Below are 54,507 nucleotides of genomic sequence, written 5' to 3'. Positions count from 1 at the left end.
AATATCGATTACCCGCTGACTGTGATCCCATCGACTACGTGCAGAGCGGATGCGATGCGCAGCGATGTGACAGCGGCGCGCCAGGTCACCGTTCAGGGAAATGAACTTCTCGGCATAGGCGACTGCCTTGTCGGACACTTGGGCGGTTGGTGGATGACCTGCCTGCTCACCTCCCCACATCCTGCCGAAAACGGCGGCTTCGAAGTCTGGATCAACGAACTCTTGCCAGCGCGAACCTGTATTTGGGAAGACTTCGCCAGAAGCACAAAGGCCAAGGAGTGCCTGCTCGATCAACTTCTGCGATCGAATCTCGGGCGCCGGCTCGCGCGAGGCTCCAAATATCGCATCCTCGTGTACCGCTACGGTCGGGGCGTGCGACGGAACCGACATGGTCTCAAAGTTTGACTCGTAGCTTCTTCCGAGCGCTTTTACGTTGGGTGATTGAGGCAACTCGTCCAACAATGAAAGCCGAACACCGGTCGAAAACTGGATCGTTTCTTTGCATTCCAGCCCAACGACCTCGATAACGGTGCGGACACTTGGGTTCTTCGCGTTATGAAGTTTCTCAAGCCAAGCGACCGTTGCCGAAGGCCCCGTTCGGCCAGCACCTGCATGCACATCCTGGCCAACATTGGGGAGCCGCCCCGGTGAATCTGTTTTTGTCCAAAAAAGGTCAGCTCCCCCTTTCCATAAACCTCAGTGATAGCACCAGCTAACTCCTTAATCCCCGGCTCGTCGAAGTTCCATCTCTTTGAGCCGTCAGATCGAGCTGCGGGCTCGACTTCTTTGAGAACCTCCAACAAGGTCATGGTTGCTCCACTTAGACTATTCCACCCCTTTTCTGCACGACCCACGTAATAACGAAAAGACCCGGCGACCGCAGCCGCCAGGCCATCCTTGGACAAGTCCGCGACACTATCAGTTATCGCGGTCGTCGTCGTCGCCGCCGTTCGGCTCGCGCTCGTCTTCATTTTCTCGATCATCAAAGTTTTGACAGCCGACGAGTCCGAAGCCGATCTTCTCTGCCAGCCGAGGTAGGGCTCGCCGTCCTCGACTTGCCAGGGCACGGCTTAGCGAAGCGTGACATTGCCTCATGCTGTTCATATAGACCCGTCGGCTCAGGCCGGCGGTTTTTTGAGCCGAAGCGCTTGTTGGCTGTTGGCCACACGGATTGCTGAGAACTCCTCCATGGCTCATTGTCTCGCGACCAGGGGGCGCGGATGAGACCTGACTACAGCGGACGACTTGCTTTCATCGGTGTGGCCCTGCCAATCGTGACTATCGTTGTGGTTATGATGTTCGGTGGGCAAAGCGACCCGATCACCATTTGGCTGAAGGGTTGGTCTACCCTGATTGCGGGGTTGGCTGCTGTCGTGGCCGCGGTGATGACCGTCTACCAAATGCGGCAAACTGACGAAGGGCAGCAGATGCGTTTTCGAGAGGCAGAGGAACGTCAAGAGGATCGCCACCGCCAGCTCGTTCGTCTGACTCTGCGCAGTGACCAACTTCGAGCGGAAAGAGCTACGTTTCCCACAGCGCTGGACGTCCGAATATGGCTTGACGATCTCGCTCGTTTCAAGCTTCGGCACGCGGCGATCGGCGAAGACATAGGCGAGCTCCAAATGGGCGATAGCTCCGAAGTGGCAAGGCTCGCTTTTGCTCTGCAAGGGATCCTCAAGAGGCGGTCGCTCGTGGAAGCGACCGATCTTTATAGCCACCGGCTCTCCCTGATCTACGATGACCTTGTAGCGAGAACAGACTCCACCACGCTGAAAGTTGACCAGTCGGATGGCGGTCGTCAGAACTTCGGCGTTACGACTGCCGACCGTCAACTTGCCCGTGAGGTGCTGATGGATCTGACACGAGCCGTGCCTTACTTGGAGGAAATGGCCACACGGTTGATCGAGCTTGACCAGGCCTATCGCTCACTCGATAGAGAGCCCAGTGCTGGACGGTTTCTTCTTCTCAAATGCTCAGTGCGGCAACACGCTGCAGACGGCGACCACGAGAACCGCGGCGACCAGCGCTACAACGATTGCGGCGAGCCGCATGCGTTTGACCCAGACTTGTCGAGTCGATCGAGCGGCCGTCGCATCGTAGGCGCTATAGAGCCGCCGGCCGTCCTCTCCGAAGCGATCGGCATTCGGATAGGCCTTCGGCGGCTTTCGTCTTGGCTTGAGCATCAGCAATCCCTCTCTCGGGTCACGCTATATTAGCGCGAACTTGTACTCAACATTGATCGCCGGCATATTGTCCTTGGGGAGAGAGGCTCGTGGGCAAGCGCTACCGCTATGTCGCGGACAATGAGTACAATCGCCGGCGTTATCGTCACCACAGCCGACGGCCACGGGCTCGCGCGTCCTGGTGGGCAACTATCCTGGTAGCCGGCGGACTCATCGGCGGAGCGCTGGCAGTCCAGATCGGGCCCGAATTCACCAGTTGCAATATCAAAGGCAATATCAGCTATTACGGCGGCGAGCGCATCTACCATGTTCCGGGCCAGGAGTATTACAGCGCGACCCGTATCAACCTTCTGAAGGGGGAGCGCTGGTTCTGCAGCGAGACTGAAGCTCAAGGGGCTGGCTGGAGACGTGCACGGCGATGACTGGCAGAAAAGGCCGATGCTGATATTTTCAAGGCGAACTTTGCAGAAGTTGATCAATACGGCTGCGCCGCATGTGCCTCCCGGTCAACTGAGAAAACTGGCGACGAATGTCGACAGGCCTAACAAGAACGGAATTCCCGAGGTTTGGGAAATTTATCTATTTGTCGGTCATCTCCTGGCACATGGGGCAAAGCACGAAACCATTCTTGAAGATGGAAAACGACCAGACATCCATCTTTCGGATTATTCGATATATATCGACGTGAAGGCTATCTCCGATGACCACGCGCATGACTTATATCCGGTCGAGTTCTTCATGCAATTATTGAGCGAACAAATCGTTCGCCGGTTGCCGGTCTTGGGGGACTTCGAAGTCAAATTTGGATCCCGGAGTGAAAAGATCGACGGCCAGTTGGTCCACGTCCCCGTCCTGCCGCCTAAGAACGACATTTCCAAAGTTACTAAGACGTTGGTCAACGACCTGCTTCGGCGAGGCGGTGACTTCACCTCGCCCTTTTCCCATATCCTTGTTTTCGAGGGAGTGGAGACCGCTGTAAATTTCGCTCCAGCGCGGTTCAAAGACATGCCACTGATCGGAGCCAATTTCTCAACCTTCACAACTCATCGAAAGCATGACCATGACGTCGACTCCGTTGCGAAAGGCGCGCTCGACACAGCCGGGAAGCAGCTAGCATCCGCGCCTACTGGGGCCATCCGTGGTGTCTATCTTTGCGACGGAGGTTCGGACTTATGGACGAAAGGATCGCCTTACCGAAAATTCCCCATCCATGACATCGCAAACCGATATCTCGCGAAGAGCAAAAAGCTGGACTTCATTGCCCTTTTTAGCGTCGAAAAGTACGATCCGCCGGCTCGCTCGTCTTCCCTCGGCCCTGTTCTACTGCCTCGCTCTCTTCGCGGCGATAGGGAGACAAGGTACGTGGTTAGCTATAGCGTTATCGCGAGAGACAATTCCCTACGACACTTGGTTGAAATTCTCATTCGGGATGCGTTGCAGCAACTTGACCCCCCGCTCCAGAATATTGAATCGGCATACGGCAATCGAATGAAGGCGGGACGGAACTCTGGCTTTCGAGGCGGGATGACAATTTTCGGTGACAGCAAATTGCGGATTCCTGCTCGGTCTCTGGCACAGATTCTTGCAGGGGGATCGGCACAGGAGATCCTTGACGGTGAGAACAGTCGCTCGCCGCGCGCCTCTGAGTTGTTTGCTCAGTTCGTGAAAGATGGAAGGACAATCACAAAAATCGAGTTCATACCCGGTTATCCGCACGATGACGACTGGGTCGACATTACATTCGGTGCGCAGGACGCAGCCACCTCCCCGCTTTACGTTCCGTAAGAGTCAGATGCAGGTTCACCGCCGTTAAGAAGGTGATATTCCACGTGCCAGGATGGTATCTGTTCAAGAAGGCCGGATGAAGCCATGAGCAAGGCTGGTCTAAGGTTTAATGCGAACTACCCGCAAGGCACGATGACTATTACGCCTTTGCGGGACGACGCCCCGGGCGAGTCTTTCGATCTCCCAATCGGCGATATCAGCAAACTGTTCGGGACGGCTTTGGGCCTCGCCACGAAGGCCTATGACATGAACAGAAGCGTCAACCCGAGCGCTTCGCGACCGATTGACGATCGCGCCCCGTTCACTGCTGTCAGCTGCTCGGGGTGGAATGTCGCCCCTGGGGCCACTGAAGACACGCTGACACTGAAATTCTATTTTGGTGAGGTCGTTCTAGGAATACAGGTTCCTCTCGACCATGCACGTATATTTGGGCAACGTATTCTGACAGCGGCAGCTCCTGCAGGCTCCGCTCAATAGGATCGTCCATCGTCATGTCTCCCTTTTCGATAGGACACCGTCAGTGCAGCGGCAGCGCTCCGCGGCGGCGATCGAGGCGATGAACGTGAGCAGCGGCATCATGCGGCGTCGTCCGGGCAGCAACGTAAGCCGCGGCGAGAACTTGTCTTTGAAAACCGCCACCGCCTTGCCGCTTCAAGCCGTTCAGCCAAGGTTCTATAATCGCCAGCACGTCGGGCATTATCTGCTGCGCGCCGTCGCGGCGCCGAGAACCTTCTGGTTGATGGCTTGGCCGAGTTCTAGGCATTGCGGCAGGCCGCGTCATATTGGCGGGCTTAGCTGCTCCGGGATTGCCGGCTTGCTCTGCGCCTAGCCATTTCGTATTAAGTCTAGATTCCTATGCCACGCCCCCTGCCAATACCGTGGTTGAACGCGAGTTCCGCACCCAACCGCCGGCCGGATTCGACCTGGATGCCAAGCGCCTTTTTGTGATTGGCAAGTTGGGATTCAAGCTGTGGATCCCGTTCGAGACTCTTGGCCATGTCGGACATGGCCGAGCGCGTTGACTTGTAGCCTGACATGTCACCGGCCTGGTATTGCTCCTGGCTTGTCCGGTGGAGCTTCTGCCAGCGTTCCACGAAACGATCGGCGCGGCGGATCGGATCGTTGCTCACTCCAGTGCGGATTTCGGTTTCAAGCTGGAGAGCGAGCACGATGCGATTGACGCGGCCGGTCCCCGCTTCACGAACCAAGTCGGGATTCTTGACATAGGCGGCTTCGGCATCGCGCCAGCCATGAGGCCGAACCTTCTCGAAAGCGTCGCGCGCCTCTCTCAATTCCCGCATCTGCTCGGGAGTCCCCTGCCCGTCCGCATTTCCGCTGCGCGTAACAGCATCGAGAGCACGCGCGTGGTGCACGAGCGCCTTCGTGCGAGCGCTGCGCAACGCCGCCTCCGCGTCCGCCGGCAAATCCGTTTCGCGCTGCGCCCCCTGGCTGAAGCTTCTCCTCCAGGCGCGGCATCGCCGTTTTGCGCTCGACCGTCTTCCCTTCCCGGCTGATGCCGACGATCCTGACCGGGCTCCACGTCTCCGGGAGAGCGCAACCCGTCGAGCAGCCGACCCATCCTGTCGCGCAGCTTCTCCGGAACCATCCGGCGCACGATCTCGACCACGCGCTCGCGGAAGGTGATCCCGCGCCGCTCGGCATAGCTCTGCGCCGGGTCGATCTGGTCGTAATCCGACGCCATGTCCTTGGCGCGGTCGCGTGACAGCGTCCGGACCAGCTGGTCGCGGGTCGCGAAGTCGTCGCTGCCATAATGCAGGTCCATCCCGTCTCGGTGCCGCGACAGGGAGACGTAGCTGCCATGCACATCCATGCCCGGCGTCGCCAGGACATGCGTGCGGTCGATCGTCATGCCCTGGGCCTTGTGGACGGTCGCGGCATAGCCGTGATCGATGTGGGCATAGTCTTTCAGGTCAAACCGCACCGACCTGCCGTCGTCGGTTTGCACCGTCATCCTTTGGATGCTGACCTCTTCGACCACACCGAGCGTGCCGTTCTTGACGCCAAGCGACCGCTCGTTGCGCAGGAACATGACGCGATCGCCGCTGGCGAAGTCCCTTGCGCCGCGTTCGGCAGCCACTTGCACGTCGGCGCCGAGATCTCCAGCAGCGCGCATACGCTCGCGCGCTGCCTTGTTCAGCGCGCGCACTTCATCGTTGGTGTGGGTGAGAATGATCCGGCTCGCCTCTGGATGGACCTGCCTGTCGCGATCCCAGCGCTCGACAAGATCGCTGCGCGCCTCATCGCGCGACGCAGCCTGGTGCACCATATCTTGCGCGTCATAGGCGCTGATCGCAGCGCCGATCCTGCCGGTTGCCAGATCGCGGGTGGCGTCACGCTGCCAGTCCTGGCGCTGCCTGCGCACCTGACCGATTTCGACGCCGCCATGGCGTTCGTGGATCGAACGAAATGCAGCACCCGCTTCGATCGCCTGCAGCTGCTGCGGATCGCCGACCAGCACGACCTTCGCGCCAGCGTCGGCCGCATGGGAGAGCACGCGCTCCAACTGGCGCGTGCCGACCATGCCCGCCTCGTCGATCACTAGGACATCGCGGGCGGTGAGCAGATCGCGACCCTGTGCCCAGTTGTGTTCCATGCTGGCGATGGTGCGAGCCGAGATACCTGATCCGTTTTCGAGATTCTCGGCCGCAATGCCGGAGAGTGCCGCGCCTCGAACTTCATAACCCGCTGCTGCCCAGGCCTGGCGCGCCACACCCAGCATCGCGCTCTTGCCGGTGCCGGCAAAACCGACAACGACGCCAAGACCGCGGCCATCCGTGATGTGATCCAGTGCATCGGACTGCTCGCCTGACAGAACAAGGCCGCGCTGTCTGGCGTGCGCCAGTGCCGTCGCACGATCCCTGTCACTCACCGCATATTGTCCCTCCCCGGCCATGCGTTCTGCCGCGTGGTGCAGGCGCTGTTCGGTCTCGATCATTTGCCGTGTGGTGAAGCGGTCTTCGCCGCGTCCATCCTTGCCGAGTTCGACAAGGTCGGGCGCACTGCTGATGGCGCCCATCACCGCGTCGAACTGGTCTAATCCATCGCTGTGGCGATGCGCGAACTTCGCAATGTCCTTTCTGGTGAAGGTCGATTGCTGATGCGTGATTGCATCCAGCGCCATGGATGGATCGGCAATGATGCGCGCGCCATTGTTGCGCGCGATTTCGCGGTGCAACTCGGCGCGATCTGCTTCAATGCCTGCAGCGTCAAGGCCGCTGCCTTCAATGCGCTGGGCCGGAGCACCGATCTGGGTTTGCGGCTCCAAGGGAATGCCCTGGGCTTCCAGACTGCGATGATCGATGCGGGCGTCTATGTCGAGTTCGGCCAGGCGTTCATTGGCAAGCTCGGCCCATCGCTCGCGCCAGCGCTCGACCAGCTCCGTCTGGTTCCAATCTCGTACCTTCGCCCCAAAATCCTTTTCATCCACTGACCGCATGGTGAGCATAACATGGGCATGCGGTTTAAGACTTCCGTCCTCTGCCCTGTCCCAATGCACATTAAGATCGGCGACCATGCCCCGGCTTACAAACTCGGCCTGCACGAAGTCGCGCGCCAGTTCGATGCCTTGCGCCTGGCTGAGTTCGCGGGGCAGGGCAAACTCCACCTCGCGCGCAAGCTGTGCATCCTTCCTCACCTCGAAAGCTTCGACATCATTCCACAGCCGTTCGCGGTCGCTCCACGCATCCGGCGCATTGTCCGGCAGCATGACCTCGGAATGGACGACGCCGCGCTTGGCCGAGAAGTCATGGGTGCGTTCGATCCGCTCGTCGCGCAGCCGCGAGGCCGAGCGGTAGGCGGCCGACGCCACAGCGCTCGAGCCTGTCTTGCGGCCAATGACCTTGACGTGAAGATGATAGATCGCCATCGCGATCCATTCATTTGCACGTCAAAGCGAACGTCGGCACGACGTATAAGCGCGCCCTCCCTCGAAAAAATCTCGGGATGGACCAGCCCGTCCCGGGCTGTCTCGGCAACCCTGAAGCCTTCCGGCAGACGCTCGCCTATCATCGCCACATCGACAATCAATGGAGACAGCCATGCGCAAACCACGCGACTTCGACGCCGAACTGAAGGCGCTGGAAGACAAAGCGCGAGAGCTCAAAACGCGAAAGGTCCAGCAGCTTGGCGAGCTGGTGATCGCCACCGGCGCCGATCAGCTCAGCACCGACGAACTGGCCGGCGCACTGGTCGCACTCGCTGAGACGAAAGACACGGCAAAGCGTGAGGCATGGGCCAAGCGTGGGGTGATGTTTTTCGAAAACAGGTCCCGGCGAACTGCTCCGGAGTCTCAGCGCAACCCTCGCAGCGCTGCAGCGCAACCGGGCAGCCAGCAACCGCCGGCAGGCGGCACAGGCTCGCAATGACATGCGCACCTGGCAGGTCGAGCGTCGCAAGCGCACCCGACATCTGATCGAACTCGGTGGCCTCGTCGTCAAGGCAGGCATCGTCGATCTCACCAATGACGATCGCGCTACCATCTATGGAGCGCTTCTCTGGATAGCCGCCAAGCTGCAAAGCCATGAACGCGAGAATGCGCGCAACCTATGGTCTGCGAAGGGTAGGCAGGCGTTCGATGGTGAACGGCGTGAAGAGCGGACGGGACGTCGGACTTAGGCACAGTTGGCGCGAGCAGCGGCCGGCACGAAGCCGGGACAGCAGACTTCCGCCGATGCGCCAGCGCCGCAGTTAAGCGCTTGCGCAGGAAGCTTTCGCGATCTTCGTCGCTACCGGCGACAATCTTCTCTCGCGAGACTTGATCTAGATGATGAAGGGCGCAAGGCTTGAGTGGGCGAAGCTCGTCAAAGCAGGCGCTCCCTTATGAGCAACTTCAAATGCCAGATCGTGTTCCCCTCGAAACCTCCCACGCTACAAAGATGCGATCGTGCACACTGCGCGTTGATAGAAACTCTGTAGCCAGGGCGCGAGCCAGCGGCATTGCTCTGCACAGCTGGAACGGACGGAAAAGTGAAGGAAGCTCCTCGCTTTAGATGAGATAGGCAAAAGCATCCCAGCCGATGGGACGACAGAAGCGAAACTTACTCTTGTCATGTTGCGCAAGAGAGGTGGATTTTACGAAGAAATGTACTATTTGCGTCGTGGGCAGAGCAGAAAAATCAAACGTCGCTCAATTCATCCGATACAAAAAAGGGAAATCATATGACCACTGCTCTCGAGCAAGGCAACAAACTGGATACCGTGTCGATAACGGCTGACATTGTCGCCGCCTATGTATCGAACAATCCAGTACCGGTTGGCGAGTTGCCGAAACTAATCGGCGACATCCATGCCGCCCTGAATGGCATCGGCACGCCGGCGGTAGAACTTGTGGTAAAACAGGAGCCGGCAGTTTCGATCAAGAAATCGGTGACACCTGACTTCATCATCTGCCTGGAAGACGGAAAGAAATTCAAATCGCTCAAGCGGCACCTTCAGCACTTCAACCTGACCCCCGACCAATATCGGCAGAAGTGGAACCTGCCGTCCGACTATCCGATGGTCGCGCCGAACTATGCGGCGACCCGGTCGGCCCTGGCGAAATCAATTGGACTCGGGCGCAAAGCGCCAGCGCCCATATCTGCCGCGGCAGAAAAACGGAAACCCGCCGTACGAGCGGCGGCGGCGAGAACAACTGCGGCTGCAATCAAGTCGCCGGTGAAGAAGCCGCGCAAGGCGCCGGCCAAAGCGTAGCCTGCAGCGTCTGACACAGGCCTAGGCTGCGCCTGACGTGAACATGGCGAAGCCCCGCCTTGCGACGGGGCTTCGCGTTTGTCGGATCACTCGGCGGCGCGGCGAGACCAGATGAGCGAGAAGTCTCCCTCGGTGTCGGTCTCGACCAGGCTCGCGTAGATCGGAAGCTGGGGTCGTCGAGCTTGACGGAGTGGTAGTCGCGTCCCTCGGGCGACGTCTTCTTCCATGCCGCCCCGAACTCAGTGGCACCAGCGAAGATGCGCGTGGCTGTTCGCATTCTGGGCAATACGCGTGGTCTGCTGGTCAGTTCGCTCACCGGTGCAATCGTCTCTTCCACAGCAGTGACCTTGGCGCTCGCCCGCAATTCCGCGTCGGCTAGCAGTCCGCTGCCGCTCGCCGGGGCGGCATCCCTGGCTGCAATGGTTTCGTTGCTCCGCGTCTGCGCCGTGGTTATGATCGTCGAGCCAAGCGTGCTCGCATCGGTCGCCATTCCGGCGATTGCCGCAGCGCTCGCCTTCGCTGTCTGCGGCGCGTTGCTGCTGACCCGCGACAAAGGCAGCGGCGAAGGCAGTGCGACCGCGCGCAATCCATCGAACTGGGCCCGTTGCTGCTCTTCGCCTTGCTCTTTGCGATCGTCGCGACCGCAAGCGCCGGGCTCGCCGCTCAATTCGGTGGGCGCGGTCTGCTGGCGAGTTCGGCGCTGGCCGGCGCATTCGATGTCGATGTCTCGGTGCTTGGCGCGCTGCGCCTGGTCAAGCATTCCGTGTCCGTCGAGACAGTGGGCCAGGCCGTGCTCGCGGCGCTGGCAGCAAACGCGATTGGCCGCCTGTCGCTCGCAGTATTTGCCGGCCCGGTCAGATTCTGGTTGCCACTGGCCGTCACAACCCTGATCCCCGCGACCATGGGCATCTGCGCCCTGCTCTTGCTCGGGCAAGGATAGAAGTGCCGTTCTCGAGCCTTCCTTGATGCGGATCAAGGGCCATGGCGCGCCACCGCTCTATGGAACTCCGTGAAAGGAGTTCGCCATGACCAATCTGAAAGATCTCACCCCGAAATTCCGCCATGTCCGGCTGCTGCTGGCACGTGAAAAGGGCCGCCCGGAAGGCGACCGTGAAGAAGGCTATGACGTTCTGGCTCCATTGACTGGCGAAGGCCGGATCGATGCCGAGGAATGGAAGTCGCACCGGGCCTCTTGCCGTGTACGCCGCTTCCGCACCGGCCAGCAGGATATGATCGGCCGGCTGAGGCGCAAGCCCGGCGGACAGTGGTATTTCGACTACGCTGAAGGCGACCGCGACGACGAGATCGGCTTTCATCTCGGCGACGAACGGTTCGTGACCGGTGAGTATGTGTCGATCGAGCGCAACGGCGCCATGCACACCTATCAGGTAGCAAGGGTCGAGCAGCCTTGACGCTGCAATGCCAAGCTCGCTCGGAGTAGACCATGTCGCGACGCATCCTGATCGTGGTCGGTCACCCCGACCCGTCCCCGGACCGGCTCTGCCGCAGCCTTGCCAACGCCTATGGCGAGGGCGCGGAAAAAACGGGGCACGCCGTCCGCCGGGTCGATCTGGCAGCGCTTGATTTTCCGATGCTGCGGACGATGCAGGAGTTCGAACATGGTACGGTTCCCGACGAGCTGAAGGACGCCGTCGAGGCGGTCGTGTGGGCCGACCACATCCTCTTCGTCTTTCCGCTGTGGCTCGGGACCATGCCGGCAATGCTCAAGGCATTCCTGGAACAGGTCATGCGGCCAGGGACGGCCTTCGCCTACCCCGACAAGGGCGGCTTCACTAAGACGCTGCTTCGCGGCCGCTCAGCACGCGTCGTGGTGACGATGGGCATGCCTTCCCTTGTCTACCGGCTATGGTTCCTCGGACACGGCATCGCCGGCATGAAGCGAAGCATTCTGCATTTTGTTGGCATCAGTCCGGTGCGCGAGACCTTGTTTGGCATGGTCGCAGGCGCCAGCGATGCGACCCGCGCGAAGTGGATCCAGCAAATGCGTGGATTGGGTGAACGGGCCAGATAACCCCCGTCGACTGTCAATCATGGCACCAGGACGGCGGCGCCACTCAATCTGCCTTGCCTCATATCGTCCAATGCCTGAGTGGCCTGTTCCAGCGGATAGACCTTGGTCTGCGTGCGCACCTGCGCGCGCTTCGCAATGGGAAAGAACTCCTCCTCGTCGAGGCGCGTCAGGTTGGCGACCGACAACAGTTCGCGCTCTTCCCAAAGCAATTCGTAGGCCATCGCTGGAATGTCGCTCATGTGGATGCCACCGCAAACCACCCGGCCACCCTTGCGGACGGCACCAAGCGCGATCGGGACCAGGTCACCCACAGGAGCGAAAATTATGGCGGCATCGAGTTGCCTGGGCGGGCGTTCATCCGAACCGCCTGCCCAAGTCGCACCGAGCGAGCGCGCGAATTCCCGAGCTTGCTCGTCACCGGGCCGGGTGAAAGCGAAGATCTCACGACCTTGCCAGATCGCGATCTGGGCGACGATATGCGCGGCGGCGCCGAAGCCATAGATTCCTAGCCGCTTGCCGTCACCGGCTTTCTTCAGACATCGCCAGCCGATCAGGCCAGCGCAAAGCAACGGCGCCAGCGATACGGGGTCGGCATCCGGATCCAGATCGAAGGCGAAGCGTGCATCGGCAACGACGTGGCTGGCGAAGCCGCCATCGCGAGTATAGCCGGTAAAATCTGGCTGATCGCAGAGATTTTCCCTTCCTTCGAGGCAGTAGGGACAATGCCCGCAGGTGTGTCCAAGCCAAGGCACGCCAACTCTGCGCCCGATCCTGGAACGCGCGACGCCCTTGCCGACAGAATCTATGATGCCTACGATTTCGTGACCCGGAATAAGCGGTAGTTTTGGATGACGCAGATCACCATCAATGACATGCAAATCGGTCCGGCAGACAGCGCATGCCTCGACCTTCAACCTGATCTCACCCGGCCCGGCTATAGGATCGGGCCTGTCGACCAGCTTCAATGGCATGCCGATTCTTTCGAGCACCATTGCTCTCATGACAACTCTGCGTTCTCCGCAAGGAACAAGGGAAGCGGATCGCTCGCTTCCCTTTGATTTTCCGACACGTCAAGCGATTGTAAGATGGTCTTCGACCATGCGCACGCCGGGCACAGCCCAGGCGGCGCGCTCTGTTGTGCGACGTTCGGCCCAGCTGTTGACCTTGCCTTTCAGGGTTACCTTGCCGTCGGACACGCTGACTTCGATCGCTTTCGACTCGACTTCCGCGCTGCGCTTCAAGGCATCCTCAATGCGCTTTTTCACATCGGGCGCCGTTGCGTGTGGCAGCACCTCGATGCTGTTGTGCACGCCGAGCACGCCAGCCAGATATCGAATGGCGGCGTAGGCTGCGGATCTCTGGTACTGCCAGTTTACTTTGCCAGTAAGCGTCACCCAGCCATTCTGGACCCTGACCTGAACTGCGCCGTCGGGAACCGCAGTGTTCCAGCTGATCGAGTGCAGGGCGCGCTTGGCGATCTCGTCGTCAGCCGTAACATTGCTGCCGACTGGCCGTACTTCGATTTCCTGCGCGATGCCCTTTACGCCCTTGACGCGGCGCACCGCCTCTTCCGTGGTCGCCTTCTGCGCATAGGTCGACACGTGGCCCGTCAGAGTGACCACGCCGTTGTCGACGGCGATACCGATGCTGGCTGCGTCGACGCTCGGTTGGAACTCGAGTTCATCGATAATGTCCTGCCTCAAAGTGTTGTTGTTCATCATTGCACCTTTTCTCGAGAGCGGGCCGCGCTCGCTCGGTTCACGATCTGATTATGCAGTCGTCACCCAGTAAGGGCGTTGATAGAGATCAAAGAACCTCTGGTCGAGCAAGACGCTGTGTCTCTTCATTCCGCACCTTCTAGAATTGCAGTCGCTTTTTGACCCGCATCAAAGCTGCCGGCCTTGGCTTGCCGTTCACTGCCTCTCATCAGAGCCTTCAAATTGGGGAGAGCATCATGACTACGGCTGATTTCAACATCCCTGTTCCGAAAGTGGCGACTGCGGCGCCCACGAAACTTCGACTGGGGTCCCTGACCGCATTGGTCATCGGCTCGATGGTCGGCTCCGGCGTGTTCAGCCTGCCGCAGAACATGGCCGCAGGTGCCGGTCCCCTCGCAATCCTGATTGGCTGGGCGATCACCGCGGTCGGCATGCTGGCGCTGGTCTTCGTCTATCAATCGCTTGCGACCCGCAAGCCCGAGCTCGATGCGGGGCCCTATGCTTACGCCAAGGCCGGCTTCGGCCCCTTCATCGGCTTCAACAGCGCCTGGGGCTACTGGATCAGTGCCTGGGTCGGCAACGTCTCCTATGCGGTGATCGTGTTCAGCGCCCTCTCCTATTTCTTTCCGGCCTTCGGCGATGGAAACACCTGGCAGGCGGTGCTTGGCGCATCGATCCTGCTGTGGCTGATCCATGTCCTTGTCCTTGCCGGCATCCGGCAGGCCGCCGTCGTGAACCTGATCGTTACCGTGGCAAAGATCGCGCCGATTGTTTTGTTCGTGGGGGTTGTTGCCGTCGCCTTCAAACTGCAGGTCTGGTCGCTCGACTTCACGGGTCTCGGCAACGCCAGTCTCGGCTCCATCACCGCGCAGGTGAAAAGCACCATGCTGGTAACTCTGTGGGTGTTCATCGGCATCGAAGGCGCCAGCGTCTTCTCCGGCCGCGCCGAGCGCCGCAAGGACATCGCCACGGCGACAGTTCTCGGCTTCTTCACTTGTCTCGCGCTCTACGCCCTGGTGTCGCTGCTGTCGCTCGGCATCCTGAACCAACCCGAACTCGCCGCGCTGAAGAATCCGTCCATGGCCGGTGTGCTGGAGGCGGTTGTCGGGCCCTGGGGTGCCATCCTGATCAACATCGCCCTTGTCGTGTCCGTGATCGGCGCGTTCCTGAGCTGGACGCTGCTTGCGGCCGAAATTCCGCATGTTGCCGCAAAGGACGGGACGATGCCGAAATTCTTTGGCCGCGAAAGCGATCGTGGCGTACCCTCGATCTCGCTCCTGATCACCAACCTGCTTGTCCAGGCTTTCCTGGTGATCACGCTTTTCGCGCAGAGCACCTATCAGGCATTGTTCTACATTGCGTCGGCCGCGATCCTGGTTCCTTACATCTTTTCGGGAGCTTACGCGGCAAAGCTCGCGCTGACCGGCGAGAGCTACGAGAGTGGGGAGCAGCGCGCAGGTCCGCTTTTTGCCGGATTGCTGGCAACGGTCTACGGGCTGTGGCTCGTCTACGCGGCTGGGCCTGCCTACCTGTTCATGTGCGCGATCCTCTACGCGCCCGGCATCATCTTCTACATCTGGGCACGCCGCGAAACCAATCAGCGCGTGTTCCACCCTGTCGAAGCAGCGCTGGCCGCAGCCCTCGTCGCCGTCGCCATGCTCGCCGTCTACGAGATGTGGACCGGCGCCGTCAGCCCGCTGTGAAGGGATTGGTTCGATGACGAACCTGGGTGTTCATTCCGAAGTCGGACGTCTGCGCGAGGTTATGGTCCACCGTCCCGACCTCAGCCTGCGCAGGCTGACACCGGAAAACTGCAAGGCGCTGCTCTTCGACGACGTGCTGTGGGTCAAGCGGGCTCGCCAGGAACACGACGTCTTCGTCGATGCGCTGCGCGAACGCGGCGTGCTGGTGCATTCCTTCGGGGAGCTCCTGGCTGAGACAATGAGTCTGACCAAGGCCCGCGACTGGCTTCTCGACCGCCGGGTTCATCCCGGCGTCGTCGGACTGGACATGGTCGACGAGCTGCGCGGATGGCTCAACGAAATGTCGTCAGAGCTGCTTTCGTCTTACCTTGTCGGGGGCATTGCGCGGGCGGAGCTTCCTTTCGAGCCCAAAGGCCTGACCGGGAGGACGCTCGCGCCCCAGGATTTCGTGCTGCCGCCACTGCCAAACCAGCTGTTCACCCGCGACAGTTCCTGCTGGATCTACGGTTCGGTTTCCGTCAATTCCATGTACTGGCCCGCCAGACGCCCGGAAGCGGCCAATGTTGAAGCCGTCTACCGTTTCGGTCCCCGTTTTCGCGACAGTGGTATTCCTTTCGTATCGCCGGAACTGGGAACAGGCACCAGCCTGGAAGGCGGCGATGTCATGCCAATCGGAGGCGGAACAGTTCTCGTCGGCATGGGGAGCGCACCACACCGCAAGCCGTGGGCGGCCTTGCGCGCAGCCTGTTCGCGGCCGGTGAAGCGACGCGCGTGATCGCGGCTCTGATGCCCCGCGACCGCAGCTTCATGCATCTCGACACCGTCTTCACCTTCTGCGACCGCGACCTCGTCACCCTGTACCCGCCGGTGGTTGACCGGCTGCGCACCTTCTCGCTGCGGCCAGGCGATGGCGCGGCGGCGGTCGAGGTCACCGATGAGACAAAGCCGTTCACGGCTGTTGTTGCTGAAGCCCTTGGACTGAAATCGCTACGGATCATCGCCACCGGTGGCGACCGCTACGAGGCCGAACGCGAGCAATGGGATGACGGCAACAACGTTGTTGCGGTCGAGCCCGGCGTGGTCATCGGCTACGACCGTAACGTCTACACCAATACGCTGCTGCGCCGCGCCGGGATTGAAGTGATCACGGTCGAAGGCGCCGAACTCAGCCGCGGGCGCGGCGGCGGCCACTGCATGACCTGTCCGATTGTCCGCGACCCGATTTGACCCGAAAGGAAATCCCGATGTCGATCAATCTTCATGGCCGCTCCGTCCTGACCCTGGACGATCTCACCGCCGACGAGATCCGCTTTCTTCTGAAGCTGGCCGCCGACCTCAAGGCGGCCAAGCTCGCCGGTCACGAGTTCCCGCGTCTTGGCAGAAAGAACATCGCCCTGATCTTCGAGAAGGATTCGACGCGCACACGCACCGGGTTCGAGGTAGCTGCCTATGACCAGGGCGCTCACGTCACTTATTTCGGCCCCACCGGCAGCCATATCGGTCACAAGGAATCCATGAAGGACACAGCGCGTGTGCTCGGCCGCATGTATGATGCGATCGAGTATCGCGGCTTTGGCCAGCACCAGGCCGAACTGCTTGCCACGCATGCCGGCGTGCCGGTCTACAATGGTCTTACCGACGAGGCGCATCCGACGCAGATTCTCGCCGACCTCATGACCATGCGTGAATTCACGCACAAGCATCTCTCCGACATGACCGTCACCTTCGTCGGTGAGGGTCGGGACAATGTCGCGCTTTCGCTGGCGCTTGGAGCCGCCAAGGTCGGTATCGACATGCGCATCGCTTCGCCGAAGGAGCTTTGGCCGGACGAGAAATTCTGCGCCCATGTCAGGGACCTGGCGCAACGCAGCGGTGGCCGTTTCCGGCTCGACGAGGATGTGACGGGCTGCGTCCAGGATGCTGATTTCATCTACACAGATGTCTGGATGTCGATGGGCGAGGACAAATCTGGCTGGACCGAACGTATCCGCCTTTTGACGCCCTACCGGGTCACGAGCGAAGTGATGGCTGCCGCCGGCAACCCCCACGTCAAATTCATGCATTGCCTGCCGGCATTCCACGACACCGATACCGAGATCGGCGCCTTCGTTGCAAAGGAATATGGCATCGACTGCATGGAGGTCACCGATGAGGTGTTCGAGTCGGCTGCGTCGATCGTCTTCGACCAGGCCGAAAACCGGATGCACACGATCAAGGCCCTGCTTGTGGCAACGATCGGCAACTGAGATGCTCATCGTTGTTGCGCTCGGCGGAAACGCATTGCTGCGCCGTGGAGAACCGATGACGGCCGGGAACCAGCGCGCCAACATTTTACGCGCCGCGGCTGTATTGGCGAATCTGGTCGATGCAGGGCACTCGATTGTAGTCACTCACGGCAACGGTCCGCAGGTGGGACTTCTGGCCCTTCAGGCAGCGGCGACTTCGGATGGCCGCACATTTCCACTCGACGTGCTTGGCGCCGAAAGCGCAGGGATGATCGGCTATGTCATTGAACAGGAACTCGGCAATCTCCTCAAAGAGGCTTTTTGCGACCCTGCTGACGCAGGTGAAGGTCGATCCGCACGATCCGGCTTTCGCTCACCCGACGAAGCCGATCGGCCCGGTCTACGATGAGGCAACCGCACGCAGGCTTGCCGGCGAGCGCGACTGGCAGATAGCGCCCGATGGCGACAAATGGCGCCGCGTCGTGCCTTCGCCCAAGCCGCTGGTGATCCTGGAAGCGTCAGTGATCTCGTTCCTGGTCGAGCGCGGCGTGATCGTCATCTGCACCGGTGGCGGCGGTGTTCCAGTGATAGCCCGGGACGACGGCAGTCTTTGCGGCGTGGAGGCCGTCATCGACAAGGACCTGGCAAGCTCGCTGCTTGCCCGCCAGTTGAAAGCCGACATGCTGCTCCTGTTGACTGATGTCGACGCCGTCTATGTCGACTACGGAACGGCGACTGCTCGGGCGCTCCGGCGCGTGAACCCCAAGGAGCTATCAGGGGAGAAATTTCCGGCCGGCTCCATGGGACCGAAGGTCACCGCTGCAATCGAGTTCACTGAAGCAACAGGCAAGCCTGCTGCAATCGGCAAGCTTGATGACGCCGTCGAAATTGTCAGAGGCGAACGCGGCACCTGGTTCGAAGCCGACGCTCTGCCCTCACCCATCGAGCCTCGGAGGTCTTAGGCAGCCACAATACCGACGACATAATTCTTGCCGTAAGCTTTGGCGCATTTCGGACATGTCGTGTAGAAGAAGTACACGTCACTTGGCTCCGTGTTTCGAGCGCGCGCGATCCGCTGCATTTCCTCGTGCCAGTCCCTTGCCTGGCTGTATGGGCCTTCGAACACCTTCGTCAGGAAGTCGCCAGACAGCGTGGTCATCTCCTCGCCTGCAACAGGCCTGGTCACAGCGAAAAGATGCTCGCTGCTCCAGGGCGAAACATCCTTGCTGAGAACGATGAACTGATCGGGGTCGGAGGCGCCGGCGTCTTCCATGTGCTTGTTAACGCGCGCGAAGACGCTGCCCATGTTCATCGGGATATGCATGACGCAGTGGGTTGTGGCTTTGACGAAGCGCTTGCCCTTGAAATGCAGTTCCTGGCTGTCCCAACCCTCGGGATTGAATTTGGGGCAGCAACCGGTTGTGTTGACACTCGCATCGTATCGAGGAGTCTCATTCGTCTGCATGGCTGTTCCCCAGATTGCATCAAGGGCCATCCAACAGGCAATGAGGCCGGCCTTCATTGATCCTGGTCAACCTGCCTCTGAAGCATGGATTGATGCGCATCAAAGCCCGCCTTGCGCACGTCTGGTTAGCTAGGACTCACAGTAGCTCGGAGACGGTCATGGCTCACAAACAGGTATTGTTTCGTTCCGCTGCACGCGAAAAAATTCTTCGTGGCGCAACCCAGCTCGCCGACGCCGTGCGTGTGACGCTCGGGCCGCGCTCCAAGTCGGTCCTGATCGAAAAGAAATGGGGCGCTCCCATCGTCTGCAATGATGGCGTGACCATAGCCAAGGAATTCGACCTGAAAGACCCCGAGGAAAACCTCGGCGCTCGGATGCTCAGGCAGGCTGCTGAGAAAACCGGGGACATGGTTGGTGACGGCACCAGCACGTCTACGATTCTGGCGCATGCGATGTTCGCCGACGGCGTGCGCAATGTCGTCGCCGGCGCCAGCGCGATCGACATCAAGCGAGGTCTTGATCGCGCCACCAAACGCGCGATCGAGACGCTCAAGCAGATATCTCGACCTGTCTCGACTCGGCGCGAGAAGGAGCAAGTGGCGACGATCTCCGCGCACAACGACCCGCTCATCGGACAGTTGGTCGGCGAGGCCATGGAAAAGGTCGGCGGTGAGGGCGTCATCACGGTCGAAGAGTCGAAGACCACCGAGACCGTTCTCGATGTCGTCGAAGGCATGCAGTTCGATCGCGGATTCCTGTCACCGTATTTCGTGACCGATCCGGAGAAGATGGAAGCGGTCCTCGAAGACGCGCTGGTGCTGATCGTGGAGAAGAAAATCGCTTCGCTGAACGACCTCATCAAGCTGCTGGAAGCCGTGGCTAAGTCCGGCTCGCCATTGCTGGTGATTGCCGAGGAAGTCGAAGGTGAGGCGCTTGCGACCCTTATCGTCAACCAGATCCGGGGCACCTTCAAGAACTGCGGCGTCAAGGCGCCGGGCTTCGGCGATCGTCGCAAGGCCATGCTGCAGGACATCGCCATCCTCACCGGCGGACAGGTCATCTCCGAAGACCTCGGGCTCAAACTGGAAAACGTCACGATGGAACAGCTGGGTCGTGCGGAGCGGATAGTCGTCGACAAGGACAACACGACCATCATCGGCGGCGCCGGTGACGCCAAGGCAATCAAAGGCCGTGTCGAGCAGATCCGGCGCGAGATCGACAATACGACGAGCGATTATGATCGCGAAAAACTGCAGGAGCGGCTGGCCAAACTCGCCGGCGGCGTCGCCGTCATCAAGGTCGGCGCGCCGACCGAGGCCGAAATGAAGTCGAAAAAGGAAGCGCTGGACGACGCCATCAGCGCCACCAAGGCTGCGGTCGCTGAAGGCATCGTGCCAGGCGGTGGTCTTGCCCTATTGCGCTGCATCACGACCGTGGCTGACGAGGAACAACATTGCGAAGGCGACGAGCGGACCGGCGTGCAGATTCTCAAGCGGGCACTCGAAGCACCGGTTCGGCAGATCGCCGAGAATTCCGCAGTCGACGGCGGAGTTGTCATTGCCAAGATGATAGAAGGCACCGGCAATTTCGGCTTCGATGCCGGCAAGAAGGAATATGTCGACCTGGTCGAAGCAGGCATCATCGACCCGACCAAGGTCGTTCGCATCGCTTTGGAAAACGCAGTCTCGGTCGCCAGCGTGTTGCTACTCACTGAGGCAACCATGACAGAGATTCCGGAACCACAGAAGGAACGGTCGCTCGAGCCCGAGATGACGATGTAGGCGTGTGACGCCCGCAGGTATCGACGTATAACAAGGTGCGGAAATGAAGGACCTGCCGCTAGCCGAGGTCTATCGGCTGATCGAGCCTGGGCCTGTCGTTCTGCTGACAACCCGGGCTAGAGGCCGAGCCAACGTCATGACCATGTCATGGCACATGATGGTGGAGTTCACGCCCCCGAAAATTGCCTGTATCGTATCGAGCGGCGACTTCTCTTTTGCCGTGTTGCGCGATACCAAGGAGTGTGTGATCGCGATCCCGGCCGTAGGGCTGGCGGAAAAAGTCGTGGAGATAGGCAACTGCTCGGGCCGGGACCGGGACAAGTTCGCGACGATCTGGCTGACGCCGCTGCCCGCCGAGCGTGTTGCTGCACCCCTGGTCGCAGAATGCTTCGCCAATCTCGAATGCCGCGTCGTCGATACCCGGCTTGTCAACAACTACAATCTTTTCGTTCTGGAAGTCGTGAAGGCGTGGGTTGATCCAGGGCAGCCAAAGCCGAAAACCATCCACCATGTCGGAAACGGAGCCTTCGTGGTGGACGGAGAGATCGTCCATTTCGAGTCGCATATGCCCTGAGGCCGGCCGCTTGATCGGCGTCAAGGATCGCAATGCGTTGCATGGTCTAGTTTCAGCTCATCCGATCGATACAGAAGAAGAGCGCCACTGATGAGCTACAAATCCATACTGCTGAATGTGGACATAGACGGCCCAATTGGCCCAACCGCGAACATTGCTGTCGATCTTGCCAGACGCTCAAAGGCCCGACTGATCGGGTTCTGCGCAGCTGATGCACCCCTGCCGGCCACCATGGCACCTGAAGGTGCCGCAATAGCCGCGGAGGTCTGGCAGCAATTGAGGGAAGACATCCAGAAAAGGTTCAAGGACCTCCACGCCGAGTTCGACAGCCTGGTTGCTGGTTCGGTGGCGACGGAATGGCGCACTTCGCTCGACAATCCCACCCACGCCCTGGTCAAGACGTCGCGGATTGCGGATCTCATTATCATCGCTGCTTCACAAGGGGCTTCCACCGGAGATTCCTATCGGGCTGTCGATCCCGGCAGTCTGGCGCTGCGCGCCGGCAGGCCGTTGCTGATCGCGTCAAGCAGCGCGGAGCGTACGCCGGCAGGCAGGATTGTGGTCGGCTGGAAGGACACGCGCGAAGCGAGACGCGCGGTGGCCGATGCAGTGCCGCTGATGGCGATAGCAAAAGAGGTGATCGTGGTCACGGTCGCTTTCGAGCCTGACGACGGGACCAGTGCCGGCATCAAGGATGTCGCGACCTTCCTGGCCGAGCATGGCATCACGGCGCGCACCGAAGTGCTGAAGGCCGAGGACGAGAGCTACAAGCTGGTCGACTTCCTGAGCTCTGCCAACGCCGACCTCATCGTGTCGGGGGCCTATGGACACAGTCGGATCAGGGAATGGGTGTTCGGCGGCGCTACCCGTTCGCTGCTCAACGAGATCGGGCTTTGTCGCTTCATGTCAAACTGATCGCCAGCCCCTCGATGTGCGTTGGCGTGTTGGTCAGTCTGTACCAGACATGGCGTCGGTTGGCTTGGAAGTGGGTACAGCAATGCCTTATGCGACCGAGAGGGGATCTTTCACCGTCCGTCAGGGCGCACCTGCCCTGCATGCCCAGGAGATCTTTCGCGCTGCCTTCACCAACGCCTGGGACGAGTATGCCGACCGAGGCGAAGGGCGTGAGGAAGTAGCCCACCGCCTAGCTTGGGCTGCCGTGAAGCGCCTTTATCGCAAGCAAGGCAGAAACTGGGTCCCCATCTGACTGGCCGGGGAAATTTGATCGAGATCAATACCGCCCCCGGCGCATTCATTCATATGATTTCGAGTTAGCCACTTTAACAGGTAGTGCTTGGCCAATGACGGACGTAATTTCGAGGCTTCTCACAGCGTGCAACGCGCAGAAGAACAAAGGAGCGGATTTTCCGACTATCTGGAACGACATCCTGAAGGGCACCCTTACGTCGCCGGCTCGCCGATACAAGACAGCGGTAAGGACGGTCCGATACTGAGAATTCCCCTGATCACCGGTGGGTTCCTCGTCTTCCTCGGCTCAGGCTTCTCTCTCCGCTAGCCGAAACGCTCCCAGTTTTGGCGACCTCACCGATATTCTGACGGCTCCTCGACGCGGTAGGGTAGTCGTCCAGCTTCCATCTTTGAGGCGAAACCCCGGACTTCTGAAGCGCGCCTAATGAGTCGCTGGCTTGGGAGCCGAAGGCGGGGAAAGCTTCCCTGCCTTTTCCTCGGCAAGCAGCTTCAGCAGCATCGCACGTCTTTCCGGGTCAGTTTCCGTTCCCAGCATTTTTTCAAAATGCTTGATGTTGTCGAGGTGAACGAACTCGTTGTATCGGTCGGCCATCGCGCGCTCCTTTCGGGGAGGGCTTTAGGGGCTCGATGGGGACCCTACGCCCTTCGCGGCAACAGGTCCAAATGAATCATAATAATTCCAACTGCGGCGTAGGGCGCTACACAGCCGCAGGCGGATGGCGGGCGGCAACCCCGAAAATCGCCGCCCGAGCGTGCCATTCGTGCGTATCATGCTGTTTCTTCTTTGACATGGATCAGGGTCCAACACGTTGCCTGGCCATCGCTGGCCACGATGTTTGCCGCCGAATGCATTCTCGGCGATTACATACGTCGCGCAGCGTCAACGCGGCGGCCAATCGGACCGCCGCCCTGCCACTGAACCGTCAGATGATCGAGATTCGATCTTCCACCATCCGCACCCCCGGAGATGACCACGCGGCGCGCTCCGCAGCCTGACGGTCGGACCAGGCCTTGACCTTACCTTCGAGCGTTACCCTCCCGTCCGAGACCTGGACGCGGATGGCCTGTGCTTCGGTTTCCGCATCACGCTTCAGCGCATCCTCGATGCGCTTCTTGATGTCGGTTCCCGAGGCATGCGGGGTGATTTCGAGCTGGTTGGCCACGCCGACGACGCCGGCCAGCCCGCGTACGGCCTCGGCCGCGGCGTTCTTTTGATACTGCCATTCAACCTTGCCGGTCAGGGTGATCCAGCCATCCTGCACCTTGACCTGCACCCTGTCTTTCGGAATGGAGACATTCCAGGTGACCGCATCGACAGCGCGCTTGGCGATCTCGTCGTCGGCGGTTCCCTTCTGTCCAATCAGCCGGACTTCAATTTCCTCGGCGATGCCCTTCACGCCCTTGACGCGCTTGACGACATTTTCGGCGGTTGTCTTTTCCCAATAGGAAGAAACATGCCCTGTAAGGGTGACGATGCCATCTTCCGCGGCGACGCCGATATGGGCGGCATCAATGCTCGGCTCGAACTCCAACTCGTCGAGAATGTTCTGACGCAGCGTTAAATCCATCATGATCCGTCTCCTTTTGTTTGGGGTTTAGCGTCCCACCCAAGCGAAGCATCCCCTGGGCAGCCGCTCATTGATCTGGCTCAACAATCGCCGATTTTTCGAGTCGGGAACCTCAACCGGCAAACCGGCAACCCAAACAGCCCGACTTGGGGCGGCTAGCGGCCCCAGATGATCAGCGGCTCGTTTCTCGGTGTCGCAGTTGGCAGTCTTTGCGCCCGGCCGACGACGATGGGGGCAACCGGTTTCAGTGCGGGGGGAATACCAAGCTCCTTCTTCACCGACGTCTCGGTGAGCCATGGCCGAGACAACCCGATCCAGCATGTGCCTAGACCCCGGGCATGAGCCGCCAGCATGAGATTCTGCCCGGCAAGGCAGCAATCCTCGTCGGACTGCCGCTCTTCATTCTTCGCGCAGATGATGATCAGGGCCGGGGCATCGTGGAAAATCTTGAACTCCTTGTCGGCAAGATGACCAGCAAGCGGTGACCCTTTGGGCAGATTGTCGATGGTGTAGCGCTTTGCCTCATCCGACAATCCCTGCAGACGCGCGGAACCGTTGACCACAACAAAGGCCCATGGCTGAAGGTTCATGGCGCTCGGCGCCAAAGTGGCGGCTTCGACCAACTCGCGGATCAGATAGTTGTCGATGGGCTCGTCAGTGTAGGAACGGACCGCTCGCCGCGTCCGCAACGCTTCCATCATTCCCATAGAGCACCTTCAGGGACACCCCGTTATAGGGAAAGCTTCAAATTACGTTGTATTCTGGCATGTGTTTTCGCGGATCGCTTTGCCTTGAATCAATCCGGCGATCCCGACACCGTCTGTGCTGATGCTCAATCTTGGATACACCCTATGGCGACCATGTTCTGCAGGTCCGCCAGCGCGGCTAGTTCTGCTGAACATGGAGGATCCGACCGCTGCATTGGCCTTGATGCGGAAGCATAATCACTCAGGTCGGCGACCGGACAGCTGTCATGAGGTGGCGGAAGCGCCCACAAGCCAATGGTGTCGCATGCTGTCCAGTGTCTCGGCGATGTCGCCGGCCTCGACTTTGACAAGATCGGTGTGGCCAAAGCCCAAGGTGTAGTCGAGTACAGAGATGATCGTGGGCCGGACTTTAAACAGCTTCACTGGGGTAGCCTCACCGGGCTGGATAGCCGAGATCTGCGGAAAGCGTTGCACCATCAGGTGAGCAACCTCGGTAAGTTCCGAAGGCGCAATCACCTCCGTCGCGGTCGCTGCCATCGACAGTCCCGTGATCTCCAGCCAATTCTCGTACGGCGCAGTCATGGCCACCGAGACGCGTGGATCGCGAGAAATATTGACTGCCTTCTGCGATCCGGCACCACAGCCGAAATAGAGCAGCAGACCGTCGTGGACGAACGAGACCACCGTCGCCTGGGGCGAGCCGTCGGAGCGGGTCGTTGCAATCGTCATGTCCATGCACCGTGCCAGGATGTTGATCATCTTCTTCTGAAGCTCGTGTTTCATGTGACTCTCCTCGTTTGTTAAAGACTGGCCGGCATCTTGGCCCGCTTCGCCTTTGCCGCCGAAACCTGTCCGGTGGTTCGCCGCAACGGCGCAAAGTCGTCCGGCGTCAGCGTTTCCCTTTCAATCAGCAGCTTGGCACCAGCGCGCAGGTCGGCGATCCTTCCCCTGAGCAATTTCTCGGCGGAGGCCGAGGCGTTGTCGATCATGCCGCGGACCGCCAGGTCGACTTCCCGTGCCGTGGCTTCTGAATAGTCTCTCTTGGCCGGGCCGCCAGGACCGTCGCCAAGCCATTGCAGGCGCTGTTCTTCGAGGACGGCCAGTCCCACCGTCTCGTCCATGCCAAAGCGCGTAACGCACTGGCGGGCGACGTCGGTCGCCTTGGCCAGATCATCGGCGGCACCTGTGGAAACCTCCCCGTAGATGATCTCCTCGGCAGCGCGGCCGGCGAGCAGCGCGATCATGCGTTCCTCCAGTTCGCCGAAGGTGATTAGGAAACGGTCTTCCGTGGGACGCTGCAGTGTGTAGCCCAGAGAGCCTATCGACCGCGGAATGATCGACACCTTCTGCACGGGATCGGTCTTGGCGAGCGACGACGCGGCCAGCGCATGGCCCATTTCGTGATAGGCGACGCGCTCGCGATCTTCCGGCTTGAGCAGCCTGCTCTTGCGTTCCGAACCGGCGACAATGCGCTCGACCGCATTGGTGAAATCCTCGATGGTCACGGTGTCGCCCCCTCGCCGCGTAGCAAAGATCGCCGCCTCGTTGACCAGATTGGCAAGATCCGCGCCCGTGAACCCTGGCGTCAGGCCAGCCACCTCGTCGATCTTGAGGTTCGCCGCTACCGAAATCTTTCTGATGTGCACTGCCAGGATCGCCTCCCGCCCCTTGCGATCGGGTCGATCCATGACAACCTGACGGTCGAAGCGGCCGGCACGCATCAATGCCGGATCAAGGATTTCCGGCCGATTGGTCGCGGCCAAAAGCACGATGCCGACGCGTGGATCAAAACCATCCAGCTCCGCCAACAGCTGGTTCAGCGTCTGCTCCTTTTCGTCTCCGCCGCCATAGGCTGCAAATGGGCTGCGCGCGCGGCCGAGCGCATCGAGTTCGTCGATGAAGATGATGCAAGGTGCCGCCTGTTGTGCCTGCTGGAAAAGATCACGCACGCGCGCCGCACCGACACCAACGAACATTTCGACGAACTCGGATCCTGAAATCGAGAAAAATGGCACTCCGGCCTCGCCGGCGACGGCGCGGGCCATGAGCGTCTTGCCGGTGCCGGGAGGGCCGACCAGTAGGATGCCCTTGGGAATCCTGGCCCCCAGCCGGCCGTATTTGTCCTTGTCCTTCAGGAAGGAAACTATCTCCTGCAGCTCGGTCTTGGCTTCGTCGGCGCCGGCCACGTCATCGAAGGTTACGCCGGTATCGCGCACGAGATGGACCTTGGCCTTTGACTTGCCGATGTTGATCAGCCCGCCCATGCCTTGCCTTTCGGCGATCCCGCGGAAGAAGAACATCCAGATGCCAGCGAAGATCAGGGTGGGCACTATCCATGAGAAAATTGTCGTCAACCAGTTGCTGTCTGAAGCCCCGGTGATTTTGACGCCGGCCTTCTCGAAAACCGCGACTGCCGTCGGGTCGACGCGATTGGCCAGGAACATCGTCTTGCCGTCCTGCGGCTCCTTGAACGCGCCCTCGATCATGGTTTCGGTCAGCGTCAGGGACGCAATCTTACCCTCTTGCGTGAGGCGCATCACGTCGCTGTAGGAAATTTGAGCCGTGTCTCGGTAGGCTAACCAGAACTGAAACAGCCCGATGATCAGCAGCGCGGCCATGACGTAGCCAATGTTGAATTTCTGCTTGTTGTCCATCGTTCGCCCACTCGTTCCGGATTTTACAAGGTTGAATTCGCAACCTTCCATCTCATTCGAGATCTTGCCTTGACGCCGGTCAAAGCGCGCGCCGGCATCGAGGATAGAAACAGGGCAGCTGTTCCATCCCTGTCTCGGTTACCACAGCGAGAAGGATCAGGCGGAAGAAGTGAAGAATTCGAAGGAGACGAACATGCAAGCTGAATCGGTAATGACTTCTCCCGTCATCAGCATCGAGCCTTCCGCATCGATTGCCGACGCGGCAGGATTGATGCTCTCGAGGAAGATCAGCGGCCTTCCCGTCATTCGCCCGGACGGCGCGCTGGTGGGGATTGTCAGCGAAGGCGATTTTCTGCGCCGGGGCGAACTGGGCACGAAACGCAAGCGCGCGCGATGGCTGGAGTTTCTCGTCAGTCCCGGACGTGTGGCGGAGGAATATGTCCACGCCAATGGGCGGCGGGTCGATGAGGTGATGTCCGAAGACGTCGTCACGACATCCCCCGAGTCCTCCCTGGAAGATGTCGTCGAACTCATGACGCGTCATCATGTCAAACGCATCCCGGTGGTTGAAGGTCGAAACATTGTCGGCATCATCACCCGTTCCGATCTTTTGCGCGCATTGCTTCGCTCTCTTCCCGCACGAGACTCGACGATGGTGGGCGATGAACAGATCCGTCAGGGCATCGTCGCCGAACTTGCCGCCCAGTCATGGGCTGGAGCAGGCATGATCCATGTCAGAGTGGACAAAGGTGTTGCCGAACTGAACGGCGCAATCCTCGACGAGCGTGAGCGCCAGGCCGCGCTCGTCGCGGCCGAAAACGTCGCGGGCGTAAAATCCGTGACCGATCATCTGTACTGGGTCGAACCTCTGTCCGGCATCGTGGTTGACCCACCGGCTTGAGAAATCCCTGCCGACGTGCGCTTGGCAAGAATGAGTTTCGCGCGACAGGGCGACGGCAGCCATAGGCCAGAATTGATCTGGCACAAGGTGACAAGCGCGGCGCCGACCTAATGAGTTCGGAGGTTCCAGTCTTCGAGGCCGCCATGCTGCAGATCAACACTGATTTACATCCGGACATATCTCACAAGCGCAGCTTGACGGCTGCCCGACATTTCGTCTGGCTTCACAAATGGTTACTTGGCGGGCTGGTTCTGCTGGCGGTCGCCCTTGCCCTGGCGCTGGCCCGCTGGCTGGTCGGTCCTGAAGTCGTCGTCTATCCCGTGATCCGTGGCGATCTCTTAAGAACCGTCGTGGCAAGCGGCCACGTCGAGACCCCCTACCGCGTCAATATCGGAAGCCAGTTCACCGGAACGGTCGCGGAGGTGCTGGTCGACGAGGGTCAGACCGTCAAACTGGGCCAGCCGCTTGTTGTTCTTGAGTCAAGCGAACTGAAATCTGCGGTCGTCCAGGCGCAGGGCGCCGCCGCGCAGGCGGAAGCGCGGATGCGGCAGCTGCGAGAATTCACGCTGCCATCCGCTCAGCAGGCCCTCAAGCAAGCCCAGGCGACGCTGGTCAATGCCCAAGCGGCCTACCAAAGGGCTGAACAGCTCTCCAAGGCGGGTTTCGGCACCCGCGAGACGCTCGATGCCGCCACCAGGGATCTTGATGTCGCGCGCACCCAGGTCCGCACGGCCGAGCTTTCGGTCTATACAGCACAGCCTGGCGGCAGCGACTACGTGATGGCGCTGCCCCAGCTCAATCAGGCACAGGCCAATGTCACTACCGCGCAAGCGCGCCTTGGCTATGCGACAATCGCCGCGCCGCGAGACGGCACTCTCATCACCCGCAGTGTCGAGCGCGGCGCCATTGTCCAGCCCGGAAACGCTCTCCTCGTGCTGGCGCCCGCCGGTGATGTCCAGTTGGTGCTGCAGATCGACGAGAAGAACCTCGGCCTGCTTCGGGTGGGTCAGGACGCACTGGTTTCAGCCGACGCTTATCCCGATCAACGCTTCGATGCCAAGGTGTCGTACATCAACCCCTCGGTCGACATCACGCGCGCGTCGGTGGCGGTGAAGCTCACCGCAACAGCTCCGCCGTCCTATCTGCGCCAGGACATGACCGTCTCGGTGGATGTCGAGATCGACAAGCGCGAATCGACCCTGATCGTTCCGGCTCGTGTGGTGCATGACACCACATCCGCCGCACCTTGGGTTCTCGTCGTCCGCGACGGCCGGCCGCGCGAACAGGCGGTTCGGACCGGCCTGCGCACGAGTGACCGGATAGAGATCCTGGATGGACTTTCGCAGGGAGATTTCGTCGTTCCCGTCGCCGCCGGCGTCAAGGCCGGCCAGCGCGTCAGGCCGGTGGCGTCATGAAACCCTGGCTGTCATTTGCCTGGATCGCGGCACTGCGGTTCCTCGCCGAAGGGCGGATGCAGTCGGGGTTCATCCTCAGTGGCATCGCCATCGGCGTCGGTGTAATCGTGTTCATGTCCGCGATGCTGACCAGCGTGCAGACCAACTTCACCAACCGCGTGCTCACGTCGCAGCCGCAGATCCAACTCCTGGCGCCACAAGAAATCGCCCGGCCGCTGAGATGGCATGATTGGGTAATCGAAGCGGCAATAGTCCAGCAACCGACGCAACGCACCCTCTCCATCGATCAGTGGCAAACGATCCTCGCCACGATGCGGGCGCGGCCGGATGTGGTGATCGCATCCCCAACCGTGTCGGGTTCCGCGCTCGCCGTGCGCGGCGACGCCAGCCGCAGCATCGGCATCTTTGGAATGGAGCCTGACAACTATTTCCGCATTGTGCGTGTGCCGGACTATATCGTCGCCGGCAATTCAGACCTTGGCTCCGACGACATCCTCGTCGGCCTTGAACTCGCTAAGGATATCGGCGCGACGATCGGTGACAAAGTCAACGTAACGACCGCCATGGGCGGCAGTCGAACCCTGACGATCAGGGGGATATTCGATCTCGGCAACAAGGGTGCGAACGAGCGCAACGCGTATGTCGCACTGCGGACGGCTCAAAGCCTGCTTGGGCTGCTTGGCGGCGTGACGACAATCGATCTCACCGTCAGCGACGTATATGCGGCGGAGACCATCGCACAGGACATTCAGGCGACACTGCCGGTCGAGGCCGACAGCTGGATCAAGACCAATGCCCAGTTCTTCACTGCGATCCGTGCCCAAAATCTCTCCAGTGCGCTGATCCGCATCTTTGTCGGCCTGTCCGTGGCGTTTGGCATCGCGGCCGTGCTGGTGGTGTCCGTGCTTCAGCGCTCCAAGGACATCGGCATATTGCGCGCCATGGGTTGCGCACGCGGACAAATCCTGAGGGTTTTCCTGATTCAGGGCGGCGTCCTCGGCTTTGTCGGCTCGTTTGCGGGATCAGCCCTGGGGGCAGCCGCTCTCATGGTGTGGCACCGCTATGCACGCCAGGCCGATGGCTCCGAACTGTTCCCGCTTTACATCGAGCCGACGCTCTTCGTATCTTCGGCGGCACTTGCGACGATTACGGGAGTGATTGCCGGCATCGTTCCGGCCCTTCGCGCCGCGAGCCTTGATCCAGTGGATGCCATCCATGGCTGATCTGCTCGCTCTCGAGGCCATTTGCAAATCGTACAATGTTGGCACGCCGGTCGAAACCGAAGTGCTGCATGGCATCAACGTCACCATCCGTCCGGGGAGTTCGTGGCCCTGATGGGGCCATCCGGGTCAGGCAAGAGCACGCTGCTCAACATCATCGGCCTGCTCGATCGCCCGACCTCTGGGCGGCTGTCGATCCACGGCGAGGACACGACGCAATTGTCGGACGCGGCCTTGACCAGGCTGCGCGGCCACACGATCGGCTTCGTATTCCAGTACCACTATCTGATCTCGGCTTTCACCGCTCGCGAGAATGTCATGATGCCGATGCTGCTGGACCACGGCCGACCGGACGCCGCGATGGAACGGCGCGCCGACGAGCTTCTGGATTGGGTCGATCTCGGCAGATGGCGCAACAATCGGGCGTTGAACATGTCGGGCGGCCAGCAGCAACGCGTGGCCATAGCCCGCGCCTTGGCGATGGATCCATTGCTGGTGCTCGCCGATGAACCGACCGGCAATCTCGACACCGTCTCGGCCGATGCAGTCTTCGACCTGATGCGGCGCTTCAACAGGGAGCGCGGCACGACCTTCCTGATCGTCACGCACAACCATGATCTCGCTGACCGCTGCGACCGGATCATCCAGGTCGTCGACGGCAGGGTAACTGAGGACCGGATCAACTTGCTGGAACACCATTCGCAGTGATAAGATACGAGAGCGGCCGGCATGTGGGACTGATCCGGCTCGGCCTGCAAATCACCGGCGTCTATGCAGGCACGGCTGCAGTCGGTCTGTCACAGCACGAAAAATCCAATTGAGGCCAGAGCCATCACCGCCGTGGCGAGCGCGCCGCCGAAAACCATCCAGCGCGGCAGTGTAAGGTGGCCCATGATGCGAGGGTTCATCGCAATCATCATCATGATTGCCATCAGTGGCGCGGCCAGGACTCCGTTCACGACAGCACTCCAGTAAAGTGCCCTTATAGGATCCATGCCGACAAAAGTCAGGGTGACTCCACCCAGCGTCGCCACCGCAATCGTGCCATAGAAGGCCTTGGCATCTTGCGGGCGTCGATCGAGGCCTTCGGGCCAACGAAACATCTCCGCGACGGCATACGCGGCGGAGCCGGCAAGCACGGGGATGGCAAGCATGCCCGTGCCAATAATGCCGATAGCGAAAATGGCAAACGCGAACTCCCCGGCGACAGGCCTGAGCGCTTCGGCCGCCTCAGACGAAGTCTTGATCTGGGTGATCCCGTTGGCGTGAAGCGTTGCCGCAGTGGCAATAATGATGACAATGGCCACCAGGTTGGAGAAGCCCATTCCGAACAGTGTGTCGCCCCGGATGCGCGACAGCTCCGGCCCGGCAGCGTGAGAATTGGCGCCCAGCCGTTGACGGTGTTGCCGGTGCTGCTCCTCGACCTCCTCCCCGGCTTGCCAAAAGAAGAGGTAAGGACTGATTGTCGTGCCAAGAACGGCAACCAGCGCCATGGCGTGATCGCCGTCGAAGGCGATCTGCGGAACCAGCGCACCATAGAGCGCCGCACTCCACGGCACATGAACTGACAGCACCACCGCCACATAGGCAAGCAGGGACATGGTCAGCCATTTAAGTACCATCACGTAGCGCCGATAGCTCACGAAGATTTCCAGGAAGCTGCAAATCAACGCGAACAAGACCGTATACAAATACTGTGGGCCACCTATGAGCAATTCAAGCGCCGCTCCCATGGCGCCGAGGTCGGCGCCGATGTTGATGACGTTGGCGACAAGCAAGAGAAGAACGGCGAAACGCAGCAGCCAAGGTGAGTAGTGCCGACGCAGATTGCGCGCGATACCCTGGCCAGTCACAGCGCCGATCCCGGCGCTGATCCCTTGAGTTACAGCCATCAGCGGATAGCTGAAGAGCATGGTCCAGGCGAGCGTGTAGCCAAATTGCGCCCCGACCTGACTATAGGTGGCGATACCGCTTGGATCATCATCGGCCGCGCCCGTAATCAGGCCTGGGCCCAAGCTTGCGAATAAGTTGTAGGGCCGGCGACGCGTGGTAGCCGATGCCTCCGACTGTTCCATCGAATGGTTTCCCCTCACTCTTTGCGCCGCAGCCGCGCCGAGTTGTTCCGAGCCTTTGAGTGCGAAGAAGCGCATGTTTTCTTCTATCCAGTTTCGAGCACTGATGGATTGATCCGCGTCAAGGATGCGGACTGTCGGACGGCGTAGGAAAACCAATCGACAATCTTCAACGCCTGCGCTGGGGAAAGCCATGCTGGAGCCGCTCGAAACCACGCCGCCAAACCCAGGCGTCAAGCCAATGACGACATTGGCGACGAAGCCACTCCTCGAGAACATCGCGGTGGCAGGGAAATTCCGCGATTTTGCCGATCTCCTCGACAGTCAGGGCGACGACGGTTTCCGAGCGCGAGCCTACAGAAGGGCGGCGGATGTCGTTTCCAGTCTGGAACGGCCCGTAGGCGAAATCCTGGCAAAGGAGGGACGCGACGGCCTCGTCGCCCTCCCGGCCATCGGAAGAGGCTTGGCTGGCGCGATTACCGAGATGGTTGCAACCGGGCGCTGGTCCCAGCTGGAACGGCTGCGCGGCGAGATGGAGCCAGAGGCGCTGTTTCGATCGATCCCCGGGATCGGGCCACGATATGCGCACTGCCTCGCCGAGGACGGGCAACTCGAGACCCTCGAAGACCTCGAGAATGCGCTCCATAGCGGCGCGCTTCATATCAAGGGCATCGGTCACAGGCGCAAGGAGATGCTGGGGGCAGCGCTCGCCGAGCGGCTCGGCAGGGCTCGACTGAGAACGACCCATCAACCTCAACCCTTCCCGCCAGTGTCGATGCTGCTCGATGTCGATCGCATGTATCGCGAAAAAGCTGCGGCCGGGGCGCTTCGCAAGATTGCACCGAAACGCTTCAACCCCAACGGCGAGGCCTGGCTGCCCGTCCTGCATGCGCGACATGACAACTGGCATTTCACCGCGTTCTTCTCGAACACCAGGCTGGCGCACGAACTGGCAAAAACGAACGACTGGGTCGTGATCTATTTCCAGGCCGAAGGCCAACCGGAGGGACGATGCACTGTCGTCACCGAGACAAAAGGGCCGATGGCGGCCAAACGCGTGGTCCGGGGGCGGGAAGACGAACAGCAACTGAAGGAACCGGTATGATGGAAAGAGCATCGAACAGGATTGGCGACGGCGAAACGGAACTTGAAGTTCCGCTCGAAACCGTATGCTTCATCATCATGAAGGCACGCGAGTTCGATGCCAAGGACCCGGTCACCGAACCTAACCCCGCCTCCAATCCGTCCGACGATCGTTCCGCCGCGATCCTTGAGGATCATGCCGACGACCCCGTCCTCGAAGAACTGCAGTCGCTGATTTCGGATCTTTCCGTCGACGCACAAATCGACCTGGTCGCCCTGATGTGGCTGGGTCGCGATGATCAATCCGCCGACGAATGGCAAACTGTCCGCCAGCAGGCGACGGACGCGCACAATGAGCATACGGCCGACTATCTCTGTGGGACGCCGCTGCTTGCGGACCATCTCGCCGATGGTCTTTCGACACTCGGCTACTCCTGCCTCGAATTTGAGCGCGAGCACTTTTAGCCATTACAGTGCCCTGCGCTTGCTGACGGACGGCGTTTCAATGCCGCCGCCGTGCAATCTCTTGATGGGCGCCCATCTCTATCAACGCTCCGGCGGAAGACATTCTTCTGGTCTTATGTAGCAAAAGCACCAAGCCGCCTCATTTTGATTTCGGCATGATCCTCAAGGTTGGCGTGTCCTCTCCTTCCCCTTTGGCCAGGAACTGGATCAAAACGCTGACCAATTCTTCGGCGTCCTCCCGCCTCAAAACCAAATCCACAGCGTCATCGTCATTACCGACCAGCTCAAGCCGTCCGACCAGCGGATTACGGGAAACGACCAACACGTCACCGTCCTGATATTCAACTTCCATCTTCGGCTCCTCCCTCAACTTGCTATTCGGCGGCATCATTCCGCCCGCTTGGATGCGTAGATGACCGGTGGCTGTCGCATGCGCCGGATTTTATGGGAACCCACCCTTTAGGTCGTTTAGGAAGTTGGTGCTTTGCTGCGTAAGGCGGTATTTTTTCTGTCGCCATTGATCCCGATCAATGTGCCTGCCCCTTGCAACGGATTTGATGCTGTTCTTGCCAGGCCGAGCCAGATTTGGCGGCGCGGGCGCGATGAACCGCGGCAAAACCGCGGATTCGCGAAGCAATGGACCAGTTCGGCGACAACACTTGGCAAGCGGGTCCGCTGACCTCCAGCTCTAGCGCCTCTTGGGAGACCTAAGGTGGAAGGGTGGAGGCGGCGGTACCTGTCGATCAACCCACTTCCGAGGATAAAGCCATGGCTGAAGTTGCCACCAAACTGCCCGTCAAGACAGAGAAGAGCACCGCACCGGCGCCAGCCGGCAACTGGACCACCCCGTTCGAAAGCCTGCGCCGCGAAATCGACCGCCTGTTCGACGATTTCCACCCGTTCGACTTTCGCCTGCCGTCGACACGCTCCCTGTTCGGTCATGAACTGCCGTCCCTGCGCAATGCGGGCTGGCCGGTCGCGCCGGCCATGGATCTCGTGGACAAGGACAAGGAGTACGAGATCACGGCCGAATTGCCCGGCATCGACGAAAAGAACGTCGAGATCAAACTCGCCAACCGCACACTGACCATCAAGGGCGAAAAGACCGAGGAAAAACAGGAGAAGGAAAAGGACTACTACCTGTCCGAGCGCCGCTACGGCTCCTTCCAGCGTTCGTTCCAACTGCCTGAAGGTGTCGACGCCGATAAGATCGAGGCGAACTTCGCCAAGGGTGTGCTGACGGTCAAGTTGCCCAAGACGGCCGAAGCCCAGAAGGCCGAGAAGAAGATCACGGTCAAGGCCGCATAACAGCGGTGACCGCTGATCGCTCTCAGCGCGTCTGTTCGGCGCGCTGAGAGCCTGAGAGAAGGCAATTTGCCGAGCTGCGCCTACTCTGGACCTAACCCAGCCCCGACACGGGCCACGTTTCCACCTTTGGGTGTATGTCGTGCTGCTGTGTCAGCGCGATGGTTTGGCAATATTTCCTGGGCTGCTAGGTCCACGGGATTGATCGCGTGCCTGGCTTTCGGCGATCTCGAGCTTCTTCTGCTCCAACGCCAACAAGCCTTCGAGGATACGCCGCTGTTCAGGAGCGGTCTCGCGTGCGAGCAGATCCTGAAAGTGGGCGATGTTGGCGCGTGCGATGAACCGGTCCATGACATCCCTCAAGACGGCATCCTACACCCAATTCCTAGGCCTCCCCAAAGTTATTTTTTGATTCACGTCGATGCCCACTGGCGCCTTGGCTTTCCCACCCTCCACCGCGCAGCCCGTCGAGGTCTTCTGTCGCGGCTGTCTACGTGGAATCCCATAAGGACCAAACCGGATTTCGCGATTTCAGATGTTGCGCCATTGATCTCATAAGCAGAGGCAGATCGTCGTATCGATCTTGGTGACATCAGCTTCACCATCGAGACCGACTTCCAGTGCCTCTCCACCCCCGGAGCAGAAGGCATGATCAACATGCCGGGCCTGCGCAGCAGCGAGATGATGAAATGGCAGACCCTGCGGAACGTGGCGGCCCAACAGCGGGAAACGCGACTGCTCATCGCCGCTCGAAAGGCATTCCCGTGCCCGGAACGCAAAGTGCCCGGTCGTCGGATTTGACCTGCGTCAATGACCCTTTCGCCATTCCATCCAAAAATGAATCTATGTGGCAACCAATATCGACTGCCCCTTTCGATCGGGATTTGGAATTGGCCGTGATGGACAGGGACGGCGCTCATGCCCTCGTTTTTCCCTGCAGGCGTATACTGACGGGCTGGATCAAATCGGCCACAAAGGCGCGTGTTGATGTCTTACCCACTCATTGGAGAGCATGGGAACCTGCGAACAAGGATGTTTAGCGGCATTGCCGCATTCATCTATTGTTGTCGAGTGTTGTCGCGCCCGTTTGCTCCATTATCAGCCTCCTCGGCTTTTCTGAGCTTTTCCTGTTCTTTCTCAAGCAGATCAAGCAAGGTTCTCCGCTTGAACTCATCCTTCTCCTCGGCCAAGCGCTGCCGAAAATGCTCGATATTCAGGCGAGCAATCCGCTTATCCACTCATCACATAAGCAGCCGCAGCGGCTTCCCTGTTTGTACGTTTACAACATAGCACAGCCGGATTGGCGGTATCGCGACAAAATTCAGTCGCACATCGGTTGCCGCGGTTCGACTTCCAAAACCCAAATCGCCGACGCCTGACCGGCCGGAACCCCTCAGTTCCACCAAAGCCACGCTCGAATGGCGCGGAGCCCAGCTACTTTGGAAGTCCCATACGAGTGCTCTCCCGAGCAATCCGCACTAACCGCGATGCCGCCCCACGACCCCACTAGCGTTCGTTGATGCAGGTCAAGGCCGTCAACGCCACCGTGTGATTTATTTAGCGTCCGGAATTCGCTCTGAAGGAGACGACCGATGTTCAATTTGCGCAGTACTGTTGCCGCGGGCCTGGTCCTGAGCCTTGTCGCGATGCCTGTTGTGGCCAGGGCTGAAGACAACGATTCTGGTTGGTGGCCTCGTTGGGGAATGGGCCGGATGATGATGGGCCAATGGGGCATGGGCGGCCCGATGGGTGGCTATGATTCAGACGAGATGCTCGATCGGATCGACGGACGCCTCGCCTTCCTGAAGACGGAACTGAAGATCACCGCCGAGCAGAGCCCCTCCTGGGATGAACTTGCCGGCGTCATCCGTAGCACAACCGAGTCGCACAACGCCTTGATGCAGGGCATGCTCAAGGAATTCCAGGACGGTGAGCTCCTCAAGAAGCCCCTGCCCGAGCGACTGGCCTACCAGCAGACCCATCTCGAAGCGCGTCTGGAACAGGTGAAGACCGTCAGGGCAGCAGTGGAAAAACTATACGCAAAGCTGAGCGATGAGCAGAAGCAGTCGGCCGACGAGATTGTCCTGCCGATGATGGGCATGGGTATGGGGCGCTCGGGCTTCGGTGCTGGAATGATGGTCCGATAGCCTCCATTGCGACCTCGTGGCGTAATGCGCTGACTGAGCCGGAAATCGCGGAGGAACTGAACGCATGTTCGTCACGCTTCGCCTTCTGACCGCGCTGGGTCTGCTCGGCATCAACCAGGCCGCCGGCTCGACGATCTTTCCAACGGGGTGGCTTACAGCAATTGGGCCGACGAGAGCGAGGAGGCCAGGGTATGCGAGATCGTCCTCGATGCCAGCAACCCTCCATCGCGGGAAGTCGTCAAGTTCATAACGATCGCAGGTTACAACAAATTCGACGGGACCATCCTGGCCGGCTTTCTCATGGCCGCGGCCGACCTTACGACATCAGGCACATATCAAATAGTGCAGATTTCAGAGGCTGCGTTCAGTTCGCGCACATTCAGTTCGCCCGGCCATTTGGATTACGAAAGCTACGACGACGGCACCATCATGGCGACGACACAAGATCCTCTTATCGCCACAGCTTTCATTCAAGCGATGATCTCCGGGACTTATGAGCTGCGTTTTGTGCGGTCAGATCCAAACGCCGAAATGCGAACCTACAAGATTGCTTCTGCGCCAGAGGAATCCGTAGTCAGCAATTTCAGGCGATGTATGGATCACCTCGCCACCCAGTCCCGCCGGACGCAATTGGATGCATCGACAAAAGGAAGCCCGCTGCCTGAGGGAGGTGGCAGCGAGCTCGGTATCGCTACGGATCAGGGACAACCCATCGCTCACCCACGTCAGGGGAGGACATGGGCACATCACAAGCAGGAACATGCTCCTACCATCCAAGAGACGATTTGTTTTTTGGAAGACCGTGGCTCGTTCCGCCCCGCTCGCCCTGCCAACTCTCTTGGTATGGTCTCACCGGGATAATTTGATCCGGCTCAATGCGGACATCGCTCCGTACGCCAGAATGGCAAGACAGATTGAAGGAGCGATCGCATGACCCACACTTCAGCCACGGGATTTACTCACGCGGCCGAGCAGGCTCAGGGGTGGGTGAACGAGCTGGCCCGGGATTTGGGTTGGAGCGAACAAAATGCCCACAGGCTCCTGAAATCCGTCCTGCACACTTTGCGGGACTGGCTGTCGCCAGAGGAGATGGCCGACCTTTCGGCTCAGCTGCCTACACTCATCAGGGGCATCTACTTCGAGGGCTGGAAACCGGACACACCCATGGGGGAACGGAAAAAACGCGACTTCGTGATTTGTGTTCGAGACAGCTTTGGATATGAGCCCGACGTCGATATCGACCACGCGATCAAAGCGGTTTTCAAGATGCTAGACCGCCACATATCGCATGGCGAGATCGTCCAGGTTCGGAACTCGATGAAGAAATCTCTCCGTCAGCTCTGGCCGGCGGCCTGACCGATGTTCCGCGACCGAAGGGAGGCCGGACAAAAGCTTGCCATCGAGTTGGAGAAGCTCGGTTTGCATCAGCCAGTCGTTCTCGCCTTGCCGCGAGGTGGTGTTCCTGTCGCCGCCGAAGTGGCCAGGGTCCTCAAGGCTCCACTTGATCTGATTATCGTTCGCAAGGTTGGCGCGCCGGGAAATCCTGAGCTGGCCGTCGCGGCGATCGTGGATGGCAATCCTCCGGACGTTGTGCTGAACCCGCGAGATCGTCGAAGCCTACGCGCTCGACGATAGCGAGCTTCGCATCTTGATCGCCCAAGAGCGCCCGGAACTGGACCGTCGCCGGCTGGCCTATCGTGGCAAGCACCCACCCTTGTCGATCGCTGGAAAGACGGCGATCATCGTCGATGACGGTGTCGCCACCGGGACGACGATGAAGGTCGCGATCCGAGCCCTTAAACGGCGGTCAGCACGCGAGATAGTCGTGGCAATCCCCGTCGCGCCCACCGACATATTGGCCGAGCTTGCCCAGGAAGCGGATCGAATCGTGTGCCTCAGCCAACCGGCGCGTTTCCAAGCCCTCGGCTACCATTACCGCAGCTTCCCCCAGCTTACCGATGAGGAAGTGACGCGAGCGCTGGCTGAAGCTGCGCAGGAACGCAGTGCAGATCAACCATCCATCCGACGCAATACGGCTAAGTCTCGAGCGGTTTGAAAGAGAATATGTGATGACGCCTGTTGCTTGGTGTGGTTGCATTGCATCAATGGGAAACGTGAATTGAAGTGACAGTTGCTGGTGAATTTTCTGGATCGCGCCCGTCACCTAACAGCAACCGCGGAGAGCCGACAATGATCGTTCAATCCATGTCCACACTCGAATGCACAAAGCTGCTGGCGGCGAGTCGGGTCGGGCATCTAGCGTGCACGAAAGGCGGCCAGCCCTACGTCGTGCCGATTCATTATGCCTACGCGGAACACCATCTCTATGCCTTCTCGATGCCGGGCAAGAAGGTCGAATGGATGCGGGCCAACCCTTTGGTATCCGTTCAAGTCGATGCGCGCGGCGAAGGGAGAGCATGGAAAAGCGTGGTAGTTGACGGTCGATACGAGGAATTGATGGACCGGATCGACCACATGCCGGAGCGGCAGCATGCCTGGTCGATCTTGAGCAAGCATGTCGACTGGTGGGAACCTGGAGCCCTTAAGTCGGTAACACCTGCGCTTGCGGACCACTCGTCGCATGTGTTCTTTCGGATTTCGATCGAGCACGTGTCAGGTCGTGAAGTGGAAGAACACGATAGCTGACGCGACTCATTGCCAGAGTGCGACCTAGCCAGATCTGCTGTCGTGGCACCCTAGCTCCCTGCTACCGCAAAAGGTCTTGTGTCGACACGAGACGACTTGGCTTCTGATCTTGCAAATCTCCGCCCGGTCTGAATGCAGGTCTCTTGGAGTTCTTTCATCGCGCCATCAAAATCGGCAGCGACTGATCCTCAAGCATCGATCTGGGTGACGCCGCCGAAGATGCGCTCACGCAACCGCGAATGACCGCAAGCGCCCATCACCAGTAGGTCGGCAGCAATGTCGACGGAATGCTGGCGAAGAACCTCGGCAACGGAATGGTTCGCACTCGTTAGCCGGTCGACGGTGACCTTCACCCCGTGTCGGGCAAGATAGGTTCCAACATCGGCTCCCGGTTCCGCGCCGTGATGGGCTTCGCCCTCGACGGGGTCCACGATAGCAAGATGCACGTCATCGGCTGCGGCAAGTAGGTCGATTGATTCCCGCACGGCGCGCGATGCCTCAAGCTGCGAATCCCAGGCGACCAGCATCCGCTTCGGCTTCAGCGTCGGCCGCGAACCTTGGGGAACGGGCAGCATGTGGCTTGCCGGAGGAGAACAGCACGCCTTCGATCGCCTTGTTTTTCAGTGTTTCGCCTGCCAGCAGTTCCGGCCCGAGAATGGTGATATCGGCATAGCGGGCACGGCGTCCGATTGTTTCGTCCGCCCAGCCGGCTTCGGGATATTCGCTGTCGACGTCCGCGGAAAGCCCCCGGCCCGCGAGCAAAGCCGTCACGGCCGCCGTTGTCTTCTTCAAGAGCTTTTCCTCTGCCTGCCGCTCCTTCAGCCAGTCTTCGGAGATAATTGCGGCATACTCTCCGACCGGCGGCGGTGCAGCGAGCACCAGGACGAGAACGGCAAGGTGTGCGCTGGCCTCCTCGCAAAGGCCGGCGGGGAGCTTGAGATCGCCGTCGCTCATGCCTGGCCCTGTGACCGTGAGTATTGTCTTGAATGACATGGCAGCCGCTCACGCATTTGAGCGAACGTTTGCGAAAAACAATAGCGAGGCCGAACGCAATGGCATTGCGCTGAGTCAAAGCAGGGATTGACCCCAATCAACATACTAGTCCGCAGGATGGCTTTAGGCTTCCGCCAATAGCTGATTGGAGCGCATATGAAACTCTTGACGATTGCGGCATGCGCCGGATTGACCGTGAATACGGCCGCAGCCCAGGAAATGAGTTACGGCCAGGCAGAATATCTGAACTCCTGCGCCGTCTGTCACGGTGTCGACGGCAAGGGCGACGGACCCTTGCGCGACCTGCTCATCAGGCGTCCGGCCGATCTGACGCAACTTTCCGAGCGCAATGGCGGGAGGTTTCCCTACTCCAGGGTCTTCGCGACTATCGACGGTCGCTATGCCGTACCGAGCCATGGCAATCGCGAGATGCCTGTCTGGGGCCGCCTGTTTCTTGAGGACGACGCAAAAACCTACGGCCCCAGTGGCGGCGAGGTGGTGACCACGGAACGCATCCACAATCTTGCAGGTTACATTGAGACACTGCAGCATTAGATTCAGCCATCAGCGACGGTCACCAAAAGGAAGCGATGGATCGAGACATTTCGGGAGGAGCCCACCACTGACATCAGCTTCAGGTTGGGCAAGCGCTTGACCAACTCCATGCGAGGATTAGTACGGTATGTCCCTGATGCGTAACGTGTAGAGAAGCCGGGAGACCAGCTACACGTAGCGGAATGGGCAGGCGCCTACGGCCGGAGATACCTAACCTCGCGCGACGACAAAAGGGGCGCCAGCCATCCAAAGCCTTGCCAGTGCCACCTCGGCGGCGTTCTAAGTAATTCCCCTTAGGGACATAACCGAATTTCGCCAGTCAGGGATTCGCGCGATTGCTGTGTCACGGATCAACCGGGAAAAACAGCCATGCACGCCTACACGACCTCCAGAGTTGCACTGCCATCACAGTCCACTCAGTCTGTCCGGCCAGCGGTATTCGATCCCGCACCGATGCAGCCGGTGAGCTTCTTTCCCGCCGGTTCGGAGATTTATGCTCAAGGCGAGAAGGCTGGTGCTTTCTACCAGGTCGAATTCGGCGCCGTGCGCATCTACCGCCTGCTCGCCGACGGCCGCCGGCAGATCAGCGCCTTCCACCTGGCCGGAGAAACATTCGGCTTCGAAGCCGGCACGACCCATCACTTCTTCGCCGAAGCGATCAATGCCACCGGCGTTCGCGCCTTCCGTTTCACTTCCGGAGCAGACATGTCCCATCAGTTGCTACCCCTGGCGCTCAAAGGGCTAACCAAAGCTCAGGAACACCTTCTGGTCCTCGGTCGTCAGAACGCCATTGAACGCGTGGCTGCATTCCTGGTCGACATGGCAGAGCGCCAGGGCGGCTTGCGGCAAGTCGAACTGCCGATGTCGCGCATGGACATCGGCGACTATCTCGGCCTCACCATCGAGACCGTTTCACGGGTCTTCACCCGGCTGAAAGACAAGGGCGTCATCCACTTGCTCGGCCTGCGGAGCATCGAAATCGTCAAGCACGACGCGCTCCACTGCATGAGCGAATGACCAAGGCATAGCGAAGAGGCCAAAGGAAGCCTTGTCTTCCCTCACCGCCTTTGCATCGGGCGTCACCTTTCAGCCCTCGGGCTCGCTGTATCCGCCCAGCTTCAGAACAACCAAGGTTGAGAGGTCCGCATATGACCACGAACAGCACACTTACAACCCATACCGGCTTTCGCTTCGAAGTGCGCCGCGCACGTCCCGAAGACGAACCAATCCTGTCGGAGTTCTTCACCCATGTGACGCCAGACGATCTCCGATTTCGCTTTCTGGGCGGCGTGAAGGAAGTTTCACATGAGCGGCTGGTGTCGATGACGCGTTCCGACGACGCCCATATTCATAATTTTCTGGCGTTCTCCAACGACGGTATGCTGATCGCGGTTGCAATGCTGGCGAGCGATGCAGCTGACCGGAACGGCGAGGTCGCGATATGCATCCGCGCGGATCGTAAGCATCTGGGCGTCGGCTGGGAGCTGCTCGCCTATATTGCGAAATATGCCGAGGAACTCGGCCTCGAAGCGATCGAGTCGATCGAGAGCCGTGCAAACCTTGCTGCGATCGAGGTCGAGCGCGACATGGGCTTCACTGTCACGACCGATCCCGACGATGCAACGCTTGTGCTGGTTCGGCGCGAGCTGAAGGCGCGATCGGCCGGTTAGCCGCCGCTATCGGGACGCCGCAGATTTAAGGATCTTCCTAGGACTGGCAGATCGCGCCCGATGGAGACAAATGGCGCCGCCCCCCGCCCCCCTACCGAAGCCGCTGGTGGTCCTAGAAGAGTCTGGTTCCTTGTCGAACGCAGCGTGATCGTGATCTGCGCCGGCAGCGGGGTTCCTGTGGTGACGCCGCCACGATCGTCATAGGCGAGCGCGGCAGGAGAGATATGCCTGCGGGACATGGCCTCCTATTTGGTGACCACTGTCTATGCCGCAAAGGTGCAATCTGAATTCCGGATTCTCAACACTTCGGTCGCCAGGAGTTCGCAACGGGATATGCGACATCGTGCTCCACGTCTTACGCAACAATGGTAGCCGCTCTCCTGTCCTTCCCAAGCGAGGCATGTGGCGGCGCGCAACATCTGCGTTGCTAAAATCAGAGGTCGGTTAGGCCGGATACCCTACAGGTTGCACAAAGGTCACGAATTGCGTCTCGGACAGCCCCAGCAGCTTGCCAAGCGTCGGCTTGTCCACCCCGCCCACCAGGCAGGTGCCCAGACCGGCTGATGCGCAGTAGAGATAGACGTTCTGCGCCACGATGCCTGCGTCGACATGGGCAAACGCACTTTCCTGATCTTCGTTCGCAACATGCAAGCGTCCCCTATCGGCGCAGTAGATCAGGACCAAAGGCGCGGTTCCAACAAAAGACTCTTTGCTTGTCGTGCTTCGAATGTCGCGCGCAAGAATGGTCACGGCAGCCTGTCCGGCCGGGTCGAATTTGCGTACCCCCTCGCGTCGGCGACATAGATGTCGGTCTCCATGGCTCCGTGCCATGAAGGGGCCGTATGTCCGCCGCTGTTCGGCCTGTTGATGCCGAAGGCGCACCAAAGCAATGTCGAAAGGGTTTCGTCATCAATCGGTTTGTCGGCGAAGAGCCGTGTCGATTGCCTGAGGGACAGCGCCTCGAGCAATGACATCCCTCCGTTCTTGGCTGCTTCCGGCAGGCTGGAAGACATGTCGGCCAGTGCGATCCGGTTGGCGAAAGCTGCAACCATGGCCGCAATTGGGAGAAAAACACGCCGGGATATGCCTGCCATGGTTCATTCTCCCTCTCCGGCGATCCGGTTCTTGGCTGAAGACAAACTCCTCGCCAAGGCGAACGCCCGGGATCGCAACTCCGATCAACTCGCGCACCAGACCGCTGTCGATATGCTGTCAATTCACAGACAGTCTGATCTCTTCTTGCATAGGTATTTCGCGGGCGCCTTGCCCTGAATCAATTCGCCAGCCTTCGACCTTTATGCTCCCTTGTCTTCTATGCCATTGTCTTCGAGCGCCCTGCGCATGCGCCTGATGACCGCTGCGCGACTCCTCTCGTCGGCCGCGGCGCTGACCGCCTCGTTTACGTCGAGGAGAAGTTTTGAAAGGTCATTGTGCCAGTCGAGGCGGGCAATCTTTTCCGGCTTCAGACGGCTGGGCTCGTTGACCTCGACCGGCAAACTGCGACCGGGGGTCAATTGGAAAGCATCGTCCAGCTTCGGGATGATGATCTTGTCGTCGGGTATCAGTCCTGAAAGCCTTCCACGCAGACCGCCGAGTCCAGCCTCCTCTCCATGCGTCAGGAACACCTGCTGTTTCACCGGAGTTCGGGCCTTGAGCCAGGCGACCAGTTCGCTGGCGTCGGCGTGGCCGGAATAGAGGTCGAACAGGCTGATACGTGCCTTGACCTCGACTTCCTCACCCTGGATGCGCACACGCTGCGCGCCGTCGAGCAGGATCCTGCCAAGCGACCCTTGGGCCTGATATCCGGCCATCATCACCGTGGCGTTCCTGCGCCAGAGATTGGCCTTGAGATGATGGCGGATACGCCCCGCGTCGCACATGCCGCTGGCGGCGATCACCACGAAGAAGCCGCTCAGGCGGTTGATCGCCTTGCTCTGTTCCACCGTCTCGGTGAAGCGCAGCTCCTTCGAGTTCAGGGCCTGGCGTAGCACGTCACCCTGTTCGATCTCGTTGGCGTGCCGCTCAAAAATCGCACTGGCGCGTGTCGCCAACGGCGAGTCTACGAAGACCGGAGCTGACGGCACCTCCCCCGCTTGCATGAGCAAATACAGGTCGACCAGCAGTTCTTGCGTCCTTTCGACCGCGAAGGACGGAATGATAAGGGGGCCCCCGGCTTCGGCGGCGCCACGTACGAAGTCACCGAGCTGCGATCGCCGTTTTTCGGGCGAAACGTCCGGGCGGTCGCGGTCGCCATAGGTCGACTCGCAGATCAAATAGTCAACGCCTGCCGGCCCCTCGGGATCGGTCTGAAGCAGCTTGTGGCCTGGACCGATGTCGCCCGAAAACATGATGCGCAGCGGCGCATCATATCGGTCGATCTCGAGCTCTACCGATGCCGAACCAAGCAGGTGGCCCGCGTTCCAGAAGCGGGCGCGAATGCCATCGGCGATCGTGGTCCATTCGCCATATTCCAAAGCCCGGAACAAGGTCATTCACGCGGCAGCGTCCTGCTGACTGTAGATCGGCTCGACGAGCGGGCGACCGCGTTGCGCGTTGCGACGGTTCAGGTGCTCGACTTCCATTTCCTGGATATGCGCCGAATCCGGCAGCATGACCGAGCAGAGATCGATGGTGGCGCGGGTCGTATGGATCGGACCGGAAAACCCCTGCTTGACCAGTTTCGGCAAAAGGCCGCTGTGATCGATATGCGCATGCGTCAGAATGACGGCGTCAATAGCTTCCGGCGGAAACGGGAATGCACCGTAGTTCAATTCCCGTTCGGATTTGGACCCCTGGAACAGGCCAAGTCGATGAGGATGCGCGAATGCGGCGTCTCGATCTCATAGCATGAGCCGGTGACGCCATGGGCTGCGCCGTGGAAACGCAGGATAGGATCCGTGTCGCCTCTCATCTCGCCACGACCTAGTTGTGGGCTTTCAGAGGGTTGTCCATTCGGACCGAACCGAGGAGACTGGAGTTACCAAGCCTCAGCACTCACCGGAGGGTCCGAATGAACATCCACAAGAATGCCCGTTTGACACCGTTGCGTCGAGAGGAGATGGCGCTGTCGGTCATTGAGGGGCGTCTTTCCCAGGCCCATGCGGCGCGCGTCTATGGCGTGTCGGCCAAGATCGTGGCGCGTTGGGTCGAGCGCTATAAGGCCGAAGGGCGGGCCGGCATGGCCGACCGCTCGTCGCGGCCCACGCACAGCCCCAGCGCCACCGAGCAGCCGATCGCCGAGCGGATCGTGGCGCTGCGGCGGCAGCGTTGGACCGGCAAGCACATCGCCCATGAGGTCGGCGTCTCGCCCGCCACCGTCAGCCGGGTTCTCAAGCGTGCCGGGCTGTCGCGGCTAAGCGATATCGAGCCGGCCGAACCGGTCCGGCGCTACGAGCGCGAGCATCCCGGCGAGATGATCCATATCGACATCAAGAAGCTCGGACGCTTCAGCCAAGTCGGCCATCGCATCACCGGTGATCCGCAAAAGGGCAAGTCGCGCGGCGCCGGCTGGGAATTCGTCCATGTCTGCATCGACGATGCTTCCCGCATCGCCTTCTCGCAAATCCTGCCCGACGAGAAAAAGGAGAGCGCCATCGCCTTCCTCAAGGCGGCGGTAGCCTACTATGCCAGCCTCGGCGTCACCATAGCGCGCGTCATGAGCGACAACGGCTCCTGCTACAGATCGAAGGCTTTCGCCAAGGCCTGCCGTGATCTCGGCCTCAAGCATGTCAGGACAAGGCCCTATACGCCCAAGACCAATGGCAAGGCCGAGCGCTTCATCCAGACGGCGCTGCGCGAATGGGCCTACGCCATCGCCTATCCGACATCAAATCACCGCGCCGCCGAACTGCCTGTCTGGCTGCACAGATACAATTGGCATCGTCCACACGGCAGCCTAAAGTCAAAACCACCTATCAGCCGCCTCGCTCTAACCGAGGACAACCTGTTGAGGCTCCACACCTAGTGCGACAGTAGGACAGGCATGCGCAGATCAGCGAGAATACCTTCGGTGGCACCGCCAAGCACGAAGTCCCTGACGCGGGAGTGGCCGTATCCGCCCATGACGAGCAGATTGCCGCCGATCTTGAGAGCATGCTCCTGAAGCGCTGTTCCGATTGAACTGTCCCCTGCTTGGATAGAGACAGCCTCGGCCGCAAGACCGCGTGTTCTCAAGCCCAGCGCAAGGCGTTCGCCGATGCCCTGTCCCGGAAACGGCTTTTCGTCGGTCACGGTCACAACGGTGATCGTCGAGGCACGTTCAAGAAACACCCGCGCGTCGGCAACAGCCCGTGCGGCCACTCGACTACCATCCCAGGCGATAACGACATGTCCAAAGGCCCCAACATCCGTGGAGTCGGGAAGGAGCAGTGTCGGTCGACCCGAGCCGAACAGGATCGCCTCGGCTAACATCCGCGCCGTCTGGTTGGCCGGCGCCCAGCCGACCAGGCAGACATCGAAATAGCGGGAATGCTTCGCGGCAACATCGCCCATCAAGGCCGGTGGCGCGGCCAACTCCTGCGTGGTGAGGTCCACACCGCCTTGTACCGCTTCTTGGGCAATTGTCTCGAGCAGATCTTTGCCACGCTTGCAACTGGTCGCCTCGACCTCTTGTATCTTGTAGGGAAGGTCCATCAAATAGTTTGAAAGCGCGTTCGAAACGTCGGGGATGTCGACATTGATGGCAACAGCATGCAGCGCCGCGTTGAGCTGCGCGACGAGAGCGACCGCGTTCGCCGCGGTTTTCGAGGTGTTCGGGTCTGGATAGGTCGCCAGATAGAGGGATGCCATAAACTTCATCGGATTTCGCCTACGTTGCGGCTGCGGGTCGGCCGTCGGACCAATCATCCAACATCGGTAGTGGCAATGAACGGTATCAGCTTTGATCCACCGCAAACAGGCGAGACGGGGCCGTCGGGCATGGAGACCGAGAGCGTCACTTCGCTATAGGAGCGGCACACCCTTTGCCTCTCTCACAAGCTTTGCGGTGTCCTCATTGGCTTCCACGTCGTGTGACGAGCCCAACAAGGGTTGCGCACGGGCCGGCTTTTCGTGGCCTTTCGAAACGAGCAGAGGCCGAGCTATCCTCGTACGATCTGTCGGCAAAACCCATGTCCTTCTCCAACTCGATGGCGTCATGATTGTCTCGGCTCGTCGGGCGGGTCACGAAGCAATGCATTCCGCGCCAACCATCGTCCCTGCAATTGGGGTGGACCGAAATTGTGACCTCAATCCATCAGATGGTCAGGATCCAATATCTTACAAAAAGTTCCTTTCGCGCTTGATCCGGCTCAAAACGCCAACTTGCTGCCCGTAGTAGCCTGTTGGTGTTGCATGCCCAAAAGAAAGGGGCCGAGAATGAAAAACGCGCCAGTGAGTGGACGAGAAGGCAGCGAGGCCATGGGGTGCGGCAGGCGGCGATCGACCGAGAGTTTGCCGGTGCAGTCGAAATTTCTGGCTCTCGGACGGGATCGCGGCTCGCAGGAAATACGCATCTCGACCCTGATGAGTTGAACCGATGATCACGCCCGGCTTGCAGAATTTCCTGGCAGCGGCGTGGTTCGCCCTTGCAGCGGCATCGACGCCGTACCCTGTCAACGCAGCGTCCTCGCTTGTTCCGACCAGTCAAGCCTCGCTTGCGCCAATGCTGGAACGTGTACTTCCAACTGTCGTGAGCATCACCGTGCAAGGCCGCAATGAAGCGCCTGCCAACACGACCGCTCCGGGTTCCTTCCGCCAGCAATTCGCTGCCCCTGCGAGCGATGCGCCACAACTGCAACAGGAATTCCAGGCAGCAGGTGCGGGCGTCATCATCGATGCCGCGAAGGGTTACGTCCTGACCAACAATCATGTCGTCCAAAATGGAGACTCTATAACGGTCACTCTCAATGATGGCCGCAGCTTTCAGGCTGAACCCGTCGGAAACGACGCTGAAACAGATCTCGCCGTCATTAGAATTGCAGCGGAGCATTTGACAGCACTGCCTCTGGCAGAATCGTCGCAACTCCGCGTCGGCGACTATGTCGTTGCAATAGGCAATCCCTTTGGCCTCGGACAAACGGCGACGATGGGGATCGTCAGCGCGCTTGGCCGATCCGCACTGGGAGGAGGCTACGAAAACCTTATCCAGACCGATGCCTCAATTAACCCCGGCAATTCGGGCGGCCCGCTCGTCAATCTCGATGGAAAACTCGTCGGTATCAACAGCGCGATCATTGGGCCGAGCGGTGGAAATGTCGGCATCGGCTTCGCCATCCCCGCCGCGATGGCGAAACAGGTAACGGAACAGCTTATTGCTTACGGCAAGGTGCGACGTGCGCAACTCGGGATGGTCGTGCAGGATCTCACCGCGGACCTCGCCAAGGCATTCCAGGCCACCACCGCAACGGGCGCTCTTGTGAATCAAGTATTTTCAGGGTCGGTGGCTGAGGATGCCGGTATTCGTGTGGGCGACATCGTCACCGCAGTAAACAACACAAGCGTGGAAAATGCTGCCGGCCTCAAGCACATCATGAGCACGATCTCACCGGACACGCTGGCGAAGCTGTCGATAATCCGAAACGGCAGTCCAACGACCGTTACAGCAAAACTCTCGGCTGAAGGAAGCGATCACGTGATTGAGGGATCAGGTCTTCTTGAATCGGTCAGCCTGAGCGATTTCGAAACAATAACTGCGATCGGAAACAAGAAGGCGGACGGAGCGCTGGTTTTAGCTGTGGGAGAGGGCAGCAGCGCAGGAGATGCCGGTCTGGTGATAGGCGACATAATCCTTACTATCGATCATCAGATCGTTCACTCGCCAGGGCAGGCACAAAAATTGGCACAGCATTCTTCGGTTCCCCTGTTGGTCGGTGTCTATCGCGATGAAGGTATGTATTTCCTCACCATCCAATGAGGATGTCTTAGCGTAAGAGTCACCTCCTCAATGCGAGAGCCGGACGCCGATCCGGCGCCCTTCGACACGGTCCTCGTGCGGGCATTTGCGCGTGGCACTCGCCAGCAAGCCGTTCGGTTCCAATAGAGAGCCCTCATGGGATCCATGCTGACAAAAGTCAGGGTCACTCCGCCCAGCGTTGCCACCGCAATCGTGCCGTAGAAAGCCTTGCGTCCCGCGGACGTCGGTCGAGGCCTTCGGTCCATCGATGTCGGCTTTGGAGCAGTCCGAACCAGTACAGAAATAGGTTCGAGCGAACACTCGACGTCCTCCATCGGTCGGCACCTGAACCATTGCGTCCCCCCGCTCGTCCTACGGCGCAAATCAATCTCTGAGTGCTGCCCACATGGGCAACGCTCAGTTGCACCACCACTTTCTGAGTACGATCGCTCCGCAGAAATGGGCGCTCAACGCGGTCAGTTCGAACGAAATTGCATCGCGCTTTGTCGACGGGAGAAACTACGGTCGTGTCCCCACAGGTGGTGTAGCTCGGCGGTAGTGAAGCCGCTCGCGAGTGCGCCGTTAGTCGCGCTGTAGCGAGCGAGCGGCTTGCGGTGGTCATCGGCGCTTTCCGGTAGGGTTTGGTTGTTGACGCCAACCCAATTCGGAAGGACCACCGATGACCGACGACATGATGAACCTGCGCACGCTCGTGGAGAAGACCCCGGATGCCGATCTCCTGCGCGAGATGATCGGCTTTGCCGCCGAGCGGCTGATGGAAATGGAGGTTGGGGCCGCCACCGGCGCCGCCTATGGCGAGAAGAACCCGTTGCGCACGGCCCAGCGCAACGGCTATCGCGAGCGCGACTGGGAGACGCGCGCCGGCACCGTCGAGCTGCGCATCCCGAAGCTCAGGAAGGGCAGCTATTTCCCCGGTTTCCTCGAACCGCGCCGCATGGCCGAGAAGGCGCTGACCGCCGTCATCCAGGAGGCCTACGTCCAGGGTATCTCGACCCGCTCGGTTGACGACCTGGTCAAGGCCATGGGGATGAGCGGCATTTCGAAGAGCCAGGTCTCGCGGCTGTGCGAGGAGATCGACGGCAAGGTCAAAGCGTTCCTTGAAAGACCCATCGAGGGCGACTGGCCCTATCTGTGGATCGACGCCACCTACCTGAAGGTGCGCCGCGGCGGCCGCATCGTCTCGGTCGCCGTCATCATTGCCGTCGGCGTCAACGCGGACGGCCGGCGCGAGGTGCTGGGCATGGAGATTGGCACCTCGGAGGCCGAGCCGATCTGGACGGAGTTCCTGCGCAAGCTGACCCGCCGCGGCCTGCGCGGCGTCAAGCTCGTCGTCTCCGATGCCCATGAAGGCATCAAGGCGGCCGTCACCAAGGTGCTGTGCGCGACATGGCAGCGCTGCCGCGTCCACTTCATGAGGAACGTGCTGGCCCATGCCGGCAAGAGCGGCCGCAGGGTCGTCTCCGCTTTCATCGCCACCGCCTTCGCCCAGGAAACGCCCGAGGCCGCAAGCGTGCAATGGCGCGCCGTCGCCGACCAGATCCGGCCGAAGGTGCCGAAGTTGGCGACAATCATGGACGACGCCGAGCCCGACGTGCTGGCCTACATGACCTTCCCGAAAGAACACCGCGCCAAGCTGCACTCGACCAATCCGATCGAGCGTCTCAACGGCGAGATCAAGCGGCGCACCGAGGTCGTCGGAATCTTCCCGAACGACGATGCGATCGTGCGTCTGGTCGGCGCAATCCTGCTCGAACAGAACGATGAATGGGCAGTGCAGCGGGCCAGATATATGACTCTGGAAACGATCAGCCAGATGAGCGATGATCCCCTGATCAGCTTGCCAGCCGTGGCGCGCTGATCAGCCCGGCCCATGCCGGAGAGCACGGCGACCAATGCCGTCAGCTACACCACTCCCCGGGACACGATCGAAACTACCCGCCAGTGCTTACGCCGAGTTAGCCTCTACGTGAGATCGGGGCAGAGTTTCGCATAAATACTTGAATTATAAAGAAAATTGGCGCGCCCGACAGGATTCGAACCTGTGACCTCTGCCTTCGGAGGGCAGCAATCAACCTCTGCCCTCAGAACTGGAGAGCTTCGACTAAGCGGCGTGCCTCCGATAGCAAAAGAATGCCCCTTCAATAGTGGGTCTAGCGATGTAGCGGTCTTCCGACTCGAACCCCCGATCGTGAGCGGACGCCTCCATGATCAAGTCTGTCCCACGGCGTAACCGGACGTACCAATCTCCTTCATCAGTACGTGTAATTCGGCTGGAGGAGTAAGGCAGAAAGTTCGAAAAGCTTCCAAGAACCCCAGGCAAACTGGACTCTGGGCGCAAATGGTCCGTCTCCTGGCAGGGTTTCTTCAGTGTCAGGCCTTCGTTTCGGCCTGGAACTCGCCTTCAATCACGACCTTAGCCAAGGCCGCGGCATTGGACTTTAGACCCGTCCTATTTGCCGCCGTCTCTACGTCGGGTTACGACGATGCGCAAAGCCCTCTTGCGCGCCCGTAACTGTCTCTCCTTTCTGGATCAGCAGCAGCCAGAAACAGCCAGTAGGAGGCAGCACGACTATGCCCGAACCAGACCGTATCATTCGCCTGAAAACCGTCCTTTCCCGGACCGGTCTGTCCCGGTCCACCATCTACCGCAAGATCGCCGAAGGTACGTTCCCACCCCAGATCCAGATCAGTATCCACGGCGCCGGATGGCACGAATCCGCCATCAGCCGCTGGATCGCCAATCCCGCTTCGTGGCGGCCGCAAGACCAGGGCGACAAGTTGTGATGAGGGTGATCCGCCCTGCGCGAAAGCCTGGCCTTTATCAAAACGCAGCGGTCATGGCGTCGCCGGATCGATATTCATGGTGGCGCGAGAGGTCAACCAGCACAGATCGGATATGCGGCCAGGGGAAATCGTCTGGATGTTCCCAGTGCTCACCGTCACGCAAGATGACCTTGAGCTTGGCCAAAACGCCTTCGATGGACGTGGCCGCTGTCTCCGGTAGATCATCCAGAAGTGCGCTTTCGGCTGTTTCCGATTGCCGGATCAGTTCGTCTGTTCTCGAATAGCCGATCTCATCATCAGCAGCGTCCCAGCGCGCCTGGTGGGCCGCAAAATCCGCAAGCGCCCTGCCCCATTCTACTTCTTTTTCAGGCGAGTAGGCATCGTTCAGGCTTTCGATGGAATGGAGCGTCACGTCCGTACCATCGGCAAGCCGCAGCTTGGCGCAGGGAAAGCCGACCGTCCTGGCGAGGTGTGTCTCCAACCGCTGCTGTTCGCGGCACAGCGCCAGTGTCTCATCGTGGATCTTTTGCCAGTTACCACACAGACGAAGAGCAGGATCGGCCGCGCTGCTGCCGTCCGTCAGTTCGGCGGCCCGCGACTTTACCTGGAAGGGCCATGCCGCCGCGGCCGTGGCCGCACCCGCTAGCAAGCGCCGCCGGGTGACGAAAAACGCACTCATGCTATTGTTGGAATCAGCCATGATCCGAGCTCCTAACAGCTGGGGTGTGGTGAGGCCGCATCTAGTGTTCGCGCATTCGGTGCGGCCGCTTTCTAAAAACGAAAGGATTATTGGTTTTTAGAAAGCAACTGTCAACGTTTTCCGAAAAAGCTTGCGATTTTCATGAGTTATTACCAGTTTGCGACATGGATTCTGCTCAATGTCGCGCCGCACGAGCGCTGCTGAAATGGACGCAAGAGGACCTCGCCACCCGCTCCGGCGCGAGTGCTGTTACCATTCGCAATTTCGAAAACGACCGTTCTGTTCCTCAAACAGGAACGCGATACCTCCTCCAAAAAACGCTTGAGAATGCCGGCATCGAGTTCAT

The 54,507-nt window shown here is 60.0% G+C and carries 58 protein-coding genes and 6 pseudogenes (2 of these 64 cut by a window edge); 42 read left to right on the top strand and 22 right to left on the bottom strand.

The window, feature by feature from the left end; translation table 11 throughout:
• Nucleotides 1-618, bottom strand: the 5' portion of a protein-coding gene (locus ACVDG8_RS33480; protein ID WP_455707396.1) for a hypothetical protein. It extends 324 nt beyond the left edge of the window; the window shows 618 of its 942 coding nt (coding positions 1-618); its start codon is at nt 616-618; its stop codon lies off the left edge, out of view.
• A gap of 602 nt (nt 619-1,220) precedes the next feature.
• Between ACVDG8_RS33480 and ACVDG8_RS33475 the strand changes: the two genes are divergently transcribed.
• The 5 genes from ACVDG8_RS33475 to ACVDG8_RS33455 all read left to right on the top strand — a co-directional run bounded on the left by ACVDG8_RS33475 (nt 1,221) and on the right by ACVDG8_RS33455 (nt 4,797).
• Nucleotides 1,221-2,216, top strand: a complete 996-nt coding sequence (locus ACVDG8_RS33475) for a hypothetical protein (protein WP_447252292.1) — start codon at nt 1,221-1,223, stop codon at nt 2,214-2,216.
• Nucleotides 2,217-2,272: 56 nt separating this feature from the next.
• The gene (locus tag ACVDG8_RS33470; RefSeq protein ID WP_447252291.1) at nt 2,273-2,605 is read left to right on the top strand and encodes a sunset domain-containing protein; all 333 of its coding nucleotides are present in this window, start codon (nt 2,273-2,275) and stop codon (nt 2,603-2,605) included.
• Complete coding sequence (locus tag ACVDG8_RS33465) at nt 2,592-3,968, top strand: hypothetical protein (protein WP_447252290.1); 1,377 nt, start codon at nt 2,592-2,594, stop codon at nt 3,966-3,968. The genes ACVDG8_RS33470 and ACVDG8_RS33465 overlap by 14 nt, the downstream gene beginning before the upstream one ends.
• Nucleotides 3,969-4,052: 84 nt before the next feature.
• The gene (locus ACVDG8_RS33460; RefSeq protein ID WP_447252289.1) at nt 4,053-4,445 is read left to right on the top strand and encodes a hypothetical protein; all 393 of its coding nucleotides are present in this window, start codon (nt 4,053-4,055) and stop codon (nt 4,443-4,445) included.
• Nucleotides 4,446-4,488: 43 nt separating this feature from the next.
• Nucleotides 4,489-4,797, top strand: a complete 309-nt coding sequence (locus ACVDG8_RS33455; RefSeq protein ID WP_455707395.1) for a hypothetical protein — start codon at nt 4,489-4,491, stop codon at nt 4,795-4,797.
• Nucleotides 4,798-4,813: 16 nt separating this feature from the next.
• Here ACVDG8_RS33455 and ACVDG8_RS33450 read toward each other — a convergent pair whose 3' ends face one another.
• Complete coding sequence (locus ACVDG8_RS33450) at nt 4,814-5,260, bottom strand: hypothetical protein (protein ID WP_455707394.1); 447 nt, start codon at nt 5,258-5,260, stop codon at nt 4,814-4,816.
• The gene (traA, locus tag ACVDG8_RS33445) at nt 5,257-7,854 is read right to left on the bottom strand and encodes a Ti-type conjugative transfer relaxase TraA (protein ID WP_447252286.1); all 2,598 of its coding nucleotides are present in this window, start codon (nt 7,852-7,854) and stop codon (nt 5,257-5,259) included. The genes ACVDG8_RS33450 and traA overlap by 4 nt, the downstream gene beginning before the upstream one ends.
• 172 nt (nt 7,855-8,026) lie before the next feature.
• Here traA and ACVDG8_RS33440 point away from each other — a divergent pair, with 172 nt between their 5' ends.
• The 3 genes from ACVDG8_RS33440 (at nt 8,027) to ACVDG8_RS33430 (ending at nt 9,677) form a co-directional block, all read left to right on the top strand.
• The gene (locus ACVDG8_RS33440; RefSeq protein ID WP_447252285.1) at nt 8,027-8,353 is read left to right on the top strand and encodes a conjugal transfer protein TraD; all 327 of its coding nucleotides are present in this window, start codon (nt 8,027-8,029) and stop codon (nt 8,351-8,353) included.
• Between the two features lies 1 nt (nt 8,354).
• The gene (locus tag ACVDG8_RS33435; protein ID WP_447252284.1) at nt 8,355-8,603 is read left to right on the top strand and encodes a conjugal transfer protein TraD; all 249 of its coding nucleotides are present in this window, start codon (nt 8,355-8,357) and stop codon (nt 8,601-8,603) included.
• A 543-nt stretch (nt 8,604-9,146) separates the two neighbouring features.
• Entirely contained in the window at nt 9,147-9,677 is a 531-nt protein-coding gene (locus tag ACVDG8_RS33430) for a MucR family transcriptional regulator (protein WP_447252283.1), read from the top strand.
• Nucleotides 9,678-9,763: 86 nt separating this feature from the next.
• Here the strand turns inward: ACVDG8_RS33430 and ACVDG8_RS33425 are convergent.
• A pseudogene (locus ACVDG8_RS33425) lies at nt 9,764-10,014 on the bottom strand (DUF736 domain-containing protein).
• Between ACVDG8_RS33425 and ACVDG8_RS33420 the strand changes: the two are divergent.
• The 3 genes and pseudogenes from ACVDG8_RS33420 (at nt 9,935) to ACVDG8_RS33410 (ending at nt 11,709) form a co-directional block, all read left to right on the top strand.
• Nucleotides 9,935-10,617, top strand: a pseudogene (locus tag ACVDG8_RS33420) (DUF4010 domain-containing protein). The pseudogenes ACVDG8_RS33425 and ACVDG8_RS33420 sit on opposite strands and share 80 nt — an antisense overlap.
• Nucleotides 10,618-10,702: 85 nt before the next feature.
• The gene (locus tag ACVDG8_RS33415; protein ID WP_447252282.1) at nt 10,703-11,089 is read left to right on the top strand and encodes a hypothetical protein; all 387 of its coding nucleotides are present in this window, start codon (nt 10,703-10,705) and stop codon (nt 11,087-11,089) included.
• 32 nt (nt 11,090-11,121) lie between these two features.
• Entirely contained in the window at nt 11,122-11,709 is a 588-nt protein-coding gene (locus ACVDG8_RS33410) for an NAD(P)H-dependent oxidoreductase (protein ID WP_447252281.1), read from the top strand.
• Between the two features lie 17 nt (nt 11,710-11,726).
• Here ACVDG8_RS33410 and ACVDG8_RS33405 read toward each other — a convergent pair whose 3' ends face one another.
• Entirely contained in the window at nt 11,727-12,710 is a 984-nt protein-coding gene (locus ACVDG8_RS33405; protein ID WP_447252280.1) for a zinc-dependent alcohol dehydrogenase family protein, read from the bottom strand.
• Nucleotides 12,711-12,779: 69 nt separating this feature from the next.
• On the bottom strand, nt 12,780-13,427 hold the full coding sequence (locus tag ACVDG8_RS33400; RefSeq protein ID WP_447257162.1) for a BON domain-containing protein: 648 nt from the start codon (nt 13,425-13,427) through the stop codon (nt 12,780-12,782).
• 236 nt (nt 13,428-13,663) lie between these two features.
• On the opposite strand from ACVDG8_RS33400, the gene arcD reads away from it, so the two are divergent.
• From arcD to arcC, 4 genes and pseudogenes are all read left to right on the top strand, one after another.
• Entirely contained in the window at nt 13,664-15,130 is a 1,467-nt protein-coding gene (gene arcD, locus ACVDG8_RS33395) for an arginine-ornithine antiporter (protein WP_447252279.1), read from the top strand.
• 13 nt (nt 15,131-15,143) lie between these two features.
• Nucleotides 15,144-16,357 (top strand): annotated as a pseudogene (locus ACVDG8_RS33390) (arginine deiminase).
• Nucleotides 16,358-16,374: 17 nt separating this feature from the next.
• Nucleotides 16,375-17,376: an ornithine carbamoyltransferase gene (argF, locus tag ACVDG8_RS33385; protein WP_447252277.1), complete on the top strand. Its 1,002-nt coding sequence runs from the start codon at nt 16,375-16,377 to the stop codon at nt 17,374-17,376.
• A 1-nt stretch (nt 17,377) separates the two neighbouring features.
• Nucleotides 17,378-18,317: pseudogene (arcC, locus tag ACVDG8_RS33380) on the top strand (carbamate kinase).
• Here arcC and ACVDG8_RS33375 read toward each other — a convergent pair.
• Entirely contained in the window at nt 18,314-18,877 is a 564-nt protein-coding gene (locus ACVDG8_RS33375; protein ID WP_447252275.1) for a hydrolase, read from the bottom strand. The pseudogene arcC and the gene ACVDG8_RS33375 overlap by 4 nt on opposite strands.
• A 101-nt stretch (nt 18,878-18,978) precedes the next feature.
• Between ACVDG8_RS33375 and groL the strand changes: the two genes are divergently transcribed.
• From groL to ACVDG8_RS33355, 4 genes are all read left to right on the top strand, one after another.
• On the top strand, nt 18,979-20,601 hold the full coding sequence (gene groL / locus ACVDG8_RS33370) for a chaperonin GroEL (protein ID WP_447252274.1): 1,623 nt from the start codon (nt 18,979-18,981) through the stop codon (nt 20,599-20,601).
• A 43-nt stretch (nt 20,602-20,644) separates the two neighbouring features.
• Nucleotides 20,645-21,175, top strand: a complete 531-nt coding sequence (locus tag ACVDG8_RS33365; protein WP_455707393.1) for a flavin reductase family protein — start codon at nt 20,645-20,647, stop codon at nt 21,173-21,175.
• A 90-nt stretch (nt 21,176-21,265) separates the two neighbouring features.
• Nucleotides 21,266-22,090 carry a universal stress protein gene (locus tag ACVDG8_RS33360; RefSeq protein WP_447252273.1) on the top strand — a complete coding sequence of 275 codons (825 nt, stop codon included), beginning with the start codon at nt 21,266-21,268 and terminating at the stop codon, nt 22,088-22,090.
• A complete protein-coding gene (locus tag ACVDG8_RS33355; RefSeq protein WP_447252272.1) occupies nt 21,999-22,382 on the top strand; it encodes a ChaB family protein in 384 nt (127 codons plus the stop codon). The genes ACVDG8_RS33360 and ACVDG8_RS33355 overlap by 92 nt, the downstream gene beginning before the upstream one ends.
• 423 nt (nt 22,383-22,805) lie before the next feature.
• Here the strand turns inward: ACVDG8_RS33355 and ACVDG8_RS33350 are convergent, their stop codons facing one another.
• From ACVDG8_RS33350 to ftsH, 5 genes are all read right to left on the bottom strand, one after another.
• Nucleotides 22,806-22,976: a hypothetical protein gene (locus ACVDG8_RS33350; RefSeq protein WP_447252271.1), complete on the bottom strand. Its 171-nt coding sequence runs from the start codon at nt 22,974-22,976 to the stop codon at nt 22,806-22,808.
• Between the two features lie 331 nt (nt 22,977-23,307).
• Complete coding sequence (locus tag ACVDG8_RS33345; protein ID WP_447252270.1) at nt 23,308-23,955, bottom strand: BON domain-containing protein; 648 nt, start codon at nt 23,953-23,955, stop codon at nt 23,308-23,310.
• Between the two features lie 152 nt (nt 23,956-24,107).
• Nucleotides 24,108-24,659 carry a nitroreductase family protein gene (locus ACVDG8_RS33340; protein ID WP_447252269.1) on the bottom strand — a complete coding sequence of 184 codons (552 nt, stop codon included), beginning with the start codon at nt 24,657-24,659 and terminating at the stop codon, nt 24,108-24,110.
• A gap of 264 nt (nt 24,660-24,923) precedes the next feature.
• Nucleotides 24,924-25,442 carry a pyridoxamine 5'-phosphate oxidase family protein gene (locus tag ACVDG8_RS33335; protein ID WP_447252268.1) on the bottom strand — a complete coding sequence of 173 codons (519 nt, stop codon included), beginning with the start codon at nt 25,440-25,442 and terminating at the stop codon, nt 24,924-24,926.
• A gap of 17 nt (nt 25,443-25,459) precedes the next feature.
• Entirely contained in the window at nt 25,460-27,313 is a 1,854-nt protein-coding gene (gene ftsH / locus ACVDG8_RS33330; RefSeq protein WP_447252267.1) for an ATP-dependent zinc metalloprotease FtsH, read from the bottom strand.
• Nucleotides 27,314-27,506: 193 nt separating this feature from the next.
• Here ftsH and ACVDG8_RS33325 point away from each other — a divergent pair, with 193 nt between their 5' ends.
• From ACVDG8_RS33325 to ACVDG8_RS33310, 4 genes and pseudogenes are all read left to right on the top strand, one after another.
• Nucleotides 27,507-28,214, top strand: a complete 708-nt coding sequence (locus ACVDG8_RS33325; RefSeq protein WP_447252266.1) for a CBS domain-containing protein — start codon at nt 27,507-27,509, stop codon at nt 28,212-28,214.
• Nucleotides 28,215-28,357: 143 nt separating this feature from the next.
• On the top strand, nt 28,358-29,629 hold the full coding sequence (locus ACVDG8_RS33320) for an efflux RND transporter periplasmic adaptor subunit (protein WP_447252265.1): 1,272 nt from the start codon (nt 28,358-28,360) through the stop codon (nt 29,627-29,629).
• The gene (locus ACVDG8_RS33315) at nt 29,626-30,852 is read left to right on the top strand and encodes an ABC transporter permease (RefSeq protein ID WP_447252264.1); all 1,227 of its coding nucleotides are present in this window, start codon (nt 29,626-29,628) and stop codon (nt 30,850-30,852) included. Before ACVDG8_RS33320 ends, ACVDG8_RS33315 begins: the two co-directional genes overlap by 4 nt.
• Nucleotides 30,845-31,557, top strand: a pseudogene (locus ACVDG8_RS33310) (ABC transporter ATP-binding protein). Before ACVDG8_RS33315 ends, ACVDG8_RS33310 begins: the two are co-directional and overlap by 8 nt.
• An 89-nt stretch (nt 31,558-31,646) precedes the next feature.
• On the opposite strand, the gene ACVDG8_RS33305 reads toward ACVDG8_RS33310, so the two are convergent.
• The gene (locus tag ACVDG8_RS33305) at nt 31,647-32,924 is read right to left on the bottom strand and encodes an NRAMP family divalent metal transporter (protein ID WP_447257161.1); all 1,278 of its coding nucleotides are present in this window, start codon (nt 32,922-32,924) and stop codon (nt 31,647-31,649) included.
• Nucleotides 32,925-33,114: 190 nt separating this feature from the next.
• Here ACVDG8_RS33305 and ACVDG8_RS33300 point away from each other — a divergent pair, with 190 nt between their 5' ends.
• The gene (locus tag ACVDG8_RS33300; RefSeq protein WP_447252262.1) at nt 33,115-34,026 is read left to right on the top strand and encodes a DNA-binding protein; all 912 of its coding nucleotides are present in this window, start codon (nt 33,115-33,117) and stop codon (nt 34,024-34,026) included.
• Complete coding sequence (locus ACVDG8_RS33295; protein ID WP_447257160.1) at nt 34,026-34,469, top strand: DUF3775 domain-containing protein; 444 nt, start codon at nt 34,026-34,028, stop codon at nt 34,467-34,469. Before ACVDG8_RS33300 ends, ACVDG8_RS33295 begins: the two co-directional genes overlap by 1 nt.
• Nucleotides 34,470-34,608: 139 nt before the next feature.
• Here ACVDG8_RS33295 and ACVDG8_RS33290 read toward each other — a convergent pair whose 3' ends face one another.
• The gene (locus tag ACVDG8_RS33290; RefSeq protein ID WP_447252261.1) at nt 34,609-34,821 is read right to left on the bottom strand and encodes a hypothetical protein; all 213 of its coding nucleotides are present in this window, start codon (nt 34,819-34,821) and stop codon (nt 34,609-34,611) included.
• A gap of 416 nt (nt 34,822-35,237) precedes the next feature.
• Here ACVDG8_RS33290 and ACVDG8_RS33285 point away from each other — a divergent pair, with 416 nt between their 5' ends.
• A complete protein-coding gene (locus ACVDG8_RS33285; protein WP_447252260.1) occupies nt 35,238-35,777 on the top strand; it encodes an Hsp20/alpha crystallin family protein in 540 nt (179 codons plus the stop codon).
• A gap of 150 nt (nt 35,778-35,927) precedes the next feature.
• Here the strand turns inward: ACVDG8_RS33285 and ACVDG8_RS33280 are convergent, their stop codons facing one another.
• Nucleotides 35,928-36,125, bottom strand: a complete 198-nt coding sequence (locus tag ACVDG8_RS33280; protein ID WP_447252259.1) for a hypothetical protein — start codon at nt 36,123-36,125, stop codon at nt 35,928-35,930.
• A gap of 297 nt (nt 36,126-36,422) precedes the next feature.
• Between ACVDG8_RS33280 and ACVDG8_RS33275 the strand changes: the two genes are divergently transcribed.
• The 8 genes from ACVDG8_RS33275 (at nt 36,423) to ACVDG8_RS33240 (ending at nt 40,567) form a co-directional block, all read left to right on the top strand.
• Complete coding sequence (locus tag ACVDG8_RS33275) at nt 36,423-36,575, top strand: hypothetical protein (protein WP_447252258.1); 153 nt, start codon at nt 36,423-36,425, stop codon at nt 36,573-36,575.
• Nucleotides 36,576-36,838: 263 nt separating this feature from the next.
• On the top strand, nt 36,839-37,153 hold the full coding sequence (locus ACVDG8_RS33270; protein WP_447252257.1) for a hypothetical protein: 315 nt from the start codon (nt 36,839-36,841) through the stop codon (nt 37,151-37,153).
• A gap of 213 nt (nt 37,154-37,366) precedes the next feature.
• Entirely contained in the window at nt 37,367-37,921 is a 555-nt protein-coding gene (locus ACVDG8_RS33265) for a Spy/CpxP family protein refolding chaperone (RefSeq protein ID WP_447252256.1), read from the top strand.
• Nucleotides 37,922-38,068: 147 nt separating this feature from the next.
• Nucleotides 38,069-38,782: a hypothetical protein gene (locus tag ACVDG8_RS33260; RefSeq protein ID WP_455707392.1), complete on the top strand. Its 714-nt coding sequence runs from the start codon at nt 38,069-38,071 to the stop codon at nt 38,780-38,782.
• Nucleotides 38,783-38,851: 69 nt separating this feature from the next.
• Nucleotides 38,852-39,277, top strand: a complete 426-nt coding sequence (locus ACVDG8_RS33255; protein WP_447252254.1) for a DUF2267 domain-containing protein — start codon at nt 38,852-38,854, stop codon at nt 39,275-39,277.
• 3 nt (nt 39,278-39,280) lie between these two features.
• Complete coding sequence (locus ACVDG8_RS33250; protein WP_447252253.1) at nt 39,281-39,556, top strand: phosphoribosyltransferase family protein; 276 nt, start codon at nt 39,281-39,283, stop codon at nt 39,554-39,556.
• A 13-nt stretch (nt 39,557-39,569) separates the two neighbouring features.
• Complete coding sequence (locus ACVDG8_RS33245; protein WP_447252252.1) at nt 39,570-39,977, top strand: phosphoribosyltransferase; 408 nt, start codon at nt 39,570-39,572, stop codon at nt 39,975-39,977.
• 134 nt (nt 39,978-40,111) lie between these two features.
• Nucleotides 40,112-40,567, top strand: coding sequence for a pyridoxamine 5'-phosphate oxidase family protein (locus ACVDG8_RS33240; protein ID WP_447252251.1), 456 nt, complete (start codon nt 40,112-40,114; stop codon nt 40,565-40,567).
• A gap of 188 nt (nt 40,568-40,755) precedes the next feature.
• Here the strand turns inward: ACVDG8_RS33240 and ACVDG8_RS33235 are convergent, their stop codons facing one another.
• Nucleotides 40,756-41,094: a universal stress protein gene (locus ACVDG8_RS33235; protein ID WP_447252250.1), complete on the bottom strand. Its 339-nt coding sequence runs from the start codon at nt 41,092-41,094 to the stop codon at nt 40,756-40,758.
• Nucleotides 41,066-41,521 (bottom strand): hypothetical protein, encoded by a 456-nt coding sequence (locus tag ACVDG8_RS33230; RefSeq protein WP_447252249.1) that lies wholly within the window; start codon nt 41,519-41,521, stop codon nt 41,066-41,068. The genes ACVDG8_RS33235 and ACVDG8_RS33230 overlap by 29 nt, the downstream gene beginning before the upstream one ends.
• Nucleotides 41,522-41,716: 195 nt before the next feature.
• Here ACVDG8_RS33230 and ACVDG8_RS33225 point away from each other — a divergent pair, with 195 nt between their 5' ends.
• From ACVDG8_RS33225 to ACVDG8_RS33215, 3 genes are all read left to right on the top strand, one after another.
• Nucleotides 41,717-42,115, top strand: coding sequence for a c-type cytochrome (locus ACVDG8_RS33225; protein WP_447252248.1), 399 nt, complete (start codon nt 41,717-41,719; stop codon nt 42,113-42,115).
• A 369-nt stretch (nt 42,116-42,484) separates the two neighbouring features.
• Nucleotides 42,485-43,132 carry a helix-turn-helix domain-containing protein gene (locus tag ACVDG8_RS33220; RefSeq protein WP_447252247.1) on the top strand — a complete coding sequence of 216 codons (648 nt, stop codon included), beginning with the start codon at nt 42,485-42,487 and terminating at the stop codon, nt 43,130-43,132.
• A 131-nt stretch (nt 43,133-43,263) separates the two neighbouring features.
• On the top strand, nt 43,264-43,785 hold the full coding sequence (locus ACVDG8_RS33215) for an N-acetyltransferase family protein (RefSeq protein ID WP_447252246.1): 522 nt from the start codon (nt 43,264-43,266) through the stop codon (nt 43,783-43,785).
• Between the two features lie 444 nt (nt 43,786-44,229).
• On the opposite strand, the gene ACVDG8_RS33210 is transcribed toward ACVDG8_RS33215, so the two are convergent.
• From ACVDG8_RS33210 to ACVDG8_RS33200, 3 genes and pseudogenes are all read right to left on the bottom strand, one after another.
• Nucleotides 44,230-44,535 carry a nitroreductase family protein gene (locus ACVDG8_RS33210; protein ID WP_455707391.1) on the bottom strand — a complete coding sequence of 102 codons (306 nt, stop codon included), beginning with the start codon at nt 44,533-44,535 and terminating at the stop codon, nt 44,230-44,232.
• On the bottom strand, nt 44,532-44,759 hold the full coding sequence (locus ACVDG8_RS33205; protein WP_455707873.1) for a nitroreductase family protein: 228 nt from the start codon (nt 44,757-44,759) through the stop codon (nt 44,532-44,534). The genes ACVDG8_RS33210 and ACVDG8_RS33205 overlap by 4 nt, the downstream gene beginning before the upstream one ends.
• A gap of 321 nt (nt 44,760-45,080) precedes the next feature.
• Nucleotides 45,081-46,696, bottom strand: a pseudogene (locus tag ACVDG8_RS33200) (MBL fold metallo-hydrolase).
• Nucleotides 46,697-46,795: 99 nt separating this feature from the next.
• Between ACVDG8_RS33200 and ACVDG8_RS33195 the strand changes: the two are divergent.
• Nucleotides 46,796-47,749, top strand: coding sequence for an IS481 family transposase (locus ACVDG8_RS33195; protein WP_447252244.1), 954 nt, complete (start codon nt 46,796-46,798; stop codon nt 47,747-47,749).
• On the opposite strand, the gene ACVDG8_RS33190 is transcribed toward ACVDG8_RS33195, so the two are convergent.
• Entirely contained in the window at nt 47,746-48,582 is an 837-nt protein-coding gene (locus ACVDG8_RS33190) for a universal stress protein (RefSeq protein WP_447252243.1), read from the bottom strand. The genes ACVDG8_RS33195 and ACVDG8_RS33190 overlap by 4 nt on opposite strands.
• Nucleotides 48,583-49,300: 718 nt before the next feature.
• Between ACVDG8_RS33190 and ACVDG8_RS33185 the strand changes: the two genes are divergently transcribed.
• From ACVDG8_RS33185 to ACVDG8_RS33175, 3 genes are all read left to right on the top strand, one after another.
• Nucleotides 49,301-50,677 (top strand): trypsin-like peptidase domain-containing protein, encoded by a 1,377-nt coding sequence (locus ACVDG8_RS33185; protein WP_447252242.1) that lies wholly within the window; start codon nt 49,301-49,303, stop codon nt 50,675-50,677.
• 658 nt (nt 50,678-51,335) lie between these two features.
• A complete protein-coding gene (locus tag ACVDG8_RS33180; protein ID WP_023780675.1) occupies nt 51,336-52,535 on the top strand; it encodes an IS256 family transposase in 1,200 nt (399 codons plus the stop codon).
• 713 nt (nt 52,536-53,248) lie between these two features.
• The gene (locus ACVDG8_RS33175) at nt 53,249-53,461 is read left to right on the top strand and encodes a helix-turn-helix transcriptional regulator (RefSeq protein WP_447252241.1); all 213 of its coding nucleotides are present in this window, start codon (nt 53,249-53,251) and stop codon (nt 53,459-53,461) included.
• Between the two features lie 37 nt (nt 53,462-53,498).
• Here ACVDG8_RS33175 and ACVDG8_RS33170 read toward each other — a convergent pair whose 3' ends face one another.
• Nucleotides 53,499-54,161: a hypothetical protein gene (locus tag ACVDG8_RS33170; protein WP_447252240.1), complete on the bottom strand. Its 663-nt coding sequence runs from the start codon at nt 54,159-54,161 to the stop codon at nt 53,499-53,501.
• A gap of 89 nt (nt 54,162-54,250) precedes the next feature.
• Here ACVDG8_RS33170 and ACVDG8_RS33165 point away from each other — a divergent pair, with 89 nt between their 5' ends.
• On the top strand, nt 54,251-54,507 hold the 5' portion of the coding sequence (locus tag ACVDG8_RS33165; RefSeq protein WP_447252239.1) for a helix-turn-helix domain-containing protein. It continues 58 nt past the right edge of the window; only the first 257 of its 315 coding nucleotides appear in the window; it begins with the start codon at nt 54,251-54,253; the stop codon falls past the right edge of the window.

This window comes from Mesorhizobium sp. ORM8.1, from assembly GCF_053005525.2.
Note: the sequence above shows the minus strand (reverse complement) of the source record. Positions and strands in the feature narration are given on the sequence as shown.

What these genes read in the sequence shown, in the direction of transcription:
- ACVDG8_RS33435 (WP_447252284.1), top strand. Translation starts at nt 8,355, where the DNA reads ATGCGCACCTGGCAGGTCGAGCGTCGCAAGCGCACCCGACATCTGATC.
- ACVDG8_RS33360 (WP_447252273.1), top strand. Translation starts at nt 21,266, where the DNA reads ATGAGCTACAAATCCATACTGCTGAATGTGGACATAGACGGCCCAATT.
- ACVDG8_RS33220 (WP_447252247.1), top strand. Translation starts at nt 42,485, where the DNA reads ATGCACGCCTACACGACCTCCAGAGTTGCACTGCCATCACAGTCCACT.
- ACVDG8_RS33415 (WP_447252282.1), top strand. Translation starts at nt 10,703, where the DNA reads ATGACCAATCTGAAAGATCTCACCCCGAAATTCCGCCATGTCCGGCTG.
- ACVDG8_RS33430 (WP_447252283.1), top strand. Translation starts at nt 9,147, where the DNA reads ATGACCACTGCTCTCGAGCAAGGCAACAAACTGGATACCGTGTCGATA.
- ACVDG8_RS33335 (WP_447252268.1), bottom strand. Translation starts at nt 25,442, where the DNA reads ATGAAACACGAGCTTCAGAAGAAGATGATCAACATCCTGGCACGGTGC.
- ACVDG8_RS33240 (WP_447252251.1), top strand. Translation starts at nt 40,112, where the DNA reads ATGATCGTTCAATCCATGTCCACACTCGAATGCACAAAGCTGCTGGCG.
- ACVDG8_RS33170 (WP_447252240.1), bottom strand. Translation starts at nt 54,161, where the DNA reads ATGGCTGATTCCAACAATAGCATGAGTGCGTTTTTCGTCACCCGGCGG.
- ACVDG8_RS33285 (WP_447252260.1), top strand. Translation starts at nt 35,238, where the DNA reads ATGGCTGAAGTTGCCACCAAACTGCCCGTCAAGACAGAGAAGAGCACC.
- groL (WP_447252274.1), top strand. Translation starts at nt 18,979, where the DNA reads ATGGCTCACAAACAGGTATTGTTTCGTTCCGCTGCACGCGAAAAAATT.
- ACVDG8_RS33355 (WP_447252272.1), top strand. Translation starts at nt 21,999, where the DNA reads ATGGACACAGTCGGATCAGGGAATGGGTGTTCGGCGGCGCTACCCGTT.
- ACVDG8_RS33410 (WP_447252281.1), top strand. Translation starts at nt 11,122, where the DNA reads ATGTCGCGACGCATCCTGATCGTGGTCGGTCACCCCGACCCGTCCCCG.
- ACVDG8_RS33460 (WP_447252289.1), top strand. Translation starts at nt 4,053, where the DNA reads ATGAGCAAGGCTGGTCTAAGGTTTAATGCGAACTACCCGCAAGGCACG.
- ACVDG8_RS33365 (WP_455707393.1), top strand. Translation starts at nt 20,645, where the DNA reads ATGAAGGACCTGCCGCTAGCCGAGGTCTATCGGCTGATCGAGCCTGGG.
- ACVDG8_RS33340 (WP_447252269.1), bottom strand. Translation starts at nt 24,659, where the DNA reads ATGGGAATGATGGAAGCGTTGCGGACGCGGCGAGCGGTCCGTTCCTAC.
- argF (WP_447252277.1), top strand. Translation starts at nt 16,375, where the DNA reads ATGTCGATCAATCTTCATGGCCGCTCCGTCCTGACCCTGGACGATCTC.
- ACVDG8_RS33235 (WP_447252250.1), bottom strand. Translation starts at nt 41,094, where the DNA reads ATGCTGGTCGCCTGGGATTCGCAGCTTGAGGCATCGCGCGCCGTGCGG.
- ACVDG8_RS33325 (WP_447252266.1), top strand. Translation starts at nt 27,507, where the DNA reads ATGCAAGCTGAATCGGTAATGACTTCTCCCGTCATCAGCATCGAGCCT.
- ACVDG8_RS33295 (WP_447257160.1), top strand. Translation starts at nt 34,026, where the DNA reads ATGGAAAGAGCATCGAACAGGATTGGCGACGGCGAAACGGAACTTGAA.
- ACVDG8_RS33300 (WP_447252262.1), top strand. Translation starts at nt 33,115, where the DNA reads ATGCTGGAGCCGCTCGAAACCACGCCGCCAAACCCAGGCGTCAAGCCA.
- ACVDG8_RS33320 (WP_447252265.1), top strand. Translation starts at nt 28,358, where the DNA reads ATGCTGCAGATCAACACTGATTTACATCCGGACATATCTCACAAGCGC.
- ACVDG8_RS33475 (WP_447252292.1), top strand. Translation starts at nt 1,221, where the DNA reads ATGAGACCTGACTACAGCGGACGACTTGCTTTCATCGGTGTGGCCCTG.
- ACVDG8_RS33180 (WP_023780675.1), top strand. Translation starts at nt 51,336, where the DNA reads ATGACCGACGACATGATGAACCTGCGCACGCTCGTGGAGAAGACCCCG.
- ACVDG8_RS33255 (WP_447252254.1), top strand. Translation starts at nt 38,852, where the DNA reads ATGACCCACACTTCAGCCACGGGATTTACTCACGCGGCCGAGCAGGCT.
- arcD (WP_447252279.1), top strand. Translation starts at nt 13,664, where the DNA reads ATGACTACGGCTGATTTCAACATCCCTGTTCCGAAAGTGGCGACTGCG.
- ACVDG8_RS33375 (WP_447252275.1), bottom strand. Translation starts at nt 18,877, where the DNA reads ATGAAGGCCGGCCTCATTGCCTGTTGGATGGCCCTTGATGCAATCTGG.
- ACVDG8_RS33250 (WP_447252253.1), top strand. Translation starts at nt 39,281, where the DNA reads ATGTTCCGCGACCGAAGGGAGGCCGGACAAAAGCTTGCCATCGAGTTG.
- ACVDG8_RS33400 (WP_447257162.1), bottom strand. Translation starts at nt 13,427, where the DNA reads ATGAACAACAACACTTTGAGGCAGGACATTATCGATGAACTCGAGTTC.
- ACVDG8_RS33440 (WP_447252285.1), top strand. Translation starts at nt 8,027, where the DNA reads ATGCGCAAACCACGCGACTTCGACGCCGAACTGAAGGCGCTGGAAGAC.
- ACVDG8_RS33345 (WP_447252270.1), bottom strand. Translation starts at nt 23,955, where the DNA reads ATGATGGATTTAACGCTGCGTCAGAACATTCTCGACGAGTTGGAGTTC.
- ACVDG8_RS33350 (WP_447252271.1), bottom strand. Translation starts at nt 22,976, where the DNA reads ATGGCCGACCGATACAACGAGTTCGTTCACCTCGACAACATCAAGCAT.
- ACVDG8_RS33280 (WP_447252259.1), bottom strand. Translation starts at nt 36,125, where the DNA reads ATGGACCGGTTCATCGCACGCGCCAACATCGCCCACTTTCAGGATCTG.
- ACVDG8_RS33315 (WP_447252264.1), top strand. Translation starts at nt 29,626, where the DNA reads ATGAAACCCTGGCTGTCATTTGCCTGGATCGCGGCACTGCGGTTCCTC.
- ACVDG8_RS33190 (WP_447252243.1), bottom strand. Translation starts at nt 48,582, where the DNA reads ATGAAGTTTATGGCATCCCTCTATCTGGCGACCTATCCAGACCCGAAC.
- ftsH (WP_447252267.1), bottom strand. Translation starts at nt 27,313, where the DNA reads ATGGACAACAAGCAGAAATTCAACATTGGCTACGTCATGGCCGCGCTG.
- ACVDG8_RS33290 (WP_447252261.1), bottom strand. Translation starts at nt 34,821, where the DNA reads ATGGAAGTTGAATATCAGGACGGTGACGTGTTGGTCGTTTCCCGTAAT.
- ACVDG8_RS33185 (WP_447252242.1), top strand. Translation starts at nt 49,301, where the DNA reads ATGATCACGCCCGGCTTGCAGAATTTCCTGGCAGCGGCGTGGTTCGCC.
- ACVDG8_RS33175 (WP_447252241.1), top strand. Translation starts at nt 53,249, where the DNA reads ATGCCCGAACCAGACCGTATCATTCGCCTGAAAACCGTCCTTTCCCGG.
- ACVDG8_RS33195 (WP_447252244.1), top strand. Translation starts at nt 46,796, where the DNA reads ATGAACATCCACAAGAATGCCCGTTTGACACCGTTGCGTCGAGAGGAG.
- traA (WP_447252286.1), bottom strand. Translation starts at nt 7,854, where the DNA reads ATGGCGATCTATCATCTTCACGTCAAGGTCATTGGCCGCAAGACAGGC.
- ACVDG8_RS33205 (WP_455707873.1), bottom strand. Translation starts at nt 44,759, where the DNA reads ATGTCATTGCTCGAGGCGCTGTCCCTCAGGCAATCGACACGGCTCTTC.
- ACVDG8_RS33405 (WP_447252280.1), bottom strand. Translation starts at nt 12,710, where the DNA reads ATGAGAGCAATGGTGCTCGAAAGAATCGGCATGCCATTGAAGCTGGTC.
- ACVDG8_RS33275 (WP_447252258.1), top strand. Translation starts at nt 36,423, where the DNA reads ATGATCAACATGCCGGGCCTGCGCAGCAGCGAGATGATGAAATGGCAG.
- ACVDG8_RS33215 (WP_447252246.1), top strand. Translation starts at nt 43,264, where the DNA reads ATGACCACGAACAGCACACTTACAACCCATACCGGCTTTCGCTTCGAA.
- ACVDG8_RS33230 (WP_447252249.1), bottom strand. Translation starts at nt 41,521, where the DNA reads ATGAGCGACGGCGATCTCAAGCTCCCCGCCGGCCTTTGCGAGGAGGCC.
- ACVDG8_RS33225 (WP_447252248.1), top strand. Translation starts at nt 41,717, where the DNA reads ATGAAACTCTTGACGATTGCGGCATGCGCCGGATTGACCGTGAATACG.
- ACVDG8_RS33305 (WP_447257161.1), bottom strand. Translation starts at nt 32,924, where the DNA reads ATGGAACAGTCGGAGGCATCGGCTACCACGCGTCGCCGGCCCTACAAC.
- ACVDG8_RS33265 (WP_447252256.1), top strand. Translation starts at nt 37,367, where the DNA reads ATGTTCAATTTGCGCAGTACTGTTGCCGCGGGCCTGGTCCTGAGCCTT.